The organism is Fibrobacter sp. UWEL (assembly GCF_900142535.1).
In the GTDB taxonomy this organism is placed as follows: domain Bacteria; phylum Fibrobacterota; class Fibrobacteria; order Fibrobacterales; family Fibrobacteraceae; genus Fibrobacter.
On the sequence record NZ_FRBE01000004.1, the window covers coordinates 115,344 to 173,014 of the forward strand.

The following is a 57,671-nucleotide window of genomic DNA, read 5'->3' on the forward strand; positions in this document are numbered from 1 at the left end:
AGCCCCAACAAGTATGTTTCCGAATTTAGCGTCCGCGTGAACATGCGCCCCGATGCAGACCCCGCCAAGGTAGAGGCCATCATTTGGGAAGAACTGGAAAAACTGAAGACTGAACCGGTCAGCGAACGCGAATTCCAGAAGGTAAAGAATCGCGCCTACGCTGGTCTTGTCCGCAGCCTCACCGACATGGAAAATGTGGCTACCATGCTTGCCTGGTACGAAATGTTTGGCGACTACAAGATTTTCCTCCACTGGGCAGATGAACTGAACAAGGTAAGCGCTGCCGACGTGCAGGCCGCAGTCCAGAAAACATTCGTTCGCGAAAAGTCCGTTGCAGGCTTCCTCCTGAAGGAAAAACCTGCGGTTGCTGCCACCGCCGACAAAACTGCAGAAGCTAAACCCGCGGAACCCACCGCAGCACAGGCTGCTACCCCCGCCGCTACCGCAGCTCCTGCCGCAAAGCCCGCAAAGAAAGCCTCCAAAAAGAAGAAGTAATTTTCCGCAGAATTGAAAAGTCCCTCTCGCTAGAGAGGGATTTTTGCATAGAAATCTATTTCAGCAACTCAGTGATTTGCTGGTCGATGTCCTGCGCCTTCCTGGAGTCTTCGTCGTAGACGGCACAGACTTTCTGGCAGCTCAGTTCCAGAAGCTTGCGAGCTACATTGGAATCCTGGTGGCGTAATTCCCGCAGGGCCATATCAATGCGCATAATATCTGCAGTTTCCGGATAAGCCTTCATGAATTCAAAGAACTTGATCATCTGGCGGTCGTAATCCACATCGCTTTCTGCAGCCAGCAGGAAGGGAATGACGCGAACGTTCAGAAGCTTGGAAAGATCCCCCACGAAATTGTTCAGGGTGATACCTTCCGGGAAAAGCTCGTCGGAATTTTCCTGCAGGTCATCCGTGTCCACGAAATCGCCCGCTTCAATCTGGGCCAGGGCCTCGTTCAGGAAATCCATTTCCTTACGCTTGGCCTGTTCGCGATAAACCGCCTGATAATAAATGGGCAGGGTAGTCAAGCAGTAATGGGCCTGACCCGCCCCAATAAATTCGCCAATGTAATAGATGTCGGCATCTTCCCCCAGGATCTGTTCTTCCGTTTCAAAACTTCCGATTCGGGCGGGGATAGGAATCACTTCCATGCTGGAAAGTTCGTGAAGGCGTTCGCGCATCTTGTCCACGTCCACATTCTCGGGAATGTCGATGCCCTCGGATTCCATGTGCTGCAACATGTTGTCGAACTTTTCGTCCATGGCTTCCGTAATGGCCTTGCGCTGAGACTTTGTGGGAACAGCCTGGCGGAAATCCCCTTCCAGGGCCAGCAAGCCGTTCTTGATCATGTCATCAAAGGGCGATCCACCCACATCACCGTCGGGATTGGGTAAAATGCGGGCATAGGCGATCATGCGACCGCACAGATTATCGTCATTGCCTTTCTTTTGCTCGATGCCTAACATACAGAGCAAATATACAAAGAATTGTCATCCCCGCGTAGAATTGTCATCCCCGCGTAGGCGGGGATCTAACATTATTGAACCCGAATGACTTGCTGCTTCCTATAACCCGGAGCCTCGATGCGTATCAGATAAGACCCCGCAGGAATACCAAGGCGAGTATTTGAAAGTTCGTCAAGATTGGAAACGCTCAAACTGCGAATAAATTTACCCTGAACGCTGAACAGCTGGACCTGAACCTTACCGCTGGTCAAGTTCTGCAGTCGGCTTCCGGCCAAACCGAGGGACGGATCCGGAACCTCCTCCACCTTCAGGGGAGTCAGTACAATCTGATCCAGATTGGGACCGTCATTGCTACCCACAACCGCAAACTGAATGTAGCTCGCTCCCTCGGGAAGTTCAATTTCGGTCTCCTTCGAGAGGTAGGTCGTCCAAGCGCCAGTCTTCTCGAACGTCAAGGTCTCCGAGCCAGCCGAGGAGGAGCCCAATGCCTTAACAATCAAGTCTCTGTCCGAGGAACTTCCGTTGGCGAAGAACATTTCCATCTTGTAGGTACCGGCAGCATCCGCATAAACGGGAATGTTCACGTAGGAATTACCCGCACCAAAATTCACGTAGCCGCTACCAGCATAGCCCGCATTGGTACTTTCGTTAATGGCATTTTCTAGAATGCCGCTTTCCGCCTGGAAGGTGGTTTCCCCAAGCGCCATAAAGGTTGCCCCCAGCTCAATGTCTCCAGTGGCAACAATCTCCAAGGTCTTCATGCTTGCCGAGGCGTTCGAAGGGGCCGATGCTCCTGTCCATCCTGCAAGCTTCCATCCGTCAATGGGCTTTGCGGTAAATGTAGCGGTCTTACCTTCTGCAACTTTATCGCCACTCAAATTACTTTCGATGGTTCCGCCGATGCCATTATTTAGGGAGACCTTGTAGTAGGTCACGTTGCTTTCGACAGTAGCGACTTCGTTTGATGTAGCGCCCAAGCCGCCCATGGAGTTTGCCGCACGCACTGTGACTTTGGAACCCACTGCCACGCCATTCAAGTCAAAGCTGTTGCTTGCTACGCTGGTCTTGAATTTCCCGTTCACAAACACCGCCCAGCAACGAGCGTTTTCATCGTTTGCCCAGACAATCTCTGAACCTTCCTGAGAAATCTTAGGTGCGCTCATCTGTACGGTCAGCTTGTTGGGTGCCCAGCCGTCGGAACCGCCCATGACGTTTGCCAAGGTATACTTGCTTGCATCACTTGCGGACCATACTGTTTTGAGAGATGCAGTAGAACCATCCTTGCCGCCGCTGAAATAAGTCTTTCGCTGGCTCGTATTGACCGCACCGCCGTTTCCGTTCTTGCTGTTGTATTCGCCAAACACCACCGGCGCGGAATTCATGTCCGGTCCCCAGCCTGCTGCAGTGGGCTGGGCATACATGGTGGTGTTCAAAAATACAACCTTGGCTTTTCCCCAGGAACGTCCTAGATAGAATGTTCCGCCCGCCCCGTTGGTGGCGTTAAGGGTGGTGTTGTTAAAAATGTAACCCCAGTCTCCAGGATTCTGGGAGGCGGTAATGTATCCGCCGTTTCGTTTCGTCACCAGGTTGGTGCCTTCAAACCAAACGTCGCCACCGCCACAGATGTAGTCAACGGTACCTTGAATTTCGCCACCTTCCCAATAGGCGCGGCCACTTTTCGTGTAGTAGGTGTCTTGACCGCTGACCAGTCTTACGTTCTTGTAGATGAACTTGTCACCGCTGTTCTGCTGGATCGTCACTTGTCGGGCTGCTGTTGCGCTGGCTGCAGAACTTTTATTCTCTATGGTCAAGTCCTGCATGTACATCCCATTGTTCTTGGGAAAGTACAATGTGGCGGTAACGCTGATGCCTTCTGTAGTAGTGGTGTTGGAAATGGTCGTCTTGTCGCGGGTTTGTCCCACGAAGGAAACGTAGGAAGTAGAGAATGTACTTTTCCCGTTGCTATCTCCGGTAAGATTCGTAATGTTGTATTCTCCCTCAGGGAAGAAAATCACAAAACGATTGCTTTCGCTGGGATTTGCCGCAGCAGCCGCTGCAACTGCAGCTTTAAAGTCACCGTCAACGCCAACCACAAAGTCGAACTTTTTCTTTGTCACGGCGAAAGCGTCCGCAGCAAAACCTGCTGCCAGCCCAAATACCAATGTCAATGCGACTTTATTCATTACTTCCTTCCATTAACGCGAACTGCGTCTTTCTTGCCGTTAAAGATGTAAAAGATACCGGCGCCCTTTCCGTAATTTCCAGAATAAGCCTTCGGTGCAAAAGTTTTTTCACGTTCTATTTTCACGCCGCTTATGGAAAGGCTCGGGTCCGGTTCAACCAGCTCCCATCCGATGAAATCGATGTTGGCCATGCCATCCTTGCCTAAGCTAGTGAAGGTAATTTTGCTATAGCCTGCAGGCAATTCTACTTCAACAGAAGTTGTCTTGTAGGTGGTCCATCCACCTGTTGATTCCATACTGGCGGATTCCACAAGAACTTTTTCGCCGGCACTAACTTTAAAGTCGCGAGCGCCCGAGCCACCGTTTGCGAAGGAGATGAACAGCGTGTACTTGCCTTCCTTCAATGCGGTAACGCCGTAGGTCACGTAGCTACCTACTTCATTATCCACGTTGGCGTAACCTTCGCCAATGAAACCTGCGTTGGTCGCTTCCTTCACGCCCTTGATGTCAATGAAGTCAACACCGTCAATATAATTCTTGCAAGTATCGCTCCCGCACATGGCTGCTGGGGGAGGTGGCTCCACGTAAGTTCCCGCAGCCTTTTCCAATGCGGTTAGGTAAGGCTGTTCTGCACTCAAAATGGCACTGCCGTAATCGCCTGCCCACTGGTATCCTGTGCGACGCTCTTCGGAGATGGTCATGTAGTTGTAAGACTTGGTGCTTTCGCCACCGCGGTCGCAGAAGAAGAACTGGTCGTTGTTCACTTCATAAAAACGGTACCACAGGGATGAACCGCTTTTTTCGTAGGCGCCGGTAGTCTTGTTCCAGGCTGTGTTCGCATTCTTGTTCTTCTTGTACCAGGCGATAGCGCCCTTTACTGCAGCCTGAATTTCAGGAGTCTGGTTGGGCCAATTCATCAGGAACCAAACAACGCCCATAGATTCGTTACCGGACTTGCTGGGAAGTTCGTAGGCGCGGGCTCCTCGCGGTTGGTAATTGCTGGTGTCGTGCTGAGCGCACCAGACGGTCAAATTACCGTCATTCTTGATCTGAGCCTTCAAGAGGTAATCGATGGCCTTGTCCATAGCAGACCCCATCTTGGCGCGAGTGGCGTCATCGATAATGTCGCTATCGAAGGGTGCGGTCTTGTTGGCGATATCCATCATGGTCACCATGGCGCGAATCATGGCGTTGTCGTTCAGCGTAATGTGGTCGCTGTAATTGCCTCGCTTGGGCCACACCTGAGGCAAGCCGCCGTTGGCTCTCTGCATGGTCAGCAGGAAATTGATGCCCTTGTTGAAACTGCTTTTGAACGCCGATTTGTAATTGCTGTTGGTGGTCTCCTTGTAGCGGATTGCCAACAATCGCAATTCCTGGACCGTTGCGTTGTTGTCGATGGTGGCGAGGTCCCCGCCGCTGGCAGAGCGCCATTCCGATTTGTTTCCACCGGTATAGGCATTTTTGTAGCTGCTTGCCATGGCCTTGTAAAAACCGCCGTTGCTAATCTGCCAGGTGGTCATGTTGTAGGCATACTGGTCAATATCCATGCCGCTTGCAGCACTGGTCAACTCGGAGTACCCGCGATAACTATTAATCTTGGAAACCGCAACAGCAGGCGGCTCATAAGCCGCCCCTAAAGCAGAGGACCCAGCAAGAGCTGCTAATCCAGTAAAAACCAAAAATCTATCCATCTTCATACACACTACCTTTATTCCGCTGTCATCCTCGACTCGATCGAGGATCTAGCTGTACTTACCTGTACCATAATCTATACGTTTTTTGTAAATACAGACTTTTACATCCTGCGGAATAATTGTCCAGAGACAACAATCCCACAAATCTAAAACTATACCCAAAAGCCTATTTTTTTCAGTAAAAAAGGCTTTTCTCATTGTCAAATTGTCAATGGCGTTGGCCCGATTTTTGCTAACTTTGGGGGCGAAACTTAAATAAGGTGCCTTATGAACCCGAAAATCTACTACACCATTACCGACGAGGCTCCGTTCCTCGCTACTCAATCCCTTCTGCCCATCGTAAGCGCTTTTGCAAAGACCGCTGGCATTGATGTGGATACTAAGAACATTTCTCTCGCTCACCGTATTCTGGCTGTTTTCGGCAAGACCGAAGACGATCTGGGATTCCTGGGCAAGCTGGCTCTGGATGCAAGCGCAAATATTATCAAGCTTCCTAACATTTCTGCTTCTCTTCCGCAGTTGAAGGCTGCCATTGCTGAACTTCAGAAGAATGGCTACGATGTTCCGGAATATCCCGATGAACCCGCTACCGAAGCTGAAAAGGAAATCCGCGCCAAGTACGACAAGGTGAAGGGCTCCGCTGTGAACCCGGTGCTCCGTCAGGGTAACTCTGACCGCCGCGCTCCCAAGGCTGTTAAGAACTACGCCAAGAAGAACCCCCACAAGATGGGTGCCTGGTCTTCTGATAGCAAGACTCATGTTTCTTACATGACTGCCGACGATTTCTACGGTAACGAAAAGTCCGTTACCCTGGGCGACGCCGACTCCTTCAAGATTGAATACGTTGCAGCTGATGGCGCTGTTACTGAACTCCGCGCTGCAAAGCCCACTCTCGCTGGTGAAATCCTGGATGCTACCGTCATGCGTATGGCTTCCTTGGAAAAGTTCATCGCCGACCAGATGGCTGATGCCAAGGCAAAGGGCGTTCTCTTCTCCGTGCATCTGAAGGCTACCATGATGAAGGTTTCTGACCCCGTCATGTTCGGTGCTTTCGTTCGTGTGTTCTTCAAGGACGTGTTCACCAAGTATGCCGACCTGTTCAAGGAAATCGGCGTTAACGAAAATAACGGTCTGGGTGACCTTTACAAGCGCCTGGAAGGCAATGCCAAGGAAGCTGAAGTCAAGGCTGCAATCGATGCCGCTCTGGCTAACGGCCCGGCTATCGCCATGGTGGATTCCGACAAGGGTATCACCAACCTGAACGTTCCCAGCGACGTGATTATCGATGCTTCCATGCCGGCCATGATCCGTAACTCTGGCTGCATGTGGAACAAGGAAGGCAAGCTCCAGGAAGTAAAGGCTTGCATTCCGGACCGCTGCTACGCAGGCATCTACGAAGCTACCATCGATTTCCACAAGAAGAATGGTGCATTTGACCCCACTACCATGGGTTCTACCTCCAACGTTGGCCTGATGGCTCAGGGTGCCGAAGAATACGGCTCTCACGACAAGACCTTCATTGCCAAGGGCAAGGGCGTTATCCGTGCAGTGAACAGCAAGGGTGAAGTTCTCCTTTCTCAGGACGTTGAAGCCGGCGACATCTTCCGTATGTGCCAGGCCAAGGACGCTCCCATCAAGGACTGGGTCAAGCTGGCTGTGAACCGCGCTCGCGTTTCCGAAACTCCGGCAATTTTCTGGCTGGACCCGCAGCGTGCTCATGACCGCGAAATCCAGAAGAAGGTGGAAGTTTACCTGAAGGACCACGATATTAACGGCCTTGACATCAAGATTATGGACCCCAAGTCCGCCATTACCGAATCCCTGACCCGCGCCAAGGCTGGTCTGGATACCATCAGCGTTACCGGTAACGTGATGCGTGACTACCTGACCGACTTGTTCCCCATCTTGGAAGTGGGTACTTCTGCCAAGATGTACTCCATCGTGCCTCTCATGGCTGGTGGCGGCATGTTCGAAACTGGTGCAGGTGGCTCCGCTCCTAAGCACGTACAGCAGTTCCTTGCTGAAAACTACCTGCGCTGGGATTCCCTGGGTGAATACTTCGCTCTGGTTCCGTCTTTCGAACAGATTGCCTCTACTACCGGCAACAAGAAGGCTAAGGTGCTGGCTGATACTTTGGACGAAGCTAACGGTCGCATTCTTGAAAACAACCGTACTCCGGCCCGTAAGATCGGCGACCTGGACAACCGCGGCTCTCACTTCTACCTGGCCATGTACTGGGCCGAAGCCCTTGCCGCACAGACTGCTGATGCAGAACTGGCTGCAAAGTTCGCTCCCGTAGCAGCAGCCCTCACCGCTGGTGAAAAGGACATCGTTGCCGCTTACACCGCAGCTCAGGGCCAGCCCGTAGACATCGGCGGTTACTACCTGCCCAAGGCAGAACTACTGAAGAAGTGGATGCGCCCCGTCGAAGCCTTCAACAAGGTGATTGACGCGATTTAATCAGCGTTGTCATCCCCGCGCCCCACACTGTCATCCTGAGCGTAGCGCCATAGGCGCGAAGTCGAAGGATCTCAGCATAGGCATTACAAAAATAAGAACCGGAATTTTCGTTCCGGTTCTTGTTTTCTTTGTGCTTCACAACAGCTTACTTACTTGTTTCGGTTGTTTCAACATCGCTCTTAGATATTGCTCCCGATTCCGTTGTTACAAAGATTCCGTTCTCTGCACTATAGGATGGCCTAAGCCCTGTCACTCGAGACATGGGAATATCGAACGTTGCTCCAACTTCGCTTAGCTTATAAGCTTCTTGAGTCCAGGAGGGTGCTTCCTTGAAGAACAGGGATTTTCCTCCTCTCTTTGACAGCAGCGCCGTACTTGAAGTGTGGTCTGTGGAGTGGATTACCATGATCTGGCGATGCTTCCCATCCCATTTTAGACCCGTGTGAATAACGTCATCCACCTTGGTGCTGAATCCGCTATGATACAACGTGGTATCATTATCCGGATACCTGTTTGGATTCTGGATAGTCACAGGTGCGCGGAATGCCAAGGTGGCCGTACCCCCAGTCATGGTGCCGCGGTTGTAGTCAAAGTCGTCTGGCAGATAATACACAGAAATGTAACGGTACTTTTTAGGATCCTTCTGTTCCCACAGACCGTCAAAATACATGGTAAGACGTTCTCCCTCTACCGCAGCCGTATCCATTGTGGCAAAGAACACGATGTAAGAGGAAACACTGAATTGATGCTCGTCAAAATCTAAAGTATACGCGGCAACATTCGACTTGTTGAACGTGGAATCGTTGAACATCTGCTCAACAGCCTTCTCACCCTTGTATACCTTATCGGTTTCTGGATCGACGTAATAAGCCTCCTCAGAATCTTCGTCCCAATCTACATTGGGTTTGGTGGCCGAACTGCAAGAAGCCATCTGCATTGCCAACACAGATGGAATAATATAAGCCAGTGTTTTTTTGATACTCATAGTGAAGACTCCTTTCGCTGAAATTTATATAGAGAAGAAAGGAGCTTTTATTTCAAGTTTTCACTCTTGTATTCCAACTCGGAACAGCTTTTCGGGGTGTTTATTCCCGTTTTTTTTGCTACACAAATTGGATTGTTCTCTTTCTTAGATATATTTGTAGAGGATGTAATGAGAAGATGCCTTTGGCGTCGTTTTTTTCTTGTGTAGAGGTTTTTATGCATAAAAATCATAAAACAGGATTTACTCTTGTTGAGCTCATGGTCGTTATTGTGATCATGGGTATTCTTGCTGGTGTTGCAATACCCAAATTAACGAACTCCGTTACAAAGGCCAAGGCAAGTGAAGTTGCCCCCGCCGCCAATACCTATATCAAGCTGCAGAATGCCTATGTCATGGAAAAGAAGCGAATCGGTTCTTGGAGAAAAATTGGGTATACCAAACCCAAGTCAGACGTGTTTACGTACGATAAGGCTGATATTAAGGTTGCAACGAATGTGTCTAATCTCGGTGAGTCCGGCTTAGTAGGTTGGAAAGCTACAAATAAAGCTCCCCTTGGTGGCTGCACCATCGATAATGAATGGACCGTGACTATCCTGAATAAGGGGGCCGATAGTGATGGCAACATTCAGCTTGAATACAAGTCGGATGTTTCCTCTAGCGAATGTGCCGCAATCTCCGGCGATTGGGGTGTCGTTGGCGGGAATACTCAGGTGGCTGCGTCTAGTAATGAACCGAAAACAGAATGGTCTGCTGTGTCTAGGTATGAACTTAATACTAACGCTGATGGAACGTTTAATTTTGGAGGAGCCCTTTGGAATGGACAAAGTTCGCAGAACGATAAATCTAAAGATAAAAATTTTTCCACGGCATCGGGAACCTATTATTTGAATTATGGTTTATTGGGCGCAGATGCAAAACAAACGTTACTCGGAGGAACTTCTTCAACGGTAAAGATTCTTTCTGCAGTAGACTTAAAGGGTGATGAAACTTTGGTGAAGGGCCATACGTACGAAGTTACGCAAACTCTGTACTATGGGTATGCTAAAGAAGATATCATTATGGCTAATACATATGGATCTAGGAAGGTGTATTTTACTGCAACTTCAGCAACGGGCGGCGATTATTGCTATAAATTGGACGCTAATGGAAAGTGTTCCGGCACCAACAAAATTGATATGAGTACGGACACGTCTAATTGGGTTGAAACTACTGAAGATGAAAAAGATGACCCTATGAAACAGACTTGGAACTATCCTTCCCCTTTGCTGAAGGATACGATTGAAGTAACCAAGGATGGCTATACTTCTGAAGGAAAAATGACATTGGCAAAGGCTATTGTGAGTGGATGCTCTTCTGATAATGATGGCAAAGCAAAAAGTTTGGATAAGAATGATCAGGATGAAACAACGTTTAACAGCCTTTATAATGTGAGTGGTTATGTTAAGAATGACAATGTCGCTGCGGGAACTGATTTAAATAACTGGCTCAAAGACGAAGTAGGTTCTTCTGCGAATACCAGTAGTGTTAAAATTTTGTCGGAATTGCACACTACTGAAAGTGTTGTGCCAGGCAATATATATGCTGCAACACAAAGTCTTTATTATGGAGATGCAAATGGAGTCCGCATTTATGGAACTAGAGTTGTATATGCCGTGATGACTCAGACCACGACAAAAGCAAACCCAAGAGTTCGATATTATTATGATTTAGCATGCAAACAAGAAATCACCTTGACAACTGATACTACTCATTGGGTTAAGTCATCTACCACAGAAACCTCTTCCGATTAAGTTCTCGTACCTGTCCTAGGACTCCTTATCCTTCTTCACTCAAATTAGAAAAGCCAGCCCCCTGCTAAGGGCTGTCTTTTCTGTTTTTAATCTGATTAGCGTCCGCCGAAATTTATTTCTCCCACAGTCCCCAGCCTTTGGTGAGTTCTTCGCAGGAACCAGAAGTCACGTTTGACTTGAAATAGACTGAGGTTTTACTTTGGGCGATAATGGAGATAGTCCATTTATTGCCTGATTTGCAGTTGTCTAGTGCTATGGTGTTTTCGGCCTGCCAGCCAATAACGCCATCACCTGCCAGATCCTTGGCAAAATCACTTTGCTTTATGGAATGTTTGATGACTCCGCCATCATTGTAGTTGAAATGATCCCCACTGCGAGGAGCGCTGTAACCGATTCGTTTCCAGGTCCCGATTTTCTGCTTTTCTGTCAGATATGCTTTTTGCAGGGTAATGTAAGTCATGGCTGCGGGGGCTAGCTCCGCAGCCTTGGCCTTGGATGTCTGTCCAAAAAATTTGGGTACTGCAATGGCTGACAGAATCCCCATAATGGCAATCACAACCATCAATTCAACGAGTGTAAATCCATTTGTTTTCATGTTCTACCCGATTTTGGCATAAATAATACCTTTTTTACGAGACAATGCTCAAAGTATAATGTTGTTAATAAAAGTTTACGTTTGTGGGAAATTTTGCAAATATTTGTGATATATAGCCCATACACCCCTTAAAAGTAAACTGATGTTTACGAACTGAAGATTATTTATATATATTGGTGTCGTATACTGTATGGCGCTCCTCGGAGCGTTCCTTTTGCGTATGGAGTGAAAATTTGACACGCGTGCAGAAAAAAGGTTTTACTTTGGTGGAACTCATGGTAGTAGTCATTATCATGGGGATTCTCTCTGCTATGGGTGTAGCAGGGCTTCAGGGTGCTGTGGAAAATTCTCGAGTAGACGATGCCGCCAAGAACATAACCGCCTTCTTGGAACGAACCGCCACCGAAGCAAACAGATTGTCTACCACCCTGTGCTTGAAAGTGGGGACTAATGACAGAAGGCTGTTTGTTTATAAAGGCAGTGATTGTAGCAAACTTGCTGCAGGTTCTCCGTCCTTGTACTCTATGGAATTGGATACTCCTCTAAAGTTTGTGACGTCATGCCCCGATTTTACGGACGAAAAAAATTGGCTGACCGGAACAAATGGCGTATTTAAACCCAGGTTTGGGCTTTCTGCAGCTCCTGTAACTGGAGTTGTTTGCGCTCAGTATGGAAGTACGAAACATTATGCGGTCGCATTGAAGACTAACGAAGTCAATAATATACAGGCTTATTCCTGTGACGAAGGTGATTGCGACTAGCTGGGCAGGATGTGATTATGTGGAGAAAGTTACTTAACATTTTTGGTCATCAGAGTGCGCTTAGGAACCGTGGCTTCGGTATTGTGGAAGTCATGGTTTCCATTGTTGTATTAGGATTCTTGTATCTGGCCCTGCTTCATCTCCAAACTAGTAATGATGAGGCTGTTCTGCGTATGCGAGGTCGTGATGGTGCGGTACAGATTGCTCAGGAAATTATGGACTCCTTAAAAGCGGTAGGTAGTGCAGCAATCTCCTCAAGTCCAACCGCTGCAACGACTATTCAGCTTGGGGAAAAAACTAGGGAATGGAAGAGATCTCTAGGTGGTAAAGTCATTATGAAGTATTCCCCCAAAGTGATTGTTGAAAAAACAAATGACTACGTTGCAGAAAGCAAGTCGAATTATGAAACATACCAGAATGTCTATGCAAAACAGGTGACGGTTTCTGTTCAATGGACATTCAAAGGATCGACACAGTCCATCAACGTAGCAGGAGTTGTCCGATGAATAAGCGCGGTATGACATTGATGGAACTGATTGTGTACATGGCGATTGTGGGAATCGTCGTGGTGATTGCTGGTACTGCATTTACCAGTAGCACTAAGATGCGCATCAGAACTGAAAGCAAGCTTACGGCTCTTGCTGCTGCCGAAGAGGTGGCTGCAATTCTTAAGGAAGATGTTGCTCAGATGGGTGCAAAGAGTTCTATGGAATCCAGAACGATTACATCGGACTCCTTTTATGTATCTGAGGATGTTTTTATTGACCCTTCAAATTCGGATCGTTCTTCTTATGTGTTGAAGAAGAGCAGCGATGGTAAGGATTCTCTGTATTTCAGAAAGATTCGTTTTGATGACAACGGTTCCTATGCTGCAGTTGAAGAAATCTCCTGGTATATCGATGGTGACGAATTGGTTAGAAGCTGCCAAACTAGGAATAAAAAGACTGCTGCCGATGAAATGTGTCCCGAAAATAGTGCACTGGAAATGGTCATGGCTCAGGGGGTTGATAGTTTTAAAGTGGTTCCCGCTATTCCCAGCGTCTTGGAGGCGAATTCTAGTGCTGGCGTCTTATTCCCTAGCGGGTCCGATCAAAGTTTGTTTAGGCTTGTTCCTCGCTATGACGGTTCTACCTATTTCCGAACAACGATTGATCCGGAATCTGGTGGAAGTTCTGTAATGTTGAGCGGTTTCGTATCAAATTATGACTACGAAAATGAAACAGTCGAAAGTACAAAGAAAGTAAATGAAGTTTATGCAGCAGAAGTGGGGGGCACAGACGGCTCTTTTGGAGAGTTGTGTACGCAGATGACATTTGATGTTGGCATGACTTATCAAATCATTTTTGGAATATCCAAGACGTCCATTTATGATAAGTCACAAATGTTTATCCCTGGTAGGGACCATTTGGCGGTTGGCTTTAGAACGACTGCTGGGGCAAAAACTGTCATTAAGGATATGATGTTTTACCCGCCCATGTCTTCCGAAATGGATCTTGTGAAGCGAAAAATCAACTTTAATGTTTCCCAAAAGGTTGAAAAAGTTTGCCTAGTGTTTGACGTTGCCGCGTATTCACCGGCATTGTCTTCTGGTACGTTCAATATTTCCGGCTTGCAGGTGGTAAAAATTCCGGAAGGATTCTACACATTTGATGAAAGCCAAGTAAATAGCATTACTGCTGCTGATAAAAAGAATGTTAAGGCTTTTAGATTAGTTGTTTCCTTAAGAAAGAATGACGAAGAAGGTCGAGTTTCTGTTGATGTTGCCGTTCCCAGTAATGGCGCAGAATAAGGAGTGTTTATGCATTTCTACAGTAAAAAAGGTGTATCTCTTTTAACCGTTTTGATGTTTATGCTTGTTGCAACGATTGCTGCAACGGCTACATACAAGTGGTTGTCCTCTGCGGATCGTTCCTCTGCAGGTCGTTTGCATATGCGTCAGGCGGAGTTTGCTGCCGATGCAGGTATTGCTTCTGCTAGAAACTGGATGACCTATCATGGTAGCGAAACTGGCGCCTTGATTCGTCAGTTCTTAAAAGATTCCCAAAAACGTCCCATATCTCTGGATCCCATGCTGAATCCGCTAGATAAAGATAATCAGCAGTTTAAGGTTTGGTTTGTGGGTGCCGATGTTGAAACCAATCCCTACACGGTAAAGATTCTTTCTGAAGGAACATCTTCTGATGGCTCCACCTTTAAGAAAGTTTCCATTTTGAATGTGAACGGCTTGTATCGCGCGAAAGTGCCGAAAATGCCGAAAATGTCTAACTACGAAGAAGCCGTCTTTGCTGGTGCAACGGATGGTATTAGCCTGGATGTGAGCTCGGGCGTTATTAACGGAAGCGCCACATTTAATACCGCGGTAGATGTTGATAAAAGATTGATTGTGGCCGGTAACTTGAATGTGAACAGCAGTACTAGGGTTAATGACTTGTTTGTCTATGGAGACTTGTTTACCTGTACGAATTTTGAAGTGACCAATGATACCTATGTTAAGGGCAAGATTTATTTTAACGGCCTCCATACTTATGGTGGTGATATTTATGCTGAAAATGGTGTAGACATGTCTGGTACAGGAGCTCCTGCTGGTGCTCAGTGTAATACTGGCTCAGGTGGAGGCATTACTGTTGCTGGTAACATGACTTCTAATGGCGACGTGATTACTCCTCGCCACAATGCTGGTACCAAGTACACCATAAATGGCAACCTGGTTATCAATAAAGGGGGAGTTCTTAATTTCCCGGATATCGCTACCTATAGCGGAGTTATGGGGGCTCAGCCTTATGAAGTGAAATTCCTGGGTAACGTGTATCTGTCGGGTGGTATCAACAACGATGGTTTCCACTTGAGATATAAAGATGCTCCTAATTTTGTTTTAGGTTCTACAGGCAAATATGTTTATTCGGGTACGAAGATTTTTCGAGTTTCCAGCTCTGAAGGAAAGGTAGATGCAACGACTGACTATGTATCCTATTGGGATGCAAATGACGTGAAAACAATTACAGGTCATACGCTTACCTACAAATCTAAGGGTGGCAACACTGTAACTGGTGGTGAGGCTCTTGCCTCTAATACGTTCTGTAACAAGTCTAATTGTGCCCCTACTGATAATAATGGTGCTAATTTTTGGAAGAACAGTACTTTTTACAGTTGTAGCGGAACTGAAACGGTTAGTGGCACAAATGTGGGCACGAACTGTAATGTTGCTCGAAATGAAGTTTTCTTCCAGGTGAACGGAAACTATGTGGCCTCCATTGATACTAATGGTTGGGGTGCAAACAGTATGAGTGACCTTCAGGAATCCATTGATGAAAGTTCCAGCGGCAATTGCGTTGGCCCCCATGTTGCTGAAGCACTGCAGTTTAATGAAAATCTGCTGACCAATGCCAAAATGCATTCTGCAGAGAAGAAGGGCGCTTGTGCAGGTGGGGATTTTGAACCTCAATACTCCGCAAGTTTTTGGGAAACAGGTAACTCTATAGATAGATGGTCCCTGCTGGAAAAATGTTATGACGAAGCAAAAAAAGCGGGTGAACTTTATAATGACGAATGGCTTTTGATAAAATTTGATGGTAGCGATTACCAGTTCCAGAATACTGGTTCCGGAGTTACTTTAAGAAAGAAGTACATTATTGTTTTTGAAAATGCAGGTACTTTCAATCTTCCTCCGACCAGTTCCGACGCTAGCGTGATGATGTACTGGAAGAAGGGTGGGGTTATTCAGATGACCGCCAATTCTGCATTTAGAAATTATTTCATCTATAGCCTTGGGGATGTTGAATATAATGGCGGTACCGGTAAGGGCATTACAGGCTCCCTTTATCTTGCAGATTGTCATAAGGTTAAAGCTGTTAATACCATTGTTTCGGATTTTAATTCTACACTGGCTTCTGCTCTTTCCGAAGCCTCGGTCCTTTGTGAGTATGATGGCACAAAGAAGTGTACAAAGAGCTCTAGTGGTAGTGGGTCATCGGGTCCTGCAGATACGTTTACGGATGCTGATTTTGATTCTTACATTATCTCTGTGGCTCCGCAGTTACTGCTAACTACGAAGTCTGAATATAAAAGCCGTGAAGGGGAATTTAACGTAAACAATACGTCTACGATAAATCCTTCTATTCTGATTATGCCTCGCGTTCTTTATTTGCCTCGACTTCCTTCGGGAAGACTGTCGGATTACTATGACGTCTTGAATTTAAATGGTGCAACAGAAACAAAGATTGCAAGCAATGTTTCTTGTACTCCGGATGGACTTCCTACAGTTGATAAGTTTGCGGATACTTTAAGCAAGGGTGTTTATACTTGTACTTACTCAAGTTCTACCTATGGCGATGCGACATTCTATGCGCTGGTAGATGGAAATACCGAAGATGTGAAACTGAATTTCGAAAAGGATTTCTACGAGGTTTCTTCTGAGGTTACGGAAGTTGACGTGAAACTTGACATTCCCGGTATATCTAATGCTCAGGAAGTTGCCATTGATATTTATATGTCTGCGCCTCCTTCTGGATGGACTGTAACCGGATTGACTCCTATTTCTACAAATAGTGATGGCTCTGCCGTTTATACCTTGAAAGTAACTCCTTCTGATACAAAGCGCAAAGACGTTCTCTTCCATGTGACGAAATCTGGGGATATGCCTGGCTCCTTGTACTTCCAGCTTATTCCTCCCTATAGCGGTTGTAAGCCGGGTGCAGTCAGTATTACCCGTGTGGCCACCTCAGGATCCGTTAATGTTATTCGCCAGGATATTAGCGAATACTGTAATAAGTATTATGCCAACTGCCAGAGTGATGAAGGCTTTGGTAACAAGTATTATTCTGCTATTAATGCTCCCAATTGCGACGAATTCCTGACTAAGGACGGTGTCACTGATGTGTGGGCATATGCTAAGGGTACGAATTGTACTGCCGATGCAACGGATCCCAATACATATTGGATTTGCAGTATGTATTCTTCTGTTACATTGAAGGAGAAAACGGGTAAGAGTGCACTTGTTGACAAATACTGTGAAGTATTTATTCCTCAATTGGACAATCAGTTTGATCCTACTCAGGATAATGAAACGGGTTACGTGTATGGTTCCATTGTTCGTAAGACGAAGGCTTTGACGGTTACTCTTTCCAACACAGATAATTCAGGGACGGGTATTTTGCTTAAAATGAATGCTAGTGGTGGAGATGAACCTGACCCTGATGCAGAGGTAAAGGAATGCCGTGGCAGCGGTAGCGTCTGCCAGTTCTTGGTGTACCCGGGTTATAAGTATTTCCTTATTCCAGAGGCAAAAGGCACGGATAATTTCTCCTACTTTAAGTGTACTGGTAAGGACTGTACCGAAGAAAATGCTGTAAATGTGGGTAGGTATCCCATCCTTATTTCAGATAATAACTCTTTCTATGTTGCATTTAATGATAAGGATACCCATTGCTTCTACGAAGACTTTACACCGACTGAGGGCAAGGAAGATTTCACCTCCTTCTGCGGTAATGGAGCTACTAGATGTATCGATACTTGTGCGGTTTCACAGGCAAGTGGTTCTTCTTGTGTGGTTACAAAGGGAAAACAGGCTGAATCGGGTAACGAAACCGCGGACTGGGTGATGGTTTATAATAACCGTCCTGCAACTTGTGCAAATTGGGTGAAAACGGATGAATGTTTGGAGTATTATACGGTTTGGCCTCTTGAAAATACATGCAAACGTAAAAAGGAGTATTGCGCTTCTTCCAGCAAGGTGAATGGATCTACTCAGTTGGCTCCGCAAATTTCGAATAACTATTTGCATGCCAATACTGCTGCTTACGAGAATCCCGCCGTGTCAAATTCCACTCAGGCCGTTGTCTTGAGTACGAGAGATGCAGGTTTCAATGGTACCATGACCTCGTACTTTACAACGGATGCTAATCCCCGTCACAATTCTGGCTTTATCTTCCGTTCAAATGATGATGCTTCTGAGTATTATCAATTGAGCATCTATGGTAATGCTTCCTTATTGGGAACGATTGGTCGCGTGTCTAATTTGCTTTATGCAGAACTTTGCCTAGTACATGGTCAGGGTACTCGAGATAATACCAAGGATATTTGCGTTGAAAAACAGTTGGAAACGTCGTCCTATTCTATTGGTAGTTCCATTATTATCTCCGAGAATACTTCCATGACCTTGATTCTTAAGGTGAAGGGAGCAAAGGTGGATGTGAACCTTGGCTTGGATCGCGTATTCTTGAAGGATGGGGAAAGAGGAATTTCCTTTGACCTTGCAAATGAATTTGGTGGGAAGACTTTGGCGGATGACCTTCATAATCGAGTTGGTATGAAAATGTATAACAGCTCTTTCCGAGTGTTTGACATCTCCTGGATGAGTGATACTTACTCGGGAATGTGCTATGCTGCACCTAAGCTGTTATGTTCCTTTAAGGCCAATTACCTTGGTGGTAATGTCCCCGCTAATTCTGATGTTACACCTTGGGTCGCCTATTCTTCCTTTGTTGAAAGTGATTCAAAGTATGAAGGTTGCGATTTGAAGTACTACTACAATGGCTGCGACCTTGCTCAAAATTACACTTCCTTTACTTGGAACGACTGGAGCGGCTGGTACCAATATTTCGCTTGTGGTTATTATTCTAATGACGGCTCTTATTGGGATGTGGGTTCTACGTTGAAGGATAAATACTATAACTTTACGGAAGAAGGCCCTCATGGGTTTGCTTTTACTCCGGTTGCAACGAACTACAATCCCAATCCCTTCCCTGGAATTAAGAAAGATGCCAAGGTGAAGATGGAATGTCCTAGCGGTACTACTCCGCCTAGTTCCATGTTGGATACTAAAACTTGCGGAGAGTTCCTGGTAGGTGAGCTGAAATTCTGCTCTGAAAATTATGACTTCCGTAAGAATGCATCTGGAGCTATGTATTGCGAGGCGAATGAAGATTGCAACATCCTGGTGACGGGTGCTGGACTTGCTGATGGTGAAACCTCCGTGAATTTGAGAGATGCCTTTGTTTCTCTGGAGTTCAATAATTCAAGTGCCGCAGATATTTCTGTATCTTTAGTGGATAACTCCGGAAGGACCAGTAGCATCCGTAATACGGACGGATCTTCAATTACCATTACTGTTGAAGATGTGGCAAATACGGATTTGTTCGATCCTCAGACTATTACGGCTATTCGCGTAAGGGGTACGCAGGGCTTCTATGTCACTAGCGCTATTAGCAGCTGTCCCTATGCATTGGGTGTAACCGGTTGTACAGTTACCTACAATGGTTCCTCTTGGAGTGTATCTGTATCTGCCGCTAATGCCACTAGTTGCGACATTACGCCTTCCGATGGTTTGGATCATTTGGGGACTTCTGCAAAGAAGACCGATGTGGTTTGCAGTGAAGAAGGTAACTCGTATACATTCGAAGATGGTTCGCTCTTTGAAAATGTTAGTGAAGAAGGCAAGTTCTATTTTGAAGTTGTTGCCAAGGATGGAGAAAAGACTTCTGATCCTCGACGTTGTGCTTCCGAAGTAATTCAACCTTTAACAGTGAGCTGCAAGGCTTTGACTCAAAACACAGTGGAGCCGGGAATGGGAGTTCCATCCTTCGGCTTTACGCTTGGTAATTGCGGACAGTTGTCTTCTGGAAAATGCCCTTATGAGGTTTCTTTGGATGGAGTGGCTGCTAGTGGATCCGCTGCAAATGACGCGTCGGCTACACGAGCTACAGCCCCCTTTGATGGATTGAATACTCCTGGCAGCAAGTATGAAGCTGGTAGTACTCATACATGGACTGTCACTACGTTGGGCGGTGGATCTTGCTCTCAAACGTTTACGGTAGAGTCCAATGATGCTCACGCATCTGCAGTTTGTTCTCTTGCAGATGATAAAAAGAGTTTTTCTGCTCAGGTAACTCCGGATAACCATACTTGGTCTGCTTATGTAAAAGTTCTTGATGCTCAGGGTGGCACTTATATGAATGAAGTAGGTCGCGTTAATAAGCAACCTGCTTCTGAATCCTCCTTCCGTGCGGATTGGACGGATGCGTTGCCTTCTGGTTATACTGTTGCTTTTGTCCTCAATGGAGAAACTCAGAGCAACTGTACCTTTACGGTTGGTTCTTCTACTACAACTGAACCTGAAAAGACTCCTGATTTAGATAATCCGACTGAACAGACTCCTTCTTCGGGAACCATTTGTATGGTTGCAAATTTGAATTCTAATACCCATGCGAGGGTTGATGACGATATTCCGTATGGATCCTATACATTGAAACACAATTGTGGTGAAAATGCGAACTGGTGGATTTATTGTACCAAGGGCAAGACTATGACTGTTAACGGAACAGAAATAGAATGTACTGGTTCAAAGGAAGAAGGTGCTAATACAAATAAGTTGCAGGATCGTTATTCGGGATTTAAGTCTCCCAAAACTGGATCCACGTTTACTGTTCCTGCTGGGGTAATCATATATAGTATGAGTTGCGATAAGGTGAGCGGAATTGGTCCTGCTGCTGGTGGTGCTGCTCCGGAAGGTTGTACGGATAGTGGCTTGCTAACGGGTTCTGGTTCTACCACTCCTACTACGCCTTCTACGTACAATACCACTTGTAACTTTGCCAATAGTTCCCATAACTGGGGTGATGGCGGTCAGTTCAAGTTTAAGACTACTTGTAAGGGCTGTGCATACACCATTAAGTCTCCCTCTGGAGAAACGAAGGCTAGTGGAACTACTCAGAATTCTGCTGATCAGGAAAATCAAGTGTACGTATCAACAATGATCGAAAAGGGTAAGTATAGTGTCTTCTTAGAAGGGGAAACTGCTGCAGCCTGTTCTGCAGATCCGAACTTCCCGGAAATGACGGTGACTTACTGTACACCGGAAAAGACCACTCTTGCTCCGGGAGCAACTACAAAGTTCAAGGCGAACATTACGAATTGTAACAGTAATGCTTGTACATGGTATTTGAAGAAGAATGGCTCCACCATCGCTCATAATAGCTATGGTAATTATATTGAACCCCAGATTACGGGGCCTGGAACCTACTCACTCCATCTTCTTGATGAGGGGGCGGATGCCGTATGCTCTGTGGATGTTTTGGAAACATCTCCTGCAGAAACCTGTAAGATGGACAATAGTTCTAGATCTTATGGAGAAAAGTCCAAGTTCCAGGTGGAACACATGAGTGTTGCTAGCGGTACTTCTTGGGAATTGTTTGATCCTAATGGAAACAGCCTTCAAAGTGGTTCATTTAACAATAATTACAATTATAGTTGGTTTGAAACGGGTGAATTCTTTGCAAAGGTGAGTGGATCTTACAAGCTTGAAGTGGATGGTAAGGAGGCCTGCACTGCGAACCTTACTGTTGCTCAGCCTTCTGTTTCTAACTGCTCACTGGAAAGTTCTACGCTTACTGTGGGATCCAATACCAAGTTTAAGTTCAACTTGAATAACTGTAAGAATAATCAGTGTTCTTATGAACTCAAATTGGGTGATGATGTTGCTACAGCCAAGGAAAATGAATCTGATGGTTATAAGGAAGTTCAAGTTACTGCTGTCCAAAGCGGTACTTACAAGCTGTGGTTAAATGGTGTGGAAACAAGCTGTTCTGCCAATATCACAGTGACTGGAGAGTATGCTGATCCTGGTACGTATGATTATTGCATCAATGAAAACAATTCCAATAAGACGGTTGAAGGTAAATTCAAAGATGGAGAATTTACGTTCAATTTCTGCAAGTCTTGTGCAAAAATCCAGGTGCATGCGAATACTACAGGTGGTTCATTTGAACATTATTATAAGGTTTCCAATATAGATGGATTTGACGACCTTACTTGTGGTTATCATGAACGTTCTTTTAGTACGCTTAGTACTTCTGTTAAGTTGAAGGTTGGTAAAAATTGCCTTGTGACAAAGGTTTATGTTTGGGATTGTAAGTAATCATCTCCTTCAATAAACAAGAACTTCAAAGGCCCCCGCAAGGGGGCCTTTTCCTTTTCATACTGGCTTATTTCCGCTTGCTGAGTAATTTGTTTTGGATTCCAAGTTGGAACTTTGTAATAAGAAAAAATATGTAACGTAAGTAAAATGTGATATTACATTTAGAATATAACGGAAATATTACAGACGTTTTTTTATTTGAGCTTTGGGGGTTCTTATGAGAAAGCAAGGGTTTACAATCGTGGAGCTGATGGTGGTGGTGATCATCATGGGCATCCTGGCATCCGTGGTGGTGCCGAAGGTGGCGGGGGCTGTGGTTAAGGCCAAGGCTAGCGAGATTTCGCCGGCGGCTTCGACTTATACTAAGCTGCAGTCCGCATACCTGTACGAACACAAGTCTTTTGGTACCTGGAAGAAGATTGGTTACCAGTCTCCGGGTGGCAAGAAGGGTAGGACGGACGTCTTTAAGTACTCCAAAGGCGACGTCACCACCTCCATCAAGGGTAGGAACTTGAGTTCTGCCCTGGGTGGGGAGGGTCAAGTGGCCTGGCAGGCCGAAAATCGCGTGGGTCTGGGCAATTGCCATGTGGGGAACCAGTGGCAGATCCGAGTAGTGGCTTTGAACGCTACTGAGATTGAATTCCGCCCGGAAATCGTGCAATCACAGACTTCAGCAGGTTGTGTGTCGCTGGCAAAGGACTGGGGCAACTTCAACTTGCAGGCTTCTATGATTACGGCGCCCAACAACTATGCCGGCCACACTCCTTCTTCCAGCGCTGCGGGTAATCCTGCTGGTACCTTGAATCCGGAAACTCCGGATGACGAAATCGTCGTGGCGGGAGGACCTACCGGCGGCTCGGGCTCTGGCCTTGATCCTGAGGAAAAGTCTTCTTCTTCTGTTGTGTCTTCCTCCTCTGCTGAATCTAGTAGTTCCAATAAGAAGTTCTATGACGAGGAAGAGGGCTTTGAGGATGAAGACGACGGCAGCTGCGGCGTGATGTACACGAAGGCTGGAAATCGCTGCCCGCCCAGCTGGTGTAAACTGAACGGTAACGTGGCCAAGAATCACGGCGGCTGGAGCAATGCCGGCCATAAGTGGAATGAATGTTACGTTGCTCGTCAGGACTTGATTCAGGAAGCCGCCAACCAGGGCCTGGTTTCCTGCAACAAGAACGGCAATGTGTGCAAGGTGGCTAAGACTGCTAAGGGGACGACCATTACCATCAAGGGAAATAAGATCAGCACCGCTGCAGAAGAAGCCTCTGACGATGACGAAGTTACGTCCAGTTCCTCCACGGTCGTATCTAGTTCCTCTACTCTGGTGTATTCCGGCAAGGGCCGTGCAAATGCCGAGAAGGCTCTGGGCGACAAGGTCATGTGCGCTGATAGCAAGAACGACAATGCCTGCCAAAGCTGGCGCCTGGCAAGTGAATGTCCCATGCCGAATAAGGACTATACTGCATGTACTAGCTGGTAGTTTCTTCAAAATTCCCCCCCCCAAACAAGGGTCGCGTGGTTAATCCTCGCGGCCTTTTGTGTTGTAACGGCGTTTTTTCCTTATTTTGCCTTGCCGTAGGCCTTGTTTATGAAATTTGGAGTGCGTTTTTGGGCGATTTTTGAAAATCCTAGTGTGAATTATGATTTTTGAGGGAATTTGCACTAGTCATTTTGCGGGAGCGGCGATTTTGGGGTGGTTGCGCTAGTGCGAATTTGACATTTTCCCGGTTTTAACACTAGTCTGCTATTTTGTGGCGTTGATTTGCTAGTGCGAATTTCTTTAATTACCCGTTTTGATACTAGCCTAATGTTAGTTTGTTTGTGATTTTGGCGAAAACCCTAGTGCAAATGTTGTGTTTTTTGCAGATTTGCACTAGCATTTGGGCGAATTGCCTTCCCGGCGGCCCGAATCTTGCTTGCGGCGACCCGATTTGCGGTCAAACGGCGCTCTCCCGACGTGGTGGGGTATTCCAGCTTGTAGTAAAAATCACTGGCGGATGGTGCCCCGACGGGCTTTTTTATATACATTCCAAGTATGCAGCCACAAGCTTTAAGACTTTCTGAGATTACGATTTCGAATTTGAGATCTATTCAGCGGCAACGTTTCCCGCTGAGTAGTTTTACGGCGTTGATTGGCTATAATAATGCGGGTAAGACCAACATCCTGATGGGGATTCGTTGGCTCTTGGCTCATTTTTCTCTGGATATTTCGTATTTCGATGACCCGAACCGCCCGGTAGAGGTGGAGGGTGTATTTGATGGTATTTCGGATCAGGTCCTGGCGCGACTGGGCGAAGAATCTGCGCTGGAGATTAACCCGTTCCTGGTAAATGCGGGGCCTAATGTGGGCCAGCTGAGAGTGAAAAAGGTGCAGCGCATCCCGGGGGAGAACCCTGACTGCATGGAATTTTTTGCTTTCGTGCCCAGCAACAAGCGGAATGGCGCCAACCGGAAGGAATGGGTCCGAGTGAGCGATGGCTTTATGGCGGCCTTTAGCCGCATGTTCCCGGAATCCATTGCCATATGGGATTTCGAGGGGAACCAGGCCTTCGTTAAGCTGCTGCACGAGATTTTCAAACCGCTGGAACGGCGCTTTGGCGGTGAAATCACCATGTTGCTGGCAAAGTTCAGCGACCTGCTTTCGCCGGATAGTGAAAACCGGGCGGAAGAGATTTCTTCCTTCGACAAGGACGTGAACGAGAAGTTGCGCCCGCTGTTCCCCAGCGTGAAGGTGGAGCTGGATATTCCTGTGCCCACCATGGAAACGTTCCTGAAGAAGGCCAACCTGAAGGTCATCGACGAAGATGATGGCTTCGAGCGTGATATTAACCGCATGGGGGCGGGCTCCCAGCGCGCTATCCAGATGGCCTTGATCCGCTATCTGGCGGACATCAAGAAGCATCATAACAATCACTACCTGAGCCGCACCATGCTGCTCATCGACTCGCCGGAGCTGTACTTGCACCCGCAGGCAGTGGAACTGGTGCGCGTCGCCCTGAAGAACTTGTCCAACGAGGGCTATCAAGTGGTGTTCGCCACCCACAGCGCCCAGATGGTCACTAGCGAAGACGTGAGCACGTCCCTCCTGATTCGAAAGAACAAGGAGCGCGGTACCTTCATGCGGAAGAGGATGGAAGACGCAGTCCACCAGGTGGTTCAGGATGCTCCCAGCCAGCTTCAGATGTTGTTCAGCCTGAGCAACAGTAACGAATTTTTGTTCGCTGACTATGTGCTCCTGACGGAAGGGAAGACGGAACTTCGTGTTCTGCCTGCCTTGTTTGAGCGCATCACGGGGCAGAGCTTCGCTCTCATCAAGTGTGCCTTGGTTCGCCAGGGAGGGGTCAGCAATACCCGCAAGAGTATGCAAGTCCTAGGGGCTATGGATATGCCTGTCCGGGCCATCGTGGACTTGGATTACGCATTTACAACTGCTACTCACGACGGGTTCCTGGATTACAACGATCCGGATATCCGCTACTGCCAGAATCTGTTTAGGGAGTTGGCTTTCCAGCATCATCTGCGGTTGGTCAATGGACTTCCCGTGAGCAAGCATAGCAATACTACTGCCGCACAGGCTTACGCCATGATGGCCGCCATGCCAGAAGCGGAACGTCCTATCCGCAGCATTCACGCCAAGCTCCGCAGCCAGGGTATCTGGGTGTGGACCAAGGGTGCCATCGAGGAACATCTGGGTCTTGAATCCAAGAGTGAGGCCGCCTGGAGCAAGTTCATTGAACGTAGCAGGTCGGCAAATTTCACCAAGACTTTGCCGGATTACAACAGTATCGAGGAATTGTGCCGCTGGATTATTGAAGGGGCGCATGGCTAATGTCAATGTAGTCTGCTTTCGGGGCGTTGTCTGTGGGCAACGGATTGTAAATTAATCGTTGTCTGGACTCCAGGCAACGATGTTATATTTATATTGGTGATGATGAGATTGGATAAAGCAAAGCAACGTTTTGCGACTTTTGGAGTTGCGCTGGCTGGAATTCTAGCTGGTTCTGCCTTTATGGGCTGCTCCGATAGTAACGTTGCGGGTAATAGTGCAGAAACGGGCTCTCCGGAGTTGGCTGGCGTGCTTTATCTGGATGGGGGTAAACCTGCGGCTCTTGCCCGGGTGCAATGCGTTCCCTCTCATTTTGATGTTCTTCACGATACATTGCCGGGATTTTTCCAGACGGTGGCAGATGATTCTGGCGCCTACGTGCTGGATTCTGTCCCCACGGGTACGTACTCTCTGGAGGCTTTTGACCCTGAATCGGGCAAGATGCTGTTGGTGCAGCATATTGAGGTTCCCGATAGTGGGCGGGTAGCTATTAGCGATACCTTGCAGTCTTCCGGCTATTTTGCCTTGACTTTGGAAGACGAATCTTTGGACGGTGTCGAAGGTTCCGCCCTGGTGGTGGGCACTACCATCCTGCGCCATATTAAGGTGGTGGACGGTGTGATTTTGGTGGATTCCCTGCCTGCGGATTCCATGGACATTGTGCTGCAACTGAACGATGGGGCGGGTGAATTCCACTTTGGCGTGAATGTTCCTGCTGCTGATACGGTGGAAATTGTGCTGGAGCCCGATACTGTGGCGGCCCCCGTAGATACTATCATCAAGCGTTACGTGGCATCTCTGGCTTGGCCTGTGGAGGTGGATTCTTCTGTGGATACTTACTCCAGCGATATCCCTCTGGCTATTCGACTGGATAGTTCCAATTGTGACTTTGCTGAACTGGACAGCCTGACGGGACGCTGGGAAGCTTATCGCTTTACTAAGAGCGGGTCTCGCAGTGCGTCTCTGCCTATTTCCTTAAGTTATTTCGATACGGAATCCCAACAGGCTTTGTTCTGGGTTCGCGTAGATTCCTTGAACGTTTCTGACTCTCTGGAACTGGTTTTCAATACTAGCCGACAGCCAGTTTATGCGCTGGATGTGTTCCCCACAAGCCGCGCCTATACGGCGGTGTACCACTTTGACGATGGGGTGGAAACCATATCTGACGAAGCGGAAAAGCAGGGTTACGTAGCTACCGGCCATGGCTTGAAATCGGTGGATGGAGTGCTGGGTAATGCCGCTTCCTTCGATGGTAGCAGCTACATGGTGGTGGATAGTTCCGCTGCCTGCGATACTATCCGCAAGACTCATCTGAACTACGCTTTTAAGGATAATTTCAATTTGTCTCTCTGGGTGAAATTGGATCGGGTGGATACCATCCAGACGATTGTTGCCAAGGGACAGAGTCAGTATGATTTACGCTTCTCTCCGGATTCTGGCATTGTGGCTCAGTTCTACCATAAGGCGGAAGACTATAAGGACTCTACCAGCGATACTACCAGCTACCGTATGGTAATCGCTGCGGGTGCAAGTCTGGTGAAGGCTGGCCAATGGATGTTCGTATCTGTCAATGGCTACTGGAATTACAAGATGTTTATTGATGGTGTAGTTCAGGATGCCAAGGCCGCCAAGGTGGATTGGCCCGAGGGAAACCGCAGCGAAGGTGCTGACCTTGAGGTGGGCCGCATGAATGCCAAGACGGGCGATGTGGAATATTTCAAGGGGGCTGTGGATGAGCTGTTCATCTCAAGAAGCGTCCGCAACGATGCCTGGATTTCTGCATCCTACTACAATCAAAAGCCTGGTAGCGTCTGGCCCAAGATCGTCGCGAAGTAGACTTACCCGAAGGCTTTGCCTAGATTTTTAATGACATCGCTGGGGAGCATGGCGTATGCGCCCATCTGTTCGCGGGTAATGCGACCTGCTTTCTGATGGATCAGAGCGCCTAATACAGCTGCTTCGGGAGCGGGAACGCCTTGTGCCAGCAGGGCTACAATAATGCCTGTCAGGACATCGCCGGAACCGCCCTTTGCAAGACCAGAATTGCGGGCGGGCACCACAAATACGCGGCCATCTGGCGTAGCGATGTACGTGGGGGAGCCTTTCAGCAGGATTACAAGGCCAAATTGTGCGGCCACCTGCTTTAAGTATTCCGGATAGTAGTTTTCACTAGAGGGTAGCGGCCCGAAGTTACGTTCCCATTCACGTTTGTGTGGGGTGATAATCACTTCCTTGTGGGAACTATCCATACAGAAGAAGGAGGAGCCGCAGGCGTTGATGGCGTCTGCGTCAATGACCACAGGGAGATTAAGGCCCGAGAGGAAAATGCGGACGGCGTCCTGAGTCTCGGGATCTGTGCCAAGGCCTGGCCCGATGGCCACTGCGTGCTGGTGGCGGGCCACATCCTGCAGCTGCATGATGTGTGTCATGGACAGGTTGCAACTGTCGGAGGTTCCAAGCCCGCAAAAGACGGGTTCGGAAAGCTTTGTCTGCAGTACCGGCAGGATGGCCTTGGGCGTTGCCAGCGTGACTAAGCCTGCGCCGCTCCGGAGGGTGGATTCCGTACACAGCGCGGCGGCGCCTGTCATATTGGAAGAGCCCGCGATAATCAACGCACAACCCTGAGAACGCTTTTCGCCTGCTTCATTACGGCTGGGCAGAAGCTGTTCAATCAAGCTTTCTTCTGCAAGGTACAGACCCTGATCGTAGCGGCGGATTAAGTCTTCCTGATAGCTGAGCGGCGCAATAGTGACGTCGCCGAAACAGCGTGAACCTTCCTGAGTGTAGGGGTCCAGACGGGGGAGGCCAAACAGCATTGTTTCTTTTGCTTTAATGCTGATCTCGCCCGTGTGGTGGTAAGAGGAATCGTATCCGGTGGGTGCGTCTGCGGCAAGGACCGGAATGTTCCAGCCGTTGATGGTCTGGACGACTTGAGCGAAAGCCGGACGGAGTTCGCCGGAGGCGCCGTTACCCAGCATGCAGTCAACCACCAGTTTAAAGGTGGGGACAGCGGGAAGGCCGCCAGCTACACTGACCAGCGAGCCGCCGTTAGCCACCAGATCGTCATAGGCGAGCTTTGCCTCGTTCTTGAAAGTCTCTGCTTTTGCCAGGGAGTATACAACACAATGGACGCCGTTTTCCAGCAGCAACTTGGCCAGGACTAGACCGTCGCCGCCGTTGTTGCCCCCACCTACGAAGATGGCGACCGATGTTCCGTAAGTCTCTTGTGGCAACATCTGGCGGACTCTCTTATAAAGAGCGTCCCCTGCCTGAAGCATTAAGGCATATCCCGCGTCTACGGGAGAGTTGCCCGGAGCGAAATCGCCTGCTCCGAACCCGTTGTTTCTGCTGTTGAAAGTCTTTGTGTCATTGTCCAGGGCGCGCATTCCTTCGGTAGAAAGGATGGGCCTGCAATTGTCCAAGGCGGACTGCCTAAAAACTCCCATGGTGTCCCCGTTTATCTTAGATAAACCAGTAGCTGATGCCGAACTTGAATTTCAGGTTCTTGGCGCCGGACATGTCGATGGAGGACCAGCCGGTAGTCTTGCTGGGATCCTTGTCGAAGTTGTCATCCCACATGTAATCTACATCGGGGAACAGCTCGGTCATGCCCATGTAAATGCGGAGGTCCACAAACAGGCCTGCGGCAACTTTGACGCCTGCGCCCACGGCCACGCCGAATTCAAAGAAGGCCTGGTCAAAATCTTCGGAAATTTCCATACCGATGGCTTCTGCTTTATTTTTGTTGGAGAGGTTCAGTCCCAGCTGGGGGCCGAAGGTTCCGTAGAAGCGCTCTGCCACAACGCCGCGCAACATCAGGGGTATTTCCAGATCCATGCGGGTGTAACGGCGGGTGGTGTTAATGTACTTGTGTTCGGTCTTGATGTAGGCGAAGTTTAATTCCGGAGCAAAGTAGAAGTTGTTTGTCAGCTCTACGCTGAGCATAAGGCCTGCATCAAAGCCCATGCCGGAGGGGCTGCCGTCCACGTCGTCCTGCTCGTCATCCATGCCGTAAATCATGCCGTAGTCGAATGCGACCTTTGCGCCTACACCCACGGTGGCTTTCTTTGCTGCGGGGGCTTCGTCTTGTGCGAATGCGGCTGCGGTCAGTGCGATGGAAAGAATAAGGGCGGAAAGCTTCCTCATGGGATCTCCTAAAAATGCCTGTTATAATCGTTTTACGTAAGTTAAATGTAGCAAAGGATGGGGCTTCTGGCTATAATCCGCAAGGATTATGGGGTTCCGCCGACGGCAGAAATACGGGAAAATCTTAGAAAAGTTATCCAAGACTAAAATTTTTAACCTTTTCTAACATATTAGCCTTGACTAATTAGTTTTGGCTTACTAAATTTACCTCGGCTAACAAAAAAGAGGTAACATGGAAAACGAAAACACTAAACTCACGCAGAGTCTGGAAGATTATCTGGAAATGGTGCACATGCTTAAGATGGCTCATGGCATTGCCCGCGTCAAGGATATTGCTGCAGCTCTGTCTGTTAAGATGCCTTCTGTGGCAAAGGCCATTCTTGAACTGAAGAAGCTGGGCCTGGTCACTCAGGAACCTTATAGTGGCGTGGAATTGACGGAAGCGGGGGAGAAGGCTGCGGCCGATGTCCTGAATCGCCATATTCTACTGAAAGGATTTTTAATTCGTCTCGGCGTCTCCGAAGCTATTGCTGATAAGGACGCCTGCTGCATGGAACACATCCTGTCGGCGGAGACTCTGTCTAAAATCGAAGACTTCATGAAGCCTTCCAATATCACTGTGACCGCAAGCCTTAAGAAGCCCAAGGTTGCAAGGAGTAAGTAATGAGCTGTAATTGCGGCTGCGGTTCTCCCAAGTCCACCAAGAAGTGGAATGCGGATCCGAAATTCTCTGAACTGAAGAAGGGCGACAAGGTGGAAATCGTCGGCTATAACGAAGGTGATTCCCGTTATAAGTCCAAGCTCCTTTCCATGGGCCTTGTCCGCGGCGTCACTCTTGAAGTGATGCAGATTGCTCCTCTGGGTGATCCCATCGAAGTGAGTGTGTTGAGCTACCGCCTTTCTTTGCGTCGTGAAGAAGGCAATGTATTGAATCTGAAGAGAGTTTAAGAGAAGAGTATTCCATGTCACCGAAACCGTTTACAATTGCAATTGCAGGTAACCCCAACTGCGGTAAGACTGCTTTATTCAACGCCCTTACGGGCTCCCGCCAGAGTGTGGGCAACTGGCCCGGCGTTACCGTCGAAAAGAAAGAAGGCTTTTTCGATCTGGGCGCCCGCCACATCCGTGTGGTGGACCTTCCGGGTACTTACGCCATCTTCGCCAACTCCGAAGATGAACGTGCTGCTGTTGACTTCCTCCTGACTCGGGAAGCCGACCTGATTGTAAACATCATGGACGCCACCAACATCGAACGCAATATGTTCCTGACTTCCCAGCTGGTGGATATGCGCCAGCCCATGGTGATTGCGGTGAACATGATGGATATTGCCGAAAAGCGCGGCCTCCATATTGATCTTGAAGCTTTGTCCAAACGTTTTGGCGTACCCGCCATCCCTCTCTCTGCGGTGAGCGAAAAGAGCGTTACCAATTTCATTAGCCAGATGGCCCATGTTATCTCTAGCCAAATTGCCATCCCCACTGAATTCACCTATGGTGAAAAGGTGGAAAACATGGTGAAGGAATTGGAACCTCAAGTAGCTCCCGTAGCAGAGATGTTGGACGCAAGCCCCCGTTGGGTTTCCCTCATGTACTTGGGTCACAGCGGCTGCTATGCCGATAAGTTTGCTGCTGCAGGCGTTAAGCTGGACAAGGCTACTGTTACTGCAAAGCTTGGTGAAGAATCTGAATTCGTTATGGCTGATGCCCGCTACAGTATGGCCCATGAAATCGCTGGCGAAGTGATTGTTGGCGATCGAACCAAGAAGACCAATTCCGACAAGTTCGATTCCATTTTGCTGAACCGTTGGCTGGCTCTGCCTATCTTCCTGTTGGTCATGTATCTGGTATTCTGGATTGCGGTGACTATCGGTAGCGCCTTCATTGACTTCTTCGATATTACCTTCGGTGCAATCTTTGTAGATGGCCTTGGTTACCTGCTGGGTGACGTCATTGGCGCTCCTGCTTGGGTGACTGCAATTCTCGCTGACGGTGTGGGTGCCGGTATCCAGACGGTGTCTACCTTCATCCCGGTCATCTTCTTCATGTTCCTGTGCCTTACCTTCCTGGAAGACTCTGGCTACATGGCTCGCGCTGCCTTCGTGGCGGACCGCTTTATGCGATTCCTGGGGTTGCCTGGTCGGGCATTCGTCCCCATGATGGTGGGCTTTGGTTGTGGCGTTCCCGGCATTATGGGCTCCCGCGTTCTTGAAAGTAAGCGTGAGCGCTTCCTCACTATATTCCTTGTACCTTTCATGAGCTGTGGCGCCCGCTTGCCGGTGTACGCACTGTTTGCTGCAGCCTTCTTTGGTAAGCAGGCTGGAACCATTGTGTTCCTGCTGTACCTGGTGGGTATTGTATTTGCTATCGTGTACGGTTTGTTCCTGAAGAAGTCCCTCTTTATGGGTCAATCCAGCAACTTTGTGATGGAACTTCCCAATTATCATCTGCCCAAGTTTAAGTCCCTGATGATCCATTCCTGGCTCAAGCTGAAGGACTACGTGCTTCGCGCTGGTAAGGTGATTACTATTGCTGTGGCTGTTCTTGGCTTCCTCAATGCCTTTGGCTATGTGGATGGCAAGTTTACCGCCGGCAACGCAGATTCCGAAAACAGCCTGCTCTCCTCTGTAGGCAAGACTATTACCCCGGTGTTCGAACCCTTTGGTGTTGAAGAAGACAACTGGCCTGCATCCGTTTCCCTCTTTACCGGCTTGCTGGCCAAGGAAGCTGTCATCGGTACCATGAATTCCCTCTACGCCATGGCCCCGAAGGATGAAGCCGCTGGTGTAGAAGTAGGACCTAAGGCAGAACCCGCCTCCGCTGTCATTCCGAGCGATTCCTCTAACGTCATTCTGAACGAAGGCGTAGCCGCAGTCGAAGAATCCAGTGCGGAACCCGCTCCAGTTGACTCGACTGTCATTCCGAGCGAAGGCGTAGCCGCAGTCGAGGAATCTACTGAAGCCTCCGCGGAACAGCCTGCCGAAGCACCTGCAGAAGAAAATCCTCTTATCGCCGGCGTCGATGAATGCCCTGCAGAAGAAGAGGAAGAAGGTGCTCCGGATATCAAGGGTGCGTTCATTGAAGCCTTCCAGTCTATTCCTGCAAACCTGAGCGAAGTGGTTGGATCTCTTACCGATATTCTGGGTACCTCTGGCGAATTGGAAGGTCAGGCTGCCGCAGAACTGAAGAAGGAAACTCTGGACAAGATTCAGGAATCCAAGACCTTGACTTGTGAAGAATATGCCGCCATCGAAACCTTCGGTGAAGAGGAAGGCGACGAAAAGACTCGCGAAGAAGTATTTGCAAAGCTTGCTGCCGCCGGTGTAGAACTGAGTGAAGATGAAATGGGTGCCCTTGAAGAAGGCGACCTGAGCGAAACCGCAGATATCTACGCAAACCTCCGCTCTTACTTCCATAACGGCGGTCACGATGGATTCAACTGGCAGGTGTTTGCATTCCTGGTGTTCATCCTGCTGTACGTGCCTTGCCTGGCTGCCATGGGCGTTGTGGTTCGTGAAATCGGCCTGGGTCTCGGTATCCTCATGGCAACGGTTCAAACCATCATCGCTTGGTCTGTAGCGGTACTCCTCTATCAGATTCCTGTAGGTGGCGATACTAAGTGGTCTGTAATCGCTGTGATCGTCTTGATTGGAACTGGAATCTTCCTGAAGTTCTTTGGCATCAAGGCAAACAAGCAAAAGAGATTTGAGGACTGATCTTTCTTAAGTCAAAAACGTAAATCGGGGCCGTTGGAACGTGTCTCCACCAACGGCCCTAATTTACAAACTGCGAGTTAGCTAACTCTAACAAAGTTAAATCTATCTAAAAATATTGTTAAAAAAGATCCTTCGGCTTCGCACCTTCGGTGCTTCGCTCAGGATGACGTTTAAACAAAAAAAGGAAAAATAAAAATGAAAAAGAAATATGTATTTGGTTTGATGATGGTGTCCCTTTTGTCTGCAGGCGCAATGGCTGAAGAAGCTCCCGCTGCTGCAGAATCTAAGGGTCCGGAAGTCGCCTTCTCTGGTGAAGTTGAATTTGACGCCTATACTGGCGACTTGTTCAGCGATGGCGCCAAGACTCATAGCTACGCCTCCACTTTTGATTTCAATGTGGGTGTGAAGTTTAATGACCAGTGGTCCGCAGAAGTTCAGCTGGAAGCTGATGGCGAAACTACTGATCCCGCTGCAGTATACAATGGCGCATTCATTCAGTATACTAAAAGCGAAAACTTTGTTGTTAAGGCTGGCGACCTGACTTTCTCTGAAGGCGCTTTCCTGAACTACTATGGTTATGACGATCCTGCCGACAATGCTGCAGGTATGGCTGAACACGATATTCGAGGAGTTGAAGTTGACTTTAACGGCTTTATTTTTGGCCTCGGTTTTGGTCGGGGTGACAACGACAATCAAGTATGCGTTGAAGAAGATGGTGAAGAAACATGCGTAGGCGTTGCCTATGATGCTCACCTGGCTTATGAACTGGGCTTGGGTGAACACACCCTGCGTCCCTATGTGGATTATAAGTCCTACCAGGAACCGAAACACAACGAACTTCACGCTGGCTTGGATGCAAACCTGAAGTTTGGTGGCTTTGGTCTTCACGCTGTTTATGGCCTCCATGCGGATGCCCTTGGCGAAGACGAACCGGGTGCAACTCACGCCTTCTTGCTGGAACCTTCTTTCGAAGTAGGTGGCTTTAATATTAAGGCAACCGTTTTCTACGCTCTGTTTGACGAAGACGCCCCCATTGATCACGGCGAAGAAATTCCTGAATACATGCTTGCCTATGTGGAACCTAGCCTGAACTTGGTTGGATCTCTGACTCTTGGCATCCCTCTGGAATATCATACCAACTCCACGGATGAAAACACCGATCTGGAATCTTTCGCAGCAGGTGCTCGCCTGTACTTTGCTCCGGTGGAAGGCCTTGAAATGACCGGCTTTGCCATGTTCAACGTACCTCTGGGCGATGATTACGGCGACGATGATGACGTAAGCCTCACTCTGGGTGTGGAAACCGTCTTCTCCTTCTAAAGAAACTCATAGAATGCCATAAAACCTCCACCAGCTTTCAACGTTACCTCAGAAAAAAGCTGGATGGGTTTCCCGCCCCGGTTGTGTCCCGCGGGCGGGATATATTTGGCAAAAAACAAAAGTTAGACTAGACTAATTATGGCAAAAATGTTTGATTCCTGTCTTGTTCGGCAATGCGCTCCCACCCTTGCTGGGCTGAAGCTTGGTAATCTATTTTGCATGGACGCTGTGGATGGTCTTTTGCTTTGCAGGATCATGTCTCGATGGAATGAGATTTTGAATCCGCGAGGTGTGTATGCTCGTATTTTAGCGGAAAAGAAGGGGCGTTATTATATCTACGTCTTTCGAAATAGCCTGCTCTGCCATCTTTGCGAATCTAGCGAAGTACGTTCTTTCTTGAATGGCTTCGGGTATGATCGTTTTGATGTGGAGTCGCTGCTGAAATGCTTTCAGACCCGTATGGCGAAATCCGTTTGCTTTCCTCACGAGGTGGGCGTTTTTCTCGGGTACCCGCTGGAAGATGTCCGTGATTTTATCGTGTACGGCGGTAAGAATTACAAGCAGATTGGCTGCTGGAAAGTCTATAACGATGTTCAGAATTCTATGCACATTTTTGAAGTCTACAAAAAATGCAATAAGGATTTGTGGAATCGTTTCGAGCAGGGAATGCCCCTGGATCTCTTGACCGTTGCAAGTTAACACAACGTCATCCTCGACTTGATCGAGGATCTAGCAGTAAGAACGTTTAGATCCCCGATTGAATCGGGGATGACATTAATAAGGAAAAATAAAAATGAGTAAAATCGCAATTGTTTACTGGACTGGAACTGGAAACACAGAAATCATGGCAAATGAAATTGCCGCAGGTGCCCGCGCAGCTGGTGCAGATGTTTCCGTATTCCTCACTTCTGGATTCACTGTCAGTGATGCTGCTGAATTCGACAAGTTTGCCTTGGGTTGCCCCGCCATGGGCGCAGAAGAACTGGAAGATTCTGAATTCCTGCCGCTGTACGTGAAGATGAAGCCTGTTCTTGCTGGTAAGAAGGCTGTTCTTTTCGGTTCTTACGGCTGGGGCGGCGGCGAATATATGAACGGCTGGAAGGAAGATGCAACTGGAGCTGGTTTGGTTCTGGTGGATGATCCGCTGGCTCTTGAAAATGCACCTGATGATGATGGAAAAAATAAGTGCCAGGAATTGGGCAAGGTACTGGCTCTGGCGTGACAAAAAAAGAAAAATGCTATAGCGAACCTCGATCGGAAACGATTTGAGGAGGGAAATATGGTTGTTTCAGACATCAATAAATTCTTCGATAAGTTGGGTCGAAAGCAAATCAAGTATCGGTGGCCAATACTGTTGGCCATTTTTCTATTCACTGTAATTTCATGCATTGGCCTGGGCCAGTTGAAATTGTCTGCCAACGAAGAAAACTGGTTTGACAACTGGGATTCTATAAAAGAAGACACAGATCGTTTCAAGGAGATTTTCGGCAACGACGATTACTTCTCCTTGATGGTGCGGGCCAACGATGTGATGGCCCCCGAAGTTCTCAAGGCCATTGATCGTGTTAGCAAGCGATTGGAAGAAGAAATACCTTACGCAGATAAGGTAGTCTCCTTGACCAGGCATCTTTCTATTCCGGTGGCCAACGACGAAGGCTTTGAAATTATCGACCCTTTCGAAAAAGGAATTCCTGAGGATGCGGATTCCTTGAAGGCTAAGGTGGACTTGATTATGAGCCGCGCATCATTGGTGAACAATGTGGTTTCTGATGACCGTAAGGAATGCTGGCTTATATTGTCTTTTTTGCCTTATGAAGGGGGTCTGGAATTTGCCACCCAAAATATTACTCCGAAAATTCGTGACGTTGTTTATTCCGAAGAATTTAAAAGCGACAAGTATGATTTTCTACCCGCTGGCATGAGCTATACTGAAATGGAGGAAGATGAGGCTGCTGGCAGTGAATGTGCCGTACGCGTCGGCCTGGGCTTCCTTGTCATGTTGATTTGCTTGATTGCCTTTGTCCGTTCCTTGCGAGGCGTGGTCGTTCCTGCGGTTTCTACCATTTTTGCCATTGCTTCGGTGATGGGAATTAATGGTTGGCTGGGCCTCATTGGTGACAGCAATATGGTGGCCTTGCCGGTTCTCTTGGGCATGGCTCTTTCCGTTGGTTACTCCGTCCATTATATTAATTCATTCCGCCAAAAGTTCAGGGTTTCGGGCTTGCGTATGGAATCTGCCATCGGCGCTGTTGAAGAAACGGGCTGGCCCATCTTCTTTACTGTGTTGACCACTATGGTGTCCCTCCTTTCTTTCCTCTTTGCGGGTATTAAGCCCATTCGTTGGATTGGCGGAATTTCTGCGGCCATAGTCTTTATGGTCTTTGTCTATGTCATGGTTTTGATTCCTATTCTGATGAGCTTTGGTAAAAATGGAACTCCTGATTCCGGAGCAGTCCTTGCCAAGGGTGCCACCAAGGTTGACTTGGGATTTAGAAAGTTGGCTTTGAGAGTGTGCCGTCGTTCCGCTTCTGTGGCTGTAATTCTTGGGGCGTTTATAATCCTGCAGATTCCCGGTGCCATGAATATTGATGTGAATATGGATTACACCAAAACGATGGGCGCTAAGATACCCTATGTTGCCCGTTTGCTGGATATGCTTGATGGAAAACTGGGAAGCTTGTATAGTTACGATGTGATGATTGAATTCCCGGAGAATGATGCGTTGAAAAATCCTGAGAACATGCTTGCGATAGAAAAGTTGGAAACAGCTCTAGGAGCCCTAAGCTTGACCAAGATTTCTGGCGATAGTCCTAGAATCACATCTGTTACCCAGATGGTGAAAGAGATTAATCGAACTCTTAACGGAGATTCCCTGGAGTACTACAAGATTCCTGAAGATACGGATATGTTGACCCAGCTCTTGTTCCTTTATGAAATTTCCGATGGGGATGCGCTCTTTGATAAAATCGATGAAGATTACAAGACTCTTTACATTCATGTGGAAATGTCTGGTTACGATGCCAATGAAATCGTAGCAAATATGGATTCCATCTACAAATTCACGGAAGAAATCCTGCCTAACGCCAAGACTTCTGTAGTAGGCGAAGTTATGAATTACGCCACCATGAACGGTCGCTTGGTAAAGGGACTTTTGCGTTCCTTTGCGGGTTCCTTCGTGATGATCGCCATCCTTATGATTCTTGCCTTTGGCAGTGTGACTGCTGGCCTTATCGGTATGATTCCTAATGTGGCTCCAGTGTTTGTCATCGGCGGGATTATGGGCTATTTTGAAATGCCGCTGGATATGATTACCATGATTGTGATGCCCATGATCTTGGGTATCGCAGTGGATGACACGATCCATATGACAAACCATATTAAGTATGAACTGGAACGAGCTGGTGGATTTAGTCATGAATGCTACAGAAAGGCAATTTGCACTACATTCCAGAGCATTGGCAAGACTTTGACCATGACCACGATCATTCTTTGCACCATGTTCTTTGTCTTTGTGTTCAGCCCAATGAATGCCCTCTCTAGAATCGGAATTCTTTCTATTGCAGGCTTATTTGCGGCCTTGATTGCGGACTACACTTTGACTCCTGCGTTAATCTACATGTTCCGTCCATTTCACAAGAAGAAAAATAAACAAGGAGAAGAAAAATGAAGAAGATATTTGTAACAACCGTATTGGCGTTATCCACTATGATTTTTGCTGTGGAACTTACTGGTCGTGACATTATGGTGAAGGTGGACCAGGTTCCCGAAGGAGATACCCGTTATTCCGAATTGGAAATGAAATTGATTAGCAAGAACGGCAGCGTTCGTGAACGTAAAATAACCTCCTTTGCCATGGACGAAGGAAAGGTGACGAAGCAAGTGATGTTTTTTACTTATCCAAAGGATGTAAAGGGCACCGGGTTCTTGACTGTGGACTACGACGAAGCGGGAAAGCCTGATGACCAGTGGCTTTATCTACCTGCCATGAAGAAGACTCGTCGCATTAGTGGCAGCAGCTCCAAGACCGATTACTTCATGGGTTCCGACTTTACTTACGATGACATTGGTGAACGTAATGTAGATGAGGATAATCACAAGTACCTTCGAGATGAAAGGATGGAAGGAGTGGACTGCTACGTAGTGGAATCTACGCCCAAGAATCCTGCAGACGAAGTTTTCTCCAAGAAAATTGTATGGATCCGTAAGGATATTTTGAAGGTGGTGAAGGTGGATTATTTTGATAAAATGGGAAATCTCCAGCGCAAGTTCGTAACCGGTGACATCAAGCAAATTGATGGTTTCTGGACTATTGGAAAAATGCACGTGGATAACGTGCAGACAGGCCATTCTACGGAACTGATATTCAACAACGTAAAGTACAATATTAAGGTAGATGCCAAGACGTTTACGGTGAATAAACTGGAACGGGGCCTGTAAAATGAAAGCCTTCAAATTCATGTTGATTTTGGGAGTGTTTCTTTTGACGTTTGCTCAGGAGGAATCACCTTTTCAATTTAACGGTTTTGTAGATTCCTACCATGCCCTGCAACGTGAATACCCTCATGACTGGATTTCTTCTCGCACACGCGTTCGCGGTGAATTGAAGGGATCCTACGATAACGCTTCTTTTTTTGTAAGCGCGAACGCTGTGTACAATAAAATCCTTGAAAGCGAAAACGGTTTCAGCCTGAACGAAGCCTATTTGGATTATGCCAATGATTTTATTCAGGTGAAGGTGGGTAAGCAAATTGTGGTCTGGGGCGTGGCCGATGAATCCCGCGTGACAGACCTGATTTCGCCTTTGGATTACACCGAATTTATTGCAAACGATTATGACGATATCCGTATGGCGATAAATGCGGCCGATTTCAAGTTCCTGGGAAGTTTCTTTGAAGCCGAAATGATTTTTGTACCTGTGGCTAGTTTCGATAAACTGCCTACGGATTCCAAGAATCCTTGGCGCGTTCGAATTCCCGAAAATATGGAACTGCAGTTGGAAACGCCTGAGGCTCGTATCAAGAATTGCGAATATGGCAGCCGTCTGCGATTCTTTACGGAATATCTGGATTTCTCGTTGACAGCATTGCACACATTTAATAAGACTCCTGTGACTTATGCCGAGATAGATTCCTTGGGAAGTGTTAGCCTTGTGGGCGTTTACGAGAGTATGACGGTGCTGGGTGGGGATGTGTCCATCCCGCTAGACGCTTTTGTTATTCGCGGGGAGGCTGCGGAATACTTTGACGAGGCCATCGCCCATAAGAATGGCATGGGCTACAGTCGAAAGAATACGTTTAATGGCGTCTTAGGCGTTGACTGGAACGGCCCTCATGACTGGACGTTGATGGCTCAGTATAGCTACAAGTACACTGGGGAACATTTGTCCTCCGCCAGTTTCCAAATTGCAAAATCCTTGCTGGGTAGCACCTTGGAATTATCCGTTTCCGGCCAGTATGACATTAGCGATAAAGGCTTTTTCGGAAGAGCAGCGGCCCAGTATGCCCTCAATGATCAAATTACACTGTACCTAGGTTACGACCACATCTTTGGGGATGACGGATTCTTCGGAATGTACAAACACAACTCTGAATTCTGGGCCAAGGGAAAGTTCTTTTTCTAAAAGGAGTGCTTGCTTCGAAAAGTTAGTTAGGTAAACAAAGTTAGAATTTCTAACAAAATTAGGGCGTCTAACTTAGTTGTTTACTAACTAACTTAGTTAGCTTGAACCTAAGTAGAACCTGGCTTAGAAGACGGTTGCTTTACTTTGTGTGTAATTTGCTTTTTTTATTTAAAACTCTAAATTATAACATAAGCGGGGATTGTCCTGCGCAAAAATAAGGAGCATTCTTATGTCTATTTTCAAAAATGAAAAGTTCTGGTTGGTTATTGCTGGCGCGGTTGGCTCTGCCGTTACCAAGAAGGTTCTCAAGGCCAAGAAGACTCGTGAACTTGCAGTAACTGGTCTTGCACACGGCATGAAATTTACTGCCGACGCCAAGGCTACCTTCCAGGATATGAAGGATGAAGCTAGCGACATTTGCAACGATGCAAAGTCCGAAGCTGGTCTCGACAAATAATTGTCCCTACAAGTAATCTTGCGTAGGTAAGTTTATGAAGTTCAGAATCGTTTACGATCAGCCGGGACGTATCCGTTTCCGCTGTGGGCCATACGCCTTTGAACCTGAGTTTGAAGGGCGTATCCACAAGGCTTGCGTAGGGTTATCCTGCGTCAAATCTGCGGTAGTTCATAGCGCCAATGGCGGCATTTTGCTGGATTACGTAGAGGATGCAGCAAATCGCCAGACGATTTTGAATTTCATTGCTTTATTGAATCCTAAGGATTTGCCAGAAGTGGATCCGGAAACGGATTTTCAGTTGCAGTCTCTGGATGACAATTTCCAGAACAACCTGTGCAAAATGATTGCCCGTCGCTATCTGATGCGATGGTTTGTTCCGCTGCCCATCCGTACGGCAATTACCGTTTTTCGCGGCCTCAAATATGTGGCCAAGGGTTTGTCGACACTGGCAAGCGGGCATTTGACGGTCGATGTCTTGGACGGTGCCGCCATCGGTGCGTCCATGCTCCAGAAAAATTACGAGTCTGCAGGTACGGTCATGTTCCTGCTAGGTGTTTCTGGCTTGCTGGAGGACTACACCAAGGCACGTACCCGCACGGCACTTACAGGCAGCCTTGCGGTTAAGGTGGACAAGGTCTGGGTCGTAAAGGATGGCGTAGACACGTTAGTGGATCTGAAGAATGTTCAGGTGGATGACATGGTCCGCATCCGTTCCGGTGCCATGATTCCTGTGGACGGAACCGTCGTTGAAGGCGAAGCTTTTGTCAACGAATCTACCATGACAGGGGAATCCAGGGCTGTTCTCAAGAATGAAGGGAAAACTGTTTTCGCAGGCACCATTTTGGACGAAGGTTCCATTGTGGTGAAGGTCCGTGCGGTAAATGGCAATACCAAAATCCAGAAGATTATTGAGCTGATTGACCATAGCGAAGATCTGAAGGCTGGTATCCAGAGCCGTGCGGAACATTTGGCGGATCGCATTGTTCCCTTCAGTTTCCTTGGCTTTGGATTGACGCTCCTGTTTACTCGAAACATTACCAAGGCCGTTTCCATCTTGATGGTGGATTATTCCTGTGCCATTAAGCTTTCCACTCCCATTTCTGTTATTTCTGCACTGCGGGAAGCCGCGGACAGGAATATGACGGTAAAGGGAGGCAAGTATCTAGAAGAATTCGCCCTGGCAGATACCATCGTTTTCGATAAAACCGGAACCTTGACCAAGGCGGAACCGAAACTTCAGAAGGTGATTGCCTTTGATGGTCGCGCTGAAGATGAAATCTTGAAAATAGCAGCCTGCATTGAGGAACATTTCCCCCACAGTATGGCTCGCGCTATTGTAAACGGTGCTGCGGAACGTGGCATCGACCACGCCGAAGAACATGCGGATGTGAAGTACATTGTGGCCCATGGCATTGCAACTGCCTTGAATGGCGAACGCGCTGTTATCGGTAGCAGACATTTTGTGATAGAAGACGAATGCGTGACCATGACGGCGGAACAGCAATCCCGCATTGATTCCGAGGGCGGTGCTGCTTCTGTCATTTACCTGGGCATTGGCGGAAAGTTGGCCGGTGTTCTGTGCATTAGCGATCCCCCGCGAGAAGAGGCTGCCGTGGCTATCAAGCGCCTGCGGGAAACGGGCATCAAGAATGTGGTCATGATAACAGGCGATAGCCACAAGGCTGCAGAACGTACCGCTCAAATTCTTGGGATAGACACGTTCTACGCGCAGGTTTTGCCCGAAGATAAGCACAATTATGTGGAACGCATGAAAGCAGAAGGCAAGCGGGTGATTATGGTGGGGGACGGTATCAACGATGCTCCCGCCCTGGCTGCAGCCAATGTTTCTGTTGCCATGAGTGACGCTTCTGATATTGCCCGAGAAACTGCGGACGTAACTCTCCGAGGAGAAAATCTAGAAGATTTGGCAGAACTTCGCGTTCTTAGCCAAAAGTTGATGAATCGAATTCAGACCAACTACAAGTTCATCGTCGCCTTTAATACGGGGCTACTTGCGGGCGGTTTCTTCGGATTTCTTTCTCCCACCACGTCGGCATTCTTGCACAATGCTTCAACCATGGCCATATGCGCCAAGAGCATGACGAAACTGAGAACCTAATTATTTCTGCATCGTGCAGATGGCAGTTCCTGCCTTAATTAATTCTTCCCAGTTTTCTAATGCGACTTTAACTACGTCGGGATCGTACATGATTCCGGCGTTCTTTTCAATTTCTGAACGGCATATAGAAACGTCCATTCCCTTGCGATAGGGACGATCTGAAATCATGGCGTCGATGGAATCGGCGATTGCGATAATTCTTGAACCCAGGGGAATGTTTGCGCCGGACAGACCATCGGGATAACCTTTACCGCCCCAGCGTTCGTGGTGTCCGCGTACAATGATGGCTACGTCCTCAAATAGCTTTGCCTTCCGTAAAATTTCGTAACCTTGCAAAGAATGGGATTTCATGATTTCCCATTCTTCATCATTCAATCGTCCTGCTTTTAAAAGAACGTCATCTCGGATACCGATTTTCCCAACGTCATGCAAGTGTGCCGAAATATGGAATAGTTCTTCCTGATCGCCTGAAATGCCAAGGAACTTGCATAGGGCTTCCACCATTTCCGCTACGCGGGAGGAATGGAAACTGGTGTAGGAATCTCTTGCTTCCAGGGCGGAAACGACGCACAAGATTAAGTCATGGTATTGAGATAAGGCTGACATGTGACCCTCCTTCCGATGACTTAAAGTTAGTTAAAGCTAACTATTTTGTAAATACATTCCCATCATTTTCTTTGTGTTTGCTTTTTTAGTCAAGCAGCGTCATTCGGCTGATCGTTATGTTTGTTGCATCTACGCCGTTTTCTGGGGCACTGAGTTCTAACATATGTTTCTCTTGGGGGTCAAAATTAGTGAACTGCTCTTTTAATTCATCCCATAGCACAAATACAACCCTTTGATTTCCCTTACCAACTTCGCGTTCAGCATAATTGTTTGTTCTTTTGTTGCTTTTTTCGTACTGGGTAAGTGACAGCAGGAAATAGTTGTCTGAAGAATATTCCATGCAGAAACCATGGGCATTTGCTAGTTCTTGCTTAATAGCTTCTTCATTATCGGGAGTTGCGGAATTGCCTCCCGACAATGTAATATCGTATTTGTCGTTGGATGGAGTTATTCTGCCTATTGGTCCTGTGGATGACCAGATGGTGAATGCATTGAAGATACTTCTGCCCTTTGGGAAAATTTCCGAGCGTCGCATTTGAAATGAACATCGGAATTCAATGTTGTGATTTTATGAATGGTTATAGAGCTATTGCTTGAATGGCTGGTAAAATTGATTGATTCTACCTTTTCTATTGAAAATCCGTCTGACACGCCATTGTCTTTTTGTTTCTCCATCAAACCTTCATTTTCATTCCATGACCACCTGAATGAACTTTTTACACCATTTGTACTTGGCTTTTCTTTGTAAATTAAGGAGGCTTCAAGTCCAACAAATGGACTGACTACATCTGCGCTTATACTTCCTTCGCTAGAGTATTCTACGCAGAAACCGCCCCAAGATTGAATGTTCACGGGTTTGTCTTCTGTTGCCAACTGCATCGCCAAAGAGCCGCTTTGAGAAAGATTTGATGTTATACCATTAGAACTAGCCTCTTTTTCGGAAAGGGGATCGTATACTACGAATCCATATCCAAAAACATTATAATTTGGAGCTTCAGAAGCATCGTAAATTATTGAACCTTTACAAGGAGTTGTATCGAGGGTGGGGCTATTGGCGCTCGTGTCTACCTCAGCGATGGTCGTAATCCTGGAAATGACCATGTTTATTTCATCGGAGAAGTCAAAAAAGAACTTTCTAAAATCATTGAATGAAATATTTTCTTTATATGCAGGGTCGTCCCATTTGATTTCTTTGAAATTGTCGTTTGCAGATAGATTGACCTTTTCTGTTTTTTCGCTGTCGCCAAGATAAAGAGAAACGTCTTTGTCCGTTGTATATTCTATGCAAATGCCTTCCCATGATGAAACGTCGTAACTTCCGTTCCATCGGAAGCCTGCGTAATCTTTTTCTTCTGAGCTTGAAAAAACAATTCCACGTTCGTTTTCTGGCAAAGTTGAGGAATAATCTGACCTAAAAAACTGCAAATCAAACCCTAGTTTTCCTTGCACTTTGTAATCATAAATAACGGTTCCGCCCTTGCAAAGGTTCTCTTGGTCTGCGACGCTGCTGGAACTGCTCTTACTGCTGGAAGAATCGGCATCGTCGTTGCCCTTGCTGGAAGAACTGAGTTTGCTGTCGCTGCTGCCGTCGTCGTCACCATTGTCGCTGTCGCTAGAAATTTCTGCGAAGGCGTTACCATTGTCATACTTGTCCTGAAAGTCGTCCAGGTAGTCGGTGCAGGCTACAAGTGCGACGAGGGTGGTTGCGAGGACTAGGTGGTTCAATTTCATATCATCCTCTCCTTAGAAAAGCAGTGTGACGCCTACGCCTACAAGGCCCACGGCGGCTATACCAAAACCAACGGCGCGCAACGTCTGTGCGTTTTCAATCTTATCACAACGGTCGTCGTATTCTTTACGGGTAAGCGTTTTCTTTTCGCTTTCCTTCTTGGCCTTGCTGTTGAAGACTGCGGCCATGACGCCACCGCCAATCATGACAGCCCCTGCGATAGCGGGCGGAATCCAGGATTTCTTGCTTCCCTTGTCCTGTGCGGAAGCGTCCTTGGCTGCATCGCTGGCGGCAGTGTTCTTGCCGTTTTCCTGTTCCGTTGAGTCTGCCACAGAGGGCACTAGGGCAGTGGAATCTCTGGATGCTAATTTCTTGACGATGGGGGCGGGCTTAGTAGAATCGCCGACAATGGCGTTGGAGGTGATTTCTCCCTTTACCTTGGCACGGTTGATCGCTTTCTTGTTGCCCCAGAACCAACGGCCCATAAGGTCCTTTTCCTGGTAGGCGGCGGTGAATTCTACGCGGCCTCTAAAGTTCTGCATTTTTCCGCTGGTACCTAAAGGCAGCTGAACTTGTTGGTCCAGAATGTTGACGATCACATGGGAAAAGTTTCTGCCGGTAGGTAAGGATGCCACGTTAAAGAGCTCCGCACCGTTTAGGTAATAAGCTCCTGCCACGTTCTTGTTAAGGTCTAAGTAAAAGTCCAGATATTCCGGTTCAAGAACGATTTTCACGTTGGCGCTGCTCTTTTCCAGGGAATCGTTTATGACGTTGATCCGGTCTACGAAAAGAGGTGCAAATTCATCGCGAGCCTTTCGGACGACGACTTCGCCGCACTTATCTACCCAGCGGTCCAGCAGGCTTTTCTGCTGGTTCATTAAGACCTCATCGTAGTACAAGTTGAAATCGTAGGTGGCGTCAAATGCACCTTCCAAGTCAAGAGGTTCCAGGTCCACGTTGCCGCTCAGTTTCAAAAGCCTATCCTTGGATACCAGAATGCCTCCAAGTGCATTTGCACAAACTTGAATCTGCTCCGTTCTTTCCGCCAGGGAGTTTCCCATCTTTACGGTACTCAGTCGCACTTCGCCGGTTACTTCCATGTACTGGTTTTCAAATTCGGGAAGGTCGATGGAATAGAAATGTCCGCATTCCTCGTCCAACACGTCGTTGATGGAAATCATGGAGCAGCGGTCGTTCATCTCGGCGATTTTCTTTGCCCGGGAGAGCAAATTGTCCAGCTGGGGATTTTCTGCACCCATCTCCAGCTTGAGACTTTCCAGGTTTCGCTGCAGGTTTTGCAGTTCGCTGGGATCCTTGACGAACACGGAGACGGTCTGGCTTGCAAAAGAAGCCATGGCCAGAGCGCTTACAATTTTTGCGACTTTAAAAAAGCTCATATCCAAAAACCACGATGCTTGAGTTGGCCCAAAACAAATCCCTCAAATACGAATTTAATAAAAATGGGCGAAGGTTGCGAAACGTTCGAAATCTTCGGGGGTGGTTAGCTTGTCGTTCATGGCGGCGCCCTTCACGATATAGACCGGTTCGCCAAAAAATTCCAGGATGCTAGCCTCGTCGGTGGGGACAAAGTTCAGGGGCTCTGCGGCAATTCGTTTGTACAAAGTCTTAAGTACGTCAATGCGGGCGGCCTGTGGGGTCTGGGCCATCCAGACGGTATTGCGGTCGATGGTTTTCTGGACTTGTCCGTCAACGGCAATTTTAATGGTATCTACGGCGGGTTTTGCCACCAGGCAAGCACCCTTCTCCACAAGAGTGCGGCAGACGTCCAGAATGATTTCCCTGCTGATGAAGGGGCGGGCAACGTCATGTACGAGAACGTACTTTGCGGAACTGGTCAGGGCGTTGACGCCATTTTCTACGGACTGCCAGCGTTCTGCACCGCCCACAACAATTTTCAGCTTGGCCCGCATTTCTGGAGTGAGGCTGGCGCAGTTCTTGTCTGCTGCCGATCCGAAAAGCTCGTTTTCAAAATGGCTTTTCCAGTCGGCAGGTACGGCCATGACGACTTCGGCAATTTCGTCCATCTGCAGGAAGGTTTCCAGACAGTAGCGATACACTGGCTTGCCGCCCATGAGCATCAGCTGCTTGGGGATGTTTCCGCCCATACGCTTGCCTAAGCCACCTGCGGGCAAAACCACTGCAAACTTCTTATCCATAAAAACCGCCTGAAAGAGCTTGATGAAATGTGTGCTACAAGGTAGAAAATGTTTATGGTTCAGCAATTTTCTTTTGGACAATTTTCTTGTTTAAATCTTTTTACGAAAATAATTCAAATAAATCCACCCATTAGAACGTGTATAGAAATAGGTGGGAGGTTCTCTCTTGCCTAGCCTTGACAGGCTTATGTCTATAACTTATCTTAAGGAGGTGGTATTTGCCCACGCTTTTAAAAATTTTTGGTTTAAGGTTCTTTTTCTATTCAGCAGAGCATGAACCCGTTCACATTCATGTCGAAAATGCTGATGGAATGGCAAAATTTGATATTCAGGATGGTAACGTATCTTTGACGTCGAATGATGGTCTTAAACCAAAGGATTTGAAACTTGCGGAGTCTATTGTGGAAGAGAATAAGACTATTTTCGAACACGAATGGATTAAGTATTTTGGAAAGGAAAAATGAAGAAAAGCGATTTGAAAAATATTCGTCTTGTAAGTGACGGAATAGAATTGACTGCAGGAGATGGCTCTCTTGCAACGCTTTCCTTTTCGGACTTTCCTCGATTGAATCAGGCTGAGGATTCTTTGCGGAATGATTTTTCTGTTGGGGATTTTGGATTAAGATGGGAGTCTTTGGATGAAGACATTTCCTTTGATTCAATATTCTATCCAGAACGTTATCCTTTAAAAGCGAAGCTTTAATAAAAAAACAGATGGTTCATCACCATCTGTTTTTTATCACTTGCTTATTATTCCTGCGGAATAAAAATCTGCGGCGGAGCCCGCGACGATCTAGCCGGTGTTTATTCGCCTACCTTGCCGTCGTGCAAACGGTCCAGGAAGTCCTTGGTTTCCAGAGCCACAATGCCGCTCAACAGAATCAGGGCCACCAGGTTGGGGAATGCCATGAGGCCGTTGAAAATGTCTGCGCAGGTCCACACAGCACTTACGGTCAGGTAGGGGCCTACGAAGATTGCCAAGATGTAAATCCAGCGGTAGGTGAGGATTGCCTTGTGGTTCTTGCGGCCAATCAGGTACTGCAGGCACTTTTCAGAATAGTAAGCCCAGCCGAGAATGGTGGTGAATGCAAAGAACACCAGGGCGATTGCCAGGAAGTAAGGAGCAATCATTGCACCGCCGGGGATAATTGCCAAGCCGCGGGAGAATGCTTCCATAGTGATGTTCACGCCTTCAAGGCCAAGCTTCGGGTCCCAAGCGCCGGAGACCACAATGGCAAGGCCCGTCATGGTACAAATGATGATGGTGTCAAAGAAAGTACCGGTCATGCAGACAAGACCCTGACGGACAGGTTCCTTAGTCTTTGCGGCTGCAGCTGCAATAGGTGCAGAGCCAAGGCCAGCTTCGTTACTAAAGATGCCGCGGGCGATACCCTTCTGCATGGCGATAAAGATGGTGCCCACCACACCGCCGGTTACTGCGCTGGGGTTGAAAGCTGCCTTCACGATAGTTTCGATGGCTTCAGAAATGTGAGAGAAGTTCAGGAGGAGCAACAGCACGCAAGCCACGATGTAAAGGATGGCCATCACGGGAACGATGTAGGTAGAAACCTTGGCGATGCGCTTCAAACCGCCGATGATCACGAATGCGGCGAAAGCGGTGACGAATACGCCTGCGATTGCGGTAGTGATGCTGACGGAGTTACCGCCGATGTTCACGAATTCAGAAGCGTTGGGAGTCAGGCGAGCCATGGCGCTGGTAATGCCGTTCACCTGAGTGATAGTACCGATGCCCATGACGCCGGCGCAAACACCGAAGATGGCGAACAAGGTAGCGAGCCACTTCATGTTCCAGCCAAAGCGTTCCTTAAGACCGTGTTCAATGTAGAAGAAGGGGCCGCCCAGAACCTTGCCGTCCTTATCCATGGAGCGGTACTTCACAGCCAGCAAACCTTCGGCATACTTGGTGGCCATGCCCAGGAATGCGGCCACTTCCATCCAGAAGAGAGCGCCGGGTCCGCCGGTACCGATTGCGGTTGCAACACCCACGATGTTACCCGTACCGATGGTAGCGGCAAGTGCGGTGCAGAGTGCGCCAAAGCTAGAGACTTCGCCTTCGCCGCCCTTTTCGTTGTGCAGCATGTAGCGGAGGGCGTTGGGCAGGTTCATGACCTGCAGGCAGCCCAAGCGGATGGTTAAGAGGAAACCGACAAAGAGAACGATCAGGATCAGGGGAATTCCCCAGACATAACCGTCAATGGTATCTAGAAAAGCGGTAAAAGCTTCCATTTTGAACCTTTTGGTTGTGCGGGTGGCGCAAACGCCTAACTCGCTATGAATAGAACATATGCAAAAAAAGATAGCAACAAATATGCCAACTTGTTGACAGTCAATAAGAAACAACAGCTATAAGGTTGGTGGGCTTGCATAGCAAGTGATTGAACTTTACATTTTGTGTAGTGCGTTATGGCCCTCTTGTAAAAAAACTGCGGGCTGAGCGTTTGTAGAAAGTTGCTAAATTTTGTCACAGAAAAATTTAACCCCGCGGCAGCCCCGCGGGACCCTCGCGACGAAATCCTGTCAAAAAATTCAAGACCTGGAATTCTGCGGGGACACAAAGGAATGAAATATGTGCGATTGCTGCAATAATAAGCGTCCGGTCCGTGTACGTTTTGCCCCTAGCCCCACTGGCTACCTCCACGTTGGCGGTGCCCGTACTGCTATTTACAACTACTTCTTTGCAAAGGCTATGGGTGGCGTTTTCTACCTGCGTATCGAAGATACCGACCGTAAGCGCTATAACGAAACTGCGCTCCACGACCTGATGCGCGACCTGAAGTGGTTGGGCCTCCAGTGGGACGAAGGTCCGGGTTGCGAAGGCAGCTGCGGTCCTTACTTCCAGAGCGATCGTCTGGCTATCTATAACGAACAGATCAAGAAGTTGCTGGATTCCGGCGACGCCTACTACTGCTTCTGCACCGAAGAACGCCTGCAGGAAGTTCGTGCCGAACAGGAAAAGGCCGGCGTTTCTGTGACTGGTTATGACCGTCACTGCCGTAGCATTTCCCGCGAAGAAGCTGAAGCCCGCATTGCCGCTGGCGAAAAGGCTGTGATCCGCTTCAAGGTTCCCGAAACTGGCGTTACCGAATTCGATGACGTGATCCGCGGTCACATTGCTTACCAGAACGAACTGCTGGACGACTTGGTCTTGATCAAGCGCGACGGCTATCCCACTTATCATTTTGCATCTGTTGTGGACGACCACCTGATGGGTACTTCTCATGTGCTCCGTGGTGACGAATGGATTTCTTCTACTCCCAAGCACGAATTGCTGTACAAGGCTTTCGGTTGGGAACCTCCTGTATGGTGCCACCTGCCGGTGATTCTCGACAAGAACGGCGGTAAGCTTTCCAAGCGTAAGGGTGCCGCTTCCGTCGGTGACTTCCGCGATCTGGGCTACCTGCCCGAAACTCTCGTGAACTACCTGGCTCTCCTGGGCTGGAATCCGGGTGACGACCGCGAAGTCATGAAGCTGCAGGAAATGATCGATGCCTTCAAGCTGGAACGCATCAATCCCAAGTCCGCTATGTTCGACGAAAAGAAACTGCAGTGGATGAACGGCCAGCACATTCACATGTGCGACGACGCAGCTCTCCTCTCTATCATGAAGGAAGGCCTTGCCGCCAAGGGCTTTGACCTGTCCAACGAACCGGAAGCACGTCTCCTGGAAATCGTTAAGAACCTGAAGCCTCGTGCACACTTCGTCCAGGATTTGGCTGAAATGTCCACCTACTTCTTCAAGGCTCCGGAAACCTACGACGAAAAGGGCGCCAAGAAGCACTTCGGCGAAGGCTCCAAGGCTCTGTGCCTGCAGGTTCGCGACATGCTTGCTTCCATCGAAGATTTCAAGACTCCGGTGATCGAAAAGGAATTCTACGCTCTCGCAGAACGTATCGGCCACAAGGTGGGCGAACTGGTGGGCGCTCCTCGTTTGGCTGTGTCTGGCGTTACCGCTGGTCCTGGCCTGTGGGAACTTTTCGAACTGCTGGGTAAGGAAGAAACCCTCCGCCGTATCGACGTGGCTCTGCCCCTGATGGGCTAATCACCTCGGCGAGCTCGGCGACCTGGAAAAAACATGAAGAATCAGTTCCCTCATAAGTTGTACACTCATAGGCTGTTCTGCCGCCGTTGCCAGCAGGTGACGGACCACGGCATTTATGCCCGCGAGATGTATACGACCCTTGGGGGAATGGAAGCGAACATTCCGCTGCTGTGTACCTGCAATGGATGCCAGACGCTCTTTGTAGCTTTCTCCAACGAATTCGTTTTCTGCAGACCCGATCAGGTGAACCAGGATTACTCCAAGGTTTTCGGTGTAAACCGCATTATTCCTGGGAACTGGCTTTACTTTAAGGGTGCGCAGAAACCCTGCGTCGTCAAGAGTGTGTTTCATGCGCCGGACAAGGATGTGGTGAACATCTTTTACGATAACGGACCGGTCCAGACGGTGGAATGTCCCAAAGTGGAAATCCAGCAGGAAGAGGCTCCCGGCGGCTACCGTCTGTTGCCTGCCCAGAGTGCCCAGACGCTGATTGGCGATCACATCTATCACACCATACGAGATCAGTTTGGCGTTGCCGTCGGTCTTGTGTGGGATGGGGAGAAGGATAAGCTGGCGGTGCTCCTGAAGGATGGCATCCTGGTGTTGATTACCTTGCCCGATGCGGTCCAGAATATGCCCAACGACAAAATGCTTGAAATGGTCCGCGGTAAGTTGACTCAAGTGTTCCCTCAGGAAGTGGGCAATATTACTCTGGACTCCAGCCGCGGTATTGTTTTCCTAAACGGCTTCACCAAGAACTTGTCCATCAAACGTGCGATGGTGGCGTGCATCAACAGCCTTCCTAAGGTTCGTGGCTGCGTTGACTTCGTGAAGATTCAGCCCGAGGATTACGCAACGGACGCGCAGATTGAACGCTTTGTCCTGACTCAATTGGAGCAGCCCTCGTCTAGATTGTTCGATTATCACGTAACGGTCCGTGCCGGCAAGGTCGAAGTGGACGCCCGTTGTGCGGAAAAATATTATTCCAAGGATTTGGAAAACAAATTGGCTGAATTGCCCGGGGTCATGGATTTGAATTGTCGCATCGAAAGGATTCCCGACGATGCCATGGAAAATGACTTGCTGTGCAAACAGATCGAAGCGGATTTGGCCTTGCATTCCATGCTCCAGGATACGTGTATTAAAGTTTCCTTCTCCCAGAAAAAATTCTTGCTGGAAGGTTTTGTCCATACCACATTCCAAAAGCAGTTGGCGTCTCTTTCTGTGATGAAGAAGGCGGTGACGACTGCGGTGGATAACCGTCTGCGACAGGTATAAATTTGAGGTGTCTCAATGGCAACTGGATACGAAAAAATTAACGCAATCAAGAGTCTTTTGAAAACCAAGATGACTGTGACTCAGCTGGCAAATTTGCTGGACTGCGGCCCCCGTACGGTGTTTCGCCATCTTGAAGTTTTGACCAAGGAAAACTGCGGCCTGCGCCGCACCAAGGAAAATGGCCAGACTTATTATGTTATTCAAACTGACAGGGAAGTGAACCTCAATCAGACCGTGGTGAAGCAGCTGGAAAAAATCAAGAAGAACATGTCCGGCGCCAACGCACAAGACATCAAGAATGTGAAATTGGTGGATCGGATCATCGAGCAGCTGAGTACGACAAATCCCGATGAGTTCAAGCCCGAAGCCATTACCACCGACCCGGATTACATCCTGGATTACGGTCCCTTCAGCGACAACAAACTGCAGACCACCAGCATCAACCGCGTGCTGAAGGCAATCCACGATCACTTCATGGTCAAGATTTCCTACAAGCCGTCCTCTCACGAGGCTGAGCCCAGTATTTTTGAACTGCGTCCGGTGAAGATCATTATGCGTATGGATACATTGTATCTAGTTGCGGCGGATGAAACCTACGAAACCACCGGCATTTTCAAGAATTTCCTTTTTGAAAATATCATTAACGTTCAAGAAACCAACACGGCGTTCCAGAAGATTGCTTTTGACGCAGGTCTGCATTACAAGCATGCATTTGGAAAGTATACGGATCCCAAGATGAAGCCGGAGGAAGTTTCCCTGCTGGTGAAGAACAAATGGCTGCAGACGCAGTTTGAACGTTCGCACTTTACGCCGGAAGCTATGCGCCGTATGGATAAGGATGGCAACATGATTGTGGATCTGAAGTTGCGCTTGACTCCGGATTTCAAGACTTGGCTGTTGGGCGTTTCTCCCGATGTGAAGATCTTGAAGCCCGCTTCCTTGAAGGATGAAATCAAGGAAATGTTGAAGAAGACTTTAGCAGAGATGGACGATTAAGCGTTGGCTATGGAACACAATCTTTCTGATTACAGCTTTGAATTTCCGCCGGAACTGATTGCCAGCCGAACTGCTGGTAAGGGCAAGACCCGCATTTTGCACTGCCCTAAAAATGGCGGCGAGCGCCGCATTATGAAGGCTCCCGAAATTGTGGATCTTTTTAGGGCTGGCGATTGTCTGGTGGTGAACAACACGAAGGTGATTCCCGCCCGATTGTACGGCAAGACTATGCACGATGGGGAAGTGGAAACCCTGCTGGTTCAGGCTATGATTCCTGCTCCCTCGGGCGAGGCCCGTTATGAGGCGCAGGTCCGCCCGGGCAAGGCTTTTAAGGTTGGCCGCGAGTTGATCATCGCCGGCGTGAAGACTACGGTGGAATCCATCAACGAAGATGGTAGCCGCGTGCTGCGTTTTGCGGTTACGCCCATCGAGTTGGAAGCGGTCATGAATGCTCAAGGTCATGTCCCGCTGCCGCCCTACATAAACCGTCCGGATGACGAAGAAGACAAGAAGGCCTATCAGACTATTTTCGCGAAGTATTCTGGCGCAGTGGCCGCACCGACGGCTAGCCTCCACTTCAGTGAGGAAATGCTGGACGCGTTAAAGGCGAAGGGCGTGTACGTCGCCGAAGTGACACTTCATGTGGGGCCTGGCACCTTCCAGAATATTTCCGTAGAGGATTTCACCCAGCATAAGATGCACGGGGAACACTACGAGCTGACTCAGGAAAACGCCGACATTATCAATAAGGCAAAGGCTGCAGGCGGCCGCGTGGTGACCGTGGGTACTACAAGCACTCGCGTGGTGGAAACCATTGCATCTGAGGATGGCGTGGTGCGGGCTCAGGCGGGCGTCACACATGCGTTCTTCTATCCGGGTTACCGCTACAAGATTGTGGATGGGCTGCTGACCAATTTCCACTGGCCCAAGAGTTCCCTGATCCTTCTGGTGTCCGCGTTCTATGGACGTGAAAACACGCTGGCCGCTTATAAGATGGCCGTGGAGAATCAGCTGAAACTCTTTAGCTACGGCGACGGAATGCTGATCCTTTAAAAGTGGCCCCCTGGGGGCCCTTTTTTTGTGGGCGCAGGGTGCCGCGCTGGTTCTCGCGGGGGGCTTTGGGTGGCGCGCGGGTGTTAAAAACAGGTGTTTTCGGGATTTCGTAGTGCAAATGCTAAAAAAACACGGGTTTTGCACTAGGGTTTTTGCCTTGCAAAGGGAAATCCCTTGGGTGGCGTAGTGTTGGAAACGGGTATTATCCTCTTTTTGCACTAGTGGACTAGTGCAAAAAACAAAAGATTACAACTATCGCACTAGCCTACAAATTAACTTGTCCTGAATTTTGCGAAAATCGTAGTGCGAATATTGATGTTTGCGAGGTTTTGCACTACGTTTTCGGGAAAACGGGCGTCGCGAGGACCCTGAAATGCAGTGCGGGGGCCCCGAAATACCCCTGCGGTGCTTGCGGTAACCCTGAAATGCGGCCTTATTTCGCTTTGGGTTGCGGTAGGGGGCTGAAATAGCCTTGCTGCCTGAGGGTGGCGAGGATTTTCAGCTGGTTGGCCTGGGTTTCCTGGAGGATTCCGTCTAGAACGAACTGCGGGAGGCGTTTTTGAGGGCGGAATTCCGGCGGGATGTCTTCCATATTGGCGAGCTGCCAGCCTACCAGCATTTTCTCGATGAATTGACCCCAGGGGAAGTTGTCCTTCGGGGTTAAATAGAATTGGGCGGGCTTCTTGCCGTCCTTGCCGTCGATGAGGAGGGAGCCGTCGCGGAAACAACCTAACACGCTGCCCTGACGTTCTTGATTTTGCGTGGCGGCCTGCGGGGGAATGACGAGAACGATCTTCACGGGGCGACCACCTTACGAACCAACCTGCGGGGCGATGCCTTGCAGGACGGGGAATTCCTGGCGGTACTTTTCCAGCGGGGCCAGCGTCACTTGCCCGCGGATGACTTCTTCCTGATGGTCAGAACCGGAGGTGATGACGTTTCCCTGCGGGTCAATGAGCATGGAGGTGCCGGCCAGACGCTTCGTGGGGTCTTGTTCCGAGGGGGAGACTCCATTGACGGCGGCGATGTACACCTGATTCTCGATGGCGCGGGCCTTGAGCAAGGTAACCCAATGTTCCTTGCGGACAAGAGGCCATGCCGCCTGAACTGTTATGAGGTTAGCGCCCCTCTTGACTGCATCGCGGAACAGTTCCGGAAACCGCACGTCGTAACAGATGACGGAAGCGATCTTCCAACCGCCTATCTCAAATAAATTAACGGACTCGCCGGCGGCAAAACCGCGCTTGAGTTCCGGAAAGAAGGGGTGAACCTTATTGTAACTTGCGGCGACGTTTCCATCGGGAAGGATGGCGCAAGAGTGATTGCCTAGACTGCCGTCTGCGTTCTTTGCGATGTATGCTCCCAGCACGACGCTTCCGGATGCCTTTGCGATTTCCCGAAGGAATATCTCGGTTTCGCTGTTGGCGGGGGTCTCCGCGAGTGTGGCGCAATCCTGAGGAATATAACCTACGTTAAACATTTCCGGCAGAAGTATCAGGCGGGGACACTTGCATCCTGCAGCCGACCCAACGCTATTCGCGGCGGACCCGACGGAACCTGCGGCGGACCCGACGCCGGCCAGCAATTTCTTGACTTTGTCAAAATTCTTGACCTTGCTACTTGCTGGGTCACCTAAAACGGATTCCATCTGCACTAAAAGAACGTCTAACATACGTCGAAAATATAAAATATGCTGAGTTGGACGTTTTCCGCTGGGTTTGGGGTGTGCGCCTTTGCGGTTAAAATTCTAATTTGAACGCATGATGTTTCGTTCCGTAATTTGCGTTCTCTTTGCTGTCTGCGCTGTTTTCGCTGCGACCCCCACGTTGATTTCCGGTGTGGTTCTGGAAGCGGAAACGGACCTGCCTATTAAGGGTGTTTCCATCACGTATGCTTCCGGCAAGTCCGTGGGCGAGACGAATTCCCAAGGCCGCTTCGAATATACGGTCAGTGCTTCCAATGCATCGCTGGTTTTCAAGAAGGATGGTTTCGACAGTGTCCTAGTGGAACTGCAGGACTTCGCGGATCTCTTCGACATGGTGGTGACCCTCAGTACTAACGTGCGCAACTTGGGCGCCAGCACCATCATTGGAGGCGGTGCGGAAAAAGTTCAATGGAACGTGGAACGCAAGATTAATCTGGACAAGCTGGAAGATGCAGCGGGCATGCGCTTCGACCTGACGGAACATTTAAGCCAGATGCCGGGTATCTCCGGACAGAAAGATTTTAGTAGCGCGTTGTATTACGATGGCTCCCGCGCCAGTGACGTTGCCTATCATTTGGGCCGCCTCCGCATTCCCAATATGCGCCATCTGGATGTTGGCTTTCCGGGAAATCTCTCCATCGTGAATCCGCATATCTTGAGCGGCATCGAAATTCATGATCATTACGGCGAAGGTCCTATCGGGCAGGGCCTGGCAACTTCCGTCCAATACCTGCCGGAACAAACCGCGGGGGAATGGGGCCTGAAGGGCGCCGCCGGCATTACCATGCAGGAAGTTGTGGTGGACGCTCCCTGGATGTTCTGGGATAGTTTCCGCTTTGCCTTCCGCCGCCTGGATGCGGAGATGCTCAAGAACTTGGGCGAAAAGTTCTTCACCGAGTTCCGCAAGCGCTCCGACGACTGCAAGGAATGTAAGGTCAAGAATTCCGATCCCTTCGATCTGGAAGCCTTCGATGTTTACGCCCAGTTTAACGGGTCCGATTCCTTGGGCAACACCTGGGCCATCCGCACCCT

At 48.5% G+C, this 57,671-nt stretch carries 43 protein-coding genes (2 of these 43 cut by a window edge); 28 read left to right on the plus strand and 15 right to left on the minus strand.

The features are described from left to right. Positions 1–495, plus strand: partial view of a M16 family metallopeptidase gene (locus BUB59_RS04075; protein ID WP_083540159.1) — the end only. Its footprint begins 1,113 nt before the window's first position; the window shows 495 of its 1,608 coding nt (coding positions 1,114–1,608); its start codon lies off the left edge, out of view; it ends in the stop codon at positions 493–495. Positions 496–550: 55 nt separating this feature from the next. Here BUB59_RS04075 and BUB59_RS04080 read toward each other — a convergent pair whose 3' ends face one another. The 3 genes from BUB59_RS04080 to pelA all read right to left on the minus strand — a co-directional run bounded on the left by BUB59_RS04080 (position 551) and on the right by pelA (position 5,339). After that, a complete protein-coding gene (locus tag BUB59_RS04080) occupies positions 551–1,459 on the minus strand; it encodes a hypothetical protein (protein WP_073225890.1) in 909 nt (302 codons plus the stop codon). Positions 1,460–1,530: 71 nt separating this feature from the next. Further along, entirely contained in the window at positions 1,531–3,642 is a 2,112-nt protein-coding gene (locus BUB59_RS04085; protein WP_073225892.1) for a pectinesterase family protein, read from the minus strand. Continuing rightward, complete coding sequence (gene pelA / locus BUB59_RS04090; protein ID WP_073225895.1) at positions 3,642–5,339, minus strand: pectate lyase; 1,698 nt, start codon at positions 5,337–5,339, stop codon at positions 3,642–3,644. The genes BUB59_RS04085 and pelA overlap by 1 nt, the downstream gene beginning before the upstream one ends. 264 nt (positions 5,340–5,603) lie before the next feature. Between pelA and BUB59_RS04095 the strand changes: the two genes are divergently transcribed. Beyond that, positions 5,604–7,796: an NADP-dependent isocitrate dehydrogenase gene (locus BUB59_RS04095; protein ID WP_073225897.1), complete on the plus strand. Its 2,193-nt coding sequence runs from the start codon at positions 5,604–5,606 to the stop codon at positions 7,794–7,796. 145 nt (positions 7,797–7,941) lie between these two features. Here BUB59_RS04095 and BUB59_RS04100 read toward each other — a convergent pair whose 3' ends face one another. Continuing rightward, positions 7,942–8,781 carry a hypothetical protein gene (locus BUB59_RS04100; protein WP_073225899.1) on the minus strand — a complete coding sequence of 280 codons (840 nt, stop codon included), beginning with the start codon at positions 8,779–8,781 and terminating at the stop codon, positions 7,942–7,944. A 215-nt stretch (positions 8,782–8,996) separates the two neighbouring features. Here BUB59_RS04100 and BUB59_RS04105 point away from each other — a divergent pair, with 215 nt between their 5' ends. After that, positions 8,997–10,571 (plus strand): type IV pilin protein, encoded by a 1,575-nt coding sequence (locus BUB59_RS04105; RefSeq protein WP_073225902.1) that lies wholly within the window; start codon positions 8,997–8,999, stop codon positions 10,569–10,571. Positions 10,572–10,683: 112 nt separating this feature from the next. Here BUB59_RS04105 and BUB59_RS15740 read toward each other — a convergent pair whose 3' ends face one another. After that, positions 10,684–11,166 (minus strand): type IV pilin protein, encoded by a 483-nt coding sequence (locus tag BUB59_RS15740; RefSeq protein WP_073225904.1) that lies wholly within the window; start codon positions 11,164–11,166, stop codon positions 10,684–10,686. 242 nt (positions 11,167–11,408) lie between these two features. Here BUB59_RS15740 and BUB59_RS04115 point away from each other — a divergent pair, with 242 nt between their 5' ends. The 7 genes from BUB59_RS04115 to BUB59_RS04145 all read left to right on the plus strand — a co-directional run bounded on the left by BUB59_RS04115 (position 11,409) and on the right by BUB59_RS04145 (position 27,496). Further along, positions 11,409–11,927 carry a pilus assembly FimT family protein gene (locus BUB59_RS04115; RefSeq protein ID WP_083540160.1) on the plus strand — a complete coding sequence of 173 codons (519 nt, stop codon included), beginning with the start codon at positions 11,409–11,411 and terminating at the stop codon, positions 11,925–11,927. Between the two features lie 17 nt (positions 11,928–11,944). Further along, on the plus strand, positions 11,945–12,433 hold the full coding sequence (locus BUB59_RS04120; RefSeq protein ID WP_073226100.1) for a type IV pilus modification PilV family protein: 489 nt from the start codon (positions 11,945–11,947) through the stop codon (positions 12,431–12,433). Beyond that, a complete protein-coding gene (locus tag BUB59_RS04125; protein ID WP_073225907.1) occupies positions 12,430–13,716 on the plus strand; it encodes a prepilin-type N-terminal cleavage/methylation domain-containing protein in 1,287 nt (428 codons plus the stop codon). The genes BUB59_RS04120 and BUB59_RS04125 overlap by 4 nt, the downstream gene beginning before the upstream one ends. A 51-nt stretch (positions 13,717–13,767) precedes the next feature. Then, positions 13,768–21,837: a hypothetical protein gene (locus tag BUB59_RS04130; protein WP_143160214.1), complete on the plus strand. Its 8,070-nt coding sequence runs from the start codon at positions 13,768–13,770 to the stop codon at positions 21,835–21,837. 217 nt (positions 21,838–22,054) lie between these two features. Further along, positions 22,055–23,314: a type IV pilin protein gene (locus BUB59_RS15745; protein ID WP_073225913.1), complete on the plus strand. Its 1,260-nt coding sequence runs from the start codon at positions 22,055–22,057 to the stop codon at positions 23,312–23,314. A 555-nt stretch (positions 23,315–23,869) separates the two neighbouring features. After that, on the plus strand, positions 23,870–25,663 hold the full coding sequence (locus tag BUB59_RS04140) for an ATP-dependent nuclease (protein ID WP_073225915.1): 1,794 nt from the start codon (positions 23,870–23,872) through the stop codon (positions 25,661–25,663). A 99-nt stretch (positions 25,664–25,762) separates the two neighbouring features. After that, entirely contained in the window at positions 25,763–27,496 is a 1,734-nt protein-coding gene (locus BUB59_RS04145) for a LamG-like jellyroll fold domain-containing protein (protein WP_083540163.1), read from the plus strand. Between the two features lie 2 nt (positions 27,497–27,498). On the opposite strand, the gene BUB59_RS04150 is transcribed toward BUB59_RS04145, so the two are convergent. Further along, positions 27,499–29,106, minus strand: a complete 1,608-nt coding sequence (locus BUB59_RS04150) for an NAD(P)H-hydrate dehydratase (RefSeq protein ID WP_234979928.1) — start codon at positions 29,104–29,106, stop codon at positions 27,499–27,501. A gap of 16 nt (positions 29,107–29,122) precedes the next feature. Beyond that, positions 29,123–29,806, minus strand: a complete 684-nt coding sequence (locus BUB59_RS04155; RefSeq protein ID WP_073225918.1) for a porin family protein — start codon at positions 29,804–29,806, stop codon at positions 29,123–29,125. A gap of 232 nt (positions 29,807–30,038) precedes the next feature. Between BUB59_RS04155 and BUB59_RS04160 the strand changes: the two genes are divergently transcribed. The 11 genes from BUB59_RS04160 (at position 30,039) to BUB59_RS04210 (ending at position 43,035) form a co-directional block, all read left to right on the plus strand. After that, positions 30,039–30,470, plus strand: coding sequence for a metal-dependent transcriptional regulator (locus tag BUB59_RS04160; RefSeq protein WP_073225921.1), 432 nt, complete (start codon positions 30,039–30,041; stop codon positions 30,468–30,470). Next, the gene (locus BUB59_RS04165) at positions 30,470–30,754 is read left to right on the plus strand and encodes a FeoA family protein (RefSeq protein WP_083540164.1); all 285 of its coding nucleotides are present in this window, start codon (positions 30,470–30,472) and stop codon (positions 30,752–30,754) included. Before BUB59_RS04160 ends, BUB59_RS04165 begins: the two co-directional genes overlap by 1 nt. 14 nt (positions 30,755–30,768) lie before the next feature. Further along, positions 30,769–33,519, plus strand: a complete 2,751-nt coding sequence (gene feoB / locus BUB59_RS04170) for a ferrous iron transport protein B (RefSeq protein WP_073225923.1) — start codon at positions 30,769–30,771, stop codon at positions 33,517–33,519. Positions 33,520–33,714: 195 nt separating this feature from the next. Further along, positions 33,715–34,839: a hypothetical protein gene (locus BUB59_RS04175; protein WP_073225926.1), complete on the plus strand. Its 1,125-nt coding sequence runs from the start codon at positions 33,715–33,717 to the stop codon at positions 34,837–34,839. 138 nt (positions 34,840–34,977) lie between these two features. Continuing rightward, complete coding sequence (locus BUB59_RS04180) at positions 34,978–35,538, plus strand: DUF3793 family protein (RefSeq protein ID WP_073225929.1); 561 nt, start codon at positions 34,978–34,980, stop codon at positions 35,536–35,538. A 94-nt stretch (positions 35,539–35,632) separates the two neighbouring features. Further along, complete coding sequence (locus BUB59_RS04185) at positions 35,633–36,061, plus strand: flavodoxin (protein WP_073225932.1); 429 nt, start codon at positions 35,633–35,635, stop codon at positions 36,059–36,061. A gap of 57 nt (positions 36,062–36,118) precedes the next feature. Then, positions 36,119–38,506, plus strand: a complete 2,388-nt coding sequence (locus BUB59_RS04190) for an efflux RND transporter permease subunit (protein WP_073225935.1) — start codon at positions 36,119–36,121, stop codon at positions 38,504–38,506. Continuing rightward, positions 38,503–39,276 (plus strand): outer membrane lipoprotein-sorting protein, encoded by a 774-nt coding sequence (locus BUB59_RS04195; protein ID WP_073225939.1) that lies wholly within the window; start codon positions 38,503–38,505, stop codon positions 39,274–39,276. The genes BUB59_RS04190 and BUB59_RS04195 overlap by 4 nt, the downstream gene beginning before the upstream one ends. 1 nt (position 39,277) lies before the next feature. After that, positions 39,278–40,459 (plus strand): DUF1302 family protein, encoded by a 1,182-nt coding sequence (locus BUB59_RS04200; RefSeq protein WP_073225942.1) that lies wholly within the window; start codon positions 39,278–39,280, stop codon positions 40,457–40,459. A 229-nt stretch (positions 40,460–40,688) separates the two neighbouring features. After that, positions 40,689–40,916, plus strand: a complete 228-nt coding sequence (locus BUB59_RS04205) for a DUF1490 domain-containing protein (protein WP_073225945.1) — start codon at positions 40,689–40,691, stop codon at positions 40,914–40,916. A 34-nt stretch (positions 40,917–40,950) separates the two neighbouring features. Further along, positions 40,951–43,035, plus strand: a complete 2,085-nt coding sequence (locus BUB59_RS04210) for a heavy metal translocating P-type ATPase (protein WP_073225948.1) — start codon at positions 40,951–40,953, stop codon at positions 43,033–43,035. On the opposite strand, the gene BUB59_RS04215 is transcribed toward BUB59_RS04210, so the two are convergent. The 5 genes from BUB59_RS04215 to ispD all read right to left on the minus strand — a co-directional run bounded on the left by BUB59_RS04215 (position 43,036) and on the right by ispD (position 47,547). Next, a complete protein-coding gene (locus BUB59_RS04215; protein WP_073225950.1) occupies positions 43,036–43,641 on the minus strand; it encodes an HD-GYP domain-containing protein in 606 nt (201 codons plus the stop codon). Positions 43,642–43,726: 85 nt separating this feature from the next. Beyond that, positions 43,727–44,059 carry a hypothetical protein gene (locus BUB59_RS04220; protein ID WP_073225953.1) on the minus strand — a complete coding sequence of 111 codons (333 nt, stop codon included), beginning with the start codon at positions 44,057–44,059 and terminating at the stop codon, positions 43,727–43,729. 38 nt (positions 44,060–44,097) lie between these two features. Then, positions 44,098–45,372, minus strand: a complete 1,275-nt coding sequence (locus tag BUB59_RS04225; protein WP_073225955.1) for a hypothetical protein — start codon at positions 45,370–45,372, stop codon at positions 44,098–44,100. A 12-nt stretch (positions 45,373–45,384) separates the two neighbouring features. After that, positions 45,385–46,767: a hypothetical protein gene (locus BUB59_RS04230; protein WP_143160216.1), complete on the minus strand. Its 1,383-nt coding sequence runs from the start codon at positions 46,765–46,767 to the stop codon at positions 45,385–45,387. 54 nt (positions 46,768–46,821) lie between these two features. Next, on the minus strand, positions 46,822–47,547 hold the full coding sequence (ispD, locus tag BUB59_RS04235) for a 2-C-methyl-D-erythritol 4-phosphate cytidylyltransferase (RefSeq protein WP_073225960.1): 726 nt from the start codon (positions 47,545–47,547) through the stop codon (positions 46,822–46,824). Positions 47,548–47,765: 218 nt separating this feature from the next. Between ispD and BUB59_RS04240 the strand changes: the two genes are divergently transcribed. Both BUB59_RS04240 and BUB59_RS04245 read left to right on the plus strand, forming a co-directional pair. Next, positions 47,766–48,011: a DUF4160 domain-containing protein gene (locus tag BUB59_RS04240; RefSeq protein WP_073225963.1), complete on the plus strand. Its 246-nt coding sequence runs from the start codon at positions 47,766–47,768 to the stop codon at positions 48,009–48,011. Continuing rightward, entirely contained in the window at positions 48,008–48,250 is a 243-nt protein-coding gene (locus BUB59_RS04245) for a DUF2442 domain-containing protein (RefSeq protein ID WP_073225966.1), read from the plus strand. Before BUB59_RS04240 ends, BUB59_RS04245 begins: the two co-directional genes overlap by 4 nt. A 101-nt stretch (positions 48,251–48,351) precedes the next feature. Here the strand turns inward: BUB59_RS04245 and BUB59_RS04250 are convergent, their stop codons facing one another. Continuing rightward, positions 48,352–49,794 (minus strand): alanine/glycine:cation symporter family protein, encoded by a 1,443-nt coding sequence (locus BUB59_RS04250; protein ID WP_073225968.1) that lies wholly within the window; start codon positions 49,792–49,794, stop codon positions 48,352–48,354. 340 nt (positions 49,795–50,134) lie between these two features. Here BUB59_RS04250 and gltX point away from each other — a divergent pair, with 340 nt between their 5' ends. Genes gltX through queA form a run of 4 tightly spaced genes read left to right on the plus strand, consistent with a single transcriptional unit; the run spans position 50,135 to position 54,934 of the window. Beyond that, a complete protein-coding gene (gltX, locus tag BUB59_RS04255) occupies positions 50,135–51,607 on the plus strand; it encodes a glutamate--tRNA ligase (RefSeq protein ID WP_073225971.1) in 1,473 nt (490 codons plus the stop codon). A gap of 33 nt (positions 51,608–51,640) precedes the next feature. Then, entirely contained in the window at positions 51,641–52,885 is a 1,245-nt protein-coding gene (locus BUB59_RS04260) for a BON domain-containing protein (RefSeq protein WP_073225973.1), read from the plus strand. A 15-nt stretch (positions 52,886–52,900) separates the two neighbouring features. Then, entirely contained in the window at positions 52,901–53,881 is a 981-nt protein-coding gene (locus BUB59_RS04265) for a helix-turn-helix transcriptional regulator (RefSeq protein ID WP_073225976.1), read from the plus strand. Positions 53,882–53,890: 9 nt separating this feature from the next. Then, entirely contained in the window at positions 53,891–54,934 is a 1,044-nt protein-coding gene (gene queA, locus BUB59_RS04270) for a tRNA preQ1(34) S-adenosylmethionine ribosyltransferase-isomerase QueA (protein ID WP_073225978.1), read from the plus strand. A gap of 433 nt (positions 54,935–55,367) precedes the next feature. On the opposite strand, the gene BUB59_RS04275 is transcribed toward queA, so the two are convergent. Together BUB59_RS04275 and BUB59_RS04280 are read right to left on the minus strand one after the other, a co-directional pair. After that, positions 55,368–55,733 (minus strand): hypothetical protein, encoded by a 366-nt coding sequence (locus BUB59_RS04275; protein ID WP_073225981.1) that lies wholly within the window; start codon positions 55,731–55,733, stop codon positions 55,368–55,370. 12 nt (positions 55,734–55,745) lie between these two features. Further along, on the minus strand, positions 55,746–56,606 hold the full coding sequence (locus tag BUB59_RS04280; protein ID WP_073225983.1) for a nitrilase-related carbon-nitrogen hydrolase: 861 nt from the start codon (positions 56,604–56,606) through the stop codon (positions 55,746–55,748). Between the two features lie 88 nt (positions 56,607–56,694). Here BUB59_RS04280 and BUB59_RS04285 point away from each other — a divergent pair, with 88 nt between their 5' ends. Next, a protein-coding gene (locus tag BUB59_RS04285) for a peptidase associated/transthyretin-like domain-containing protein (protein ID WP_073225986.1) crosses the window boundary here: on the plus strand, positions 56,695–57,671 show its 5' end (the start). Its footprint extends 1,372 nt past the window's final position; only the first 977 of its 2,349 coding nucleotides appear in the window; its start codon is at positions 56,695–56,697; the stop codon falls past the right edge of the window.

What these genes read in the sequence shown, in the direction of transcription:
- pelA (WP_073225895.1), bottom strand. Translation starts at nt 5,339, where the DNA reads ATGAAGATGGATAGATTTTTGGTTTTTACTGGATTAGCAGCTCTTGCT.
- BUB59_RS04260 (WP_073225973.1), top strand. Translation starts at nt 51,641, where the DNA reads ATGAAGAATCAGTTCCCTCATAAGTTGTACACTCATAGGCTGTTCTGC.
- BUB59_RS04085 (WP_073225892.1), bottom strand. Translation starts at nt 3,642, where the DNA reads ATGAATAAAGTCGCATTGACATTGGTATTTGGGCTGGCAGCAGGTTTT.
- BUB59_RS04105 (WP_073225902.1), top strand. Translation starts at nt 8,997, where the DNA reads ATGCATAAAAATCATAAAACAGGATTTACTCTTGTTGAGCTCATGGTC.
- BUB59_RS04210 (WP_073225948.1), top strand. Translation starts at nt 40,951, where the DNA reads ATGAAGTTCAGAATCGTTTACGATCAGCCGGGACGTATCCGTTTCCGC.
- BUB59_RS04265 (WP_073225976.1), top strand. Translation starts at nt 52,901, where the DNA reads ATGGCAACTGGATACGAAAAAATTAACGCAATCAAGAGTCTTTTGAAA.
- BUB59_RS04175 (WP_073225926.1), top strand. Translation starts at nt 33,715, where the DNA reads ATGAAAAAGAAATATGTATTTGGTTTGATGATGGTGTCCCTTTTGTCT.
- BUB59_RS04150 (WP_234979928.1), bottom strand. Translation starts at nt 29,106, where the DNA reads ATGGGAGTTTTTAGGCAGTCCGCCTTGGACAATTGCAGGCCCATCCTT.
- BUB59_RS04180 (WP_073225929.1), top strand. Translation starts at nt 34,978, where the DNA reads ATGGCAAAAATGTTTGATTCCTGTCTTGTTCGGCAATGCGCTCCCACC.
- BUB59_RS15745 (WP_073225913.1), top strand. Translation starts at nt 22,055, where the DNA reads ATGAGAAAGCAAGGGTTTACAATCGTGGAGCTGATGGTGGTGGTGATC.
- BUB59_RS04200 (WP_073225942.1), top strand. Translation starts at nt 39,278, where the DNA reads ATGAAAGCCTTCAAATTCATGTTGATTTTGGGAGTGTTTCTTTTGACG.
- BUB59_RS04185 (WP_073225932.1), top strand. Translation starts at nt 35,633, where the DNA reads ATGAGTAAAATCGCAATTGTTTACTGGACTGGAACTGGAAACACAGAA.
- BUB59_RS04245 (WP_073225966.1), top strand. Translation starts at nt 48,008, where the DNA reads ATGAAGAAAAGCGATTTGAAAAATATTCGTCTTGTAAGTGACGGAATA.
- BUB59_RS04080 (WP_073225890.1), bottom strand. Translation starts at nt 1,459, where the DNA reads ATGTTAGGCATCGAGCAAAAGAAAGGCAATGACGATAATCTGTGCGGT.
- BUB59_RS04165 (WP_083540164.1), top strand. Translation starts at nt 30,470, where the DNA reads ATGAGCTGTAATTGCGGCTGCGGTTCTCCCAAGTCCACCAAGAAGTGG.
- BUB59_RS04280 (WP_073225983.1), bottom strand. Translation starts at nt 56,606, where the DNA reads ATGTTAGACGTTCTTTTAGTGCAGATGGAATCCGTTTTAGGTGACCCA.
- BUB59_RS04145 (WP_083540163.1), top strand. Translation starts at nt 25,763, where the DNA reads ATGATGAGATTGGATAAAGCAAAGCAACGTTTTGCGACTTTTGGAGTT.
- BUB59_RS04125 (WP_073225907.1), top strand. Translation starts at nt 12,430, where the DNA reads ATGAATAAGCGCGGTATGACATTGATGGAACTGATTGTGTACATGGCG.
- BUB59_RS04250 (WP_073225968.1), bottom strand. Translation starts at nt 49,794, where the DNA reads ATGGAAGCTTTTACCGCTTTTCTAGATACCATTGACGGTTATGTCTGG.
- BUB59_RS04225 (WP_073225955.1), bottom strand. Translation starts at nt 45,372, where the DNA reads ATGAAATTGAACCACCTAGTCCTCGCAACCACCCTCGTCGCACTTGTA.
- BUB59_RS04160 (WP_073225921.1), top strand. Translation starts at nt 30,039, where the DNA reads ATGGAAAACGAAAACACTAAACTCACGCAGAGTCTGGAAGATTATCTG.
- BUB59_RS04230 (WP_143160216.1), bottom strand. Translation starts at nt 46,767, where the DNA reads ATGAGCTTTTTTAAAGTCGCAAAAATTGTAAGCGCTCTGGCCATGGCT.
- BUB59_RS04100 (WP_073225899.1), bottom strand. Translation starts at nt 8,781, where the DNA reads ATGAGTATCAAAAAAACACTGGCTTATATTATTCCATCTGTGTTGGCA.
- BUB59_RS04215 (WP_073225950.1), bottom strand. Translation starts at nt 43,641, where the DNA reads ATGTCAGCCTTATCTCAATACCATGACTTAATCTTGTGCGTCGTTTCC.
- feoB (WP_073225923.1), top strand. Translation starts at nt 30,769, where the DNA reads ATGTCACCGAAACCGTTTACAATTGCAATTGCAGGTAACCCCAACTGC.
- gltX (WP_073225971.1), top strand. Translation starts at nt 50,135, where the DNA reads ATGTGCGATTGCTGCAATAATAAGCGTCCGGTCCGTGTACGTTTTGCC.
- BUB59_RS04120 (WP_073226100.1), top strand. Translation starts at nt 11,945, where the DNA reads ATGTGGAGAAAGTTACTTAACATTTTTGGTCATCAGAGTGCGCTTAGG.
- BUB59_RS04095 (WP_073225897.1), top strand. Translation starts at nt 5,604, where the DNA reads ATGAACCCGAAAATCTACTACACCATTACCGACGAGGCTCCGTTCCTC.
- queA (WP_073225978.1), top strand. Translation starts at nt 53,891, where the DNA reads ATGGAACACAATCTTTCTGATTACAGCTTTGAATTTCCGCCGGAACTG.
- BUB59_RS04140 (WP_073225915.1), top strand. Translation starts at nt 23,870, where the DNA reads ATGCAGCCACAAGCTTTAAGACTTTCTGAGATTACGATTTCGAATTTG.
- BUB59_RS04190 (WP_073225935.1), top strand. Translation starts at nt 36,119, where the DNA reads ATGGTTGTTTCAGACATCAATAAATTCTTCGATAAGTTGGGTCGAAAG.
- ispD (WP_073225960.1), bottom strand. Translation starts at nt 47,547, where the DNA reads ATGGATAAGAAGTTTGCAGTGGTTTTGCCCGCAGGTGGCTTAGGCAAG.
- BUB59_RS04205 (WP_073225945.1), top strand. Translation starts at nt 40,689, where the DNA reads ATGTCTATTTTCAAAAATGAAAAGTTCTGGTTGGTTATTGCTGGCGCG.
- BUB59_RS04195 (WP_073225939.1), top strand. Translation starts at nt 38,503, where the DNA reads ATGAAGAAGATATTTGTAACAACCGTATTGGCGTTATCCACTATGATT.
- BUB59_RS04155 (WP_073225918.1), bottom strand. Translation starts at nt 29,806, where the DNA reads ATGAGGAAGCTTTCCGCCCTTATTCTTTCCATCGCACTGACCGCAGCC.
- BUB59_RS15740 (WP_073225904.1), bottom strand. Translation starts at nt 11,166, where the DNA reads ATGAAAACAAATGGATTTACACTCGTTGAATTGATGGTTGTGATTGCC.